Source organism: Embleya sp. NPDC055664 (assembly GCF_053618075.1).
Genome location: NZ_JBSHGZ010000040.1, coordinates 1 through 56349, shown reverse-complemented (window position 1 = coordinate 56349; position 56349 = coordinate 1). Strand labels below are relative to the sequence as shown.

Below are 56349 nucleotides of genomic sequence, written 5' to 3'. Positions count from 1 at the left end.
ACCGAGACGGTCGGGTCCCGCCCGCTGTGGATCAACGTCAAGGACAACTCCTGGTGCGACATCCTGCGCGCCGAGGAGGCCGGCCTGGTCAACCGGCACTACCACCCGCACGAGGTGTTCGCGTACACCATCTCCGGCAAGTGGGGCTACCTGGAGCGCCCGTGGACCGCCTCCGCCGGCGACTTCGTGTACGAGGCCCCGGGCGAGGGCCACACGCTCGTGGCCTACGAGAGCGACGAACCGATGAAGACGATGTTCATCGTCAAGGGTCCGCTCATCTGGTTGGACGAAAACGGCGACACCACCGGCTACTTCGACGTCCACGACTACATCGCCCTGTGCCGCCGGCACTACACGAAGGTGGGCCTGGGCGCCGAATACGTCGACGCGCTTTTCCGCTGAGCCCCCGGGCCACCCCCGCCGCCGCCCCGGTCGGGGAGGTGGAGGTAGCCGGCGCGCTCGTGGCCTGCGTACCCGAGCGCGCCGGGCGCTGTGCGCGGCGGTCAGACCAGTCGCGCCGACACGATCGTCACGGGCTCCACCGGCACGTCGCGGCTGCCGTTCCGCGACGTGGTGGGCACGCCCTCGATGGCGTCCACCACGTCCTTGCCGTCCACGACCTTGCCGAACACCGCGTAGCCCCAGCCGTCCTGACCGGGATAGTCGAGGAACTCGTTGGCGGCGGCGTTGATGAAGAACTGCGCGCTGGCCGAGTGCGGATCCGACGTGCGCGCCATCGCCACCGTGTACTTGTCGTTGCGCAGACCGTTCTTGGCCTCGTTCTCCACCAGGTTCGGCGCCGGCTTCTTCTCCATGTCCGCGGTCAGGCCGCCGCCCTGGATCATGAAGCCCGGGATCACCCGGTGGAAGATGGTGCCGTCGTAGTGACCGGCCTTGACGTAGTCGACGAAATTCGCCACCGACTTCGGAGCCTTCGACTCGTCGAGCTCCAGGGTGATGTCCCCGCTCGAGGTCCGCAGCAGTACTTTGATCATCCGGCCATCGTACGCAGTGCCGAAGCCGCCGCCGTGTACCGACACCGACAGGGGCCGCCGACCAAAACCCCGGCCGACGACCCGCGCGGGCTCGAACGCCACGCCCGCGCCCCGAACGATGCGTCCGCTACCGGAACATGCGGTCGGCGCTGGTGGCCATCGGTCGGCCACGTACCCCGACAGCGGTCCGACATCACCGGGCCGGCATACGAACGCCCTTTGCCCACGCAGCAAATGTCACCAACCCGCCGCGCTGCCACGGCAGTTCCGCCACGAAGCCGCGGCCCGGGCACCCCGGTCAACGCGGGCGCACGTCGGGAGCGGTGCCCTGATGCAGGTAGGCGGTGGTCCCATCGGCCAGTGCCGCGGCGCACGCCCGCAGGCGGCGGGCCATGTGGGGAGCCATCAGGGTGTCCCACTCGGCGGGGCGCGCCAGACGCCAATGCGCGAGTTCGTCGCCCGCCAGGCGGATACGTTCGTGCATCTCGGTCTCGGTGACCGGTCCGCCGTCGAAGAGGTGGTTCGCCAACGCCGGCCGGCCATCGGGTTGCGCCGGCATCCAATCGACGACCAGGAGACGCCCCGGACGAAGGTCGAGGCCCAGTTCCTCCCGGACCTCGCGGCGGGCGGTGTCCCAGGGGAATTCGCCGTGCTCCATGGCGCCGCCGGGGATCTCCCAGTGGCCGTCGCCGTACCGGGGCTCGACCAGGAGGATTCGGTGCTCGGAGGTGTGGAGGATCGCGCCGGCGCTGCCGATGTGGCGGGGCAGGGTGGCGTAGTACTCGGCGGGAGGGAGGGGGTGGCTCATGGCGGCAAACGTAGTGAGTCGACGTGGCCGCGAAACAGCGAAGGCAAGGAGATTCCTCTCCCTGCCTCTCTCAACTTATAGCGCACCCGGGGGCTTGCGGCAAGGCCCCCGTCGGGGCGCAGAATCGTCCGCCGTGGCCACTACCTGCGGAAATGGGAAGGACGACAACGAGGGATGAGGACGTGCCCGACAACAGGTTCGACGACGCCGGCGGCACCGGCGACGCGGCGGCACCGGATCAGGACTGTCTCGGAGGTATCGCGGTGAGCGACCGCTACGTATCGGATCTCGGCGGGATCGACACGACGATGGTCGCCCTCGTCGGCGGCAAGGCCGCACACCTGGGCGCACTGTCCGGGATCGAAGGCGTCCACGTGCCGCCCGGCTTCTGTGTGACCACAAACGCCTTCCGGCGGGTCGTCGCGCAGGCGCCGTCGCTCGACGAACTGTTGGACCGGCTGTCCCGCTCGAACCCCGACGACCGGGAGGAGATCCGCACGCTGAGCGCGGAAGTCCGCCGGACCATCGAGGAGATCGCCGTCCCGGACGACGTCGCGACGGCGATCACCGGCGCGCTCGCCCGGTTCGGCGAACAGGCCGGCTACGCCGTACGATCCAGCGCGACGGCGGAGGACCTGCCGACGGCCTCGTTCGCCGGCCAGCAGGACACGTACCTGAACGTGGTCGGGCCGACGGCGATCCTGCGGCATGTCGGCCGGTGCTGGGCCTCGTTGTTCACCGAGCGGGCGGTGGCCTACCGCCGGCGCAACGGCATCGACGACCGTGCGGTCCACATGGCCGTGGTCGTCCAGCGGATGGTCTTCCCGCTTGCGGCCGGCGTCCTGTTCACCGCCGACCCCGTCACGGGCAACCGCAGGGTCGCCACCGTCGACGCCGGCCCGGGCCTGGGCGAGGCGCTGGTCTCCGGCCTGGTGAACCCGGACGTCTTCACGGTGCGCGACGGCGAGATCGTCGCCAGGACGATCGCCGCCAAGCAGCGCGCCCTGCACGCCGTGCCGGGCGGCGGCACGCACGAGGTGGCGATCGACCCGGACCGGCAGCGGCAGCCGGCGCTGACGGACGCGCGGGTGTTGGAGCTGGTGCGGCTCGGGCGGCGGATCGAGGCGCACTTCGGCCGGCCGCAGGACATCGAGTGGTGCCTGGACGACGACGGCTTCCGGGTCGTGCAGAGCCGGCCGATCACGACGTTGTTCCCCATTCCCGAGAGCGACGACCGGGACAACCATGTCTACGTCTCGGTCGGCCACGGGCAGATGATGACCGACCCCATGAAGCCCCTGGGACTGTCCGTGTGGCAGCTGACGGCCATGGCCCCGATGCCCACGGCCGGCGGGAGGTTGTTCGTCGACGTCACCCGCCGCCTGGCCTCGCCCGCGAGCCGCACCGCCTTCCTGGACCTCGTCGGGCGCGGCGATCCGCTGGTCAGGGACGCGCTGGAGACCGTCCTCGACCACGACGGCTTCGTTCCCTCGCTCCCCGACGCGGGTCCGCCCGAGCCGCTGATCGTCGCCGCGGCGCCCACCCCGATCGAGACGGATCCGGCCATCGTCGCCGAGCTGATCGAGCGCGGCCGGACGTCCGTCGACACCCTGCGGCGCGAGATCCGGAGCAAGTCCGGACCGGCGCTGTTCGACTTCCTGGCGGAGGCCTTCGCGGAGCACAAGCGGGCCCTCGGGGATCCGCTGAGCCTTCGGGCGATCATGGCGGGGATGGAGGCCACGTGGTGGCTGGGCGACAAGCTGTGGGAGTGGCTGGGCGAGAAGAACGCGGCCGACACGCTCACCCTGTCCGCCCCCGGCAACGTCACCTCCGAGATGGGCCTGGCGCTGCTCGACGTCGCCGACGTGATCCGCCCGCACCCGGAGGTGGTCGCCTACCTGCGGGGTGTCGAGGACGACGACTTCCTGGACGAGTTGCCCAAGCTCGCGGGCGGGGCCGAGGCACGCGACGCCGTGGAGTCCTACCTCGACCGATACGGCATGCGCTGCGTCGGCGAGATCGACATCACCAGGCCGAGGTGGCGCGAACGCCCCACCACACTCGTCCCGGTGATCCTCGACCACGTGAAGAACTTCGAACCCGGCGCAGCCGAACGGCGGTTCGAGGAGGGAAGGCAGCGGGCACTGGCGAAGGAGCGGGACGTATTGGCGCGCCTGCGAACCCTGCCCGACGGGGACCGAAAGGCCGACGAGACCAAACGTATGATCGACCGGGTCCGCACCTTCATCGGATACCGGGAATACCCGAAGTACGCCATCATCACCCGCTACTTCGTCTACAAGCAGGCCCTACTGGCCGAGGCCGACCGCCTCGTTCGGGCCGGCGTGCTGGCCGATCGGGAGGACGCCTTCTTCCTCACGTTCCAGGAATTCCACGACGTCGTGCGTTCGCACCGGGTGGACGATCGGCTCATCCGGGAGCGCAAGGACGCGTTCCGGTCGTACCACTCGCTCACCCCGCCCCGGGTGCTCACCTCGGACGGCGAGGCCCTCAACGGGTCCTACCGCCGCGACGACGTGCCGGCCGGTGCCCTGGTCGGGCTGGCGGTCTCCGCCGGCACCGTCGAGGGTCGGGCCCGGGTCGTCCTGGACATGGCCGAGGCCGATCTCGAGGCGGGCGACATCCTGGTCACGGCCCACACCGACCCCAGCTGGTCGCCCCTGTTCGTCGGGATCACGGGCGTGGTGACGGAGGTGGGCGGCCTGATGACGCACGGCGCGGTGATCGCCCGGGAGTACGGCCTGCCGGCGGTCGTGGGCGTGGACCAGGCGACCCGGCTGATCCGCGACGGGCAGCGGATCCGCGTCCACGGCACCGACGGCTACGTCGAGATCCTGTCCTGACTCGCGACCACCACGCCGAAGTAGGGGGACATGTCCACAAGACGGCGATGCCGTCGTCCCGGCGCGGACCGCGCACGGTCCCGAGGCTTTCCGAAAGCGTACGAACGGCGCGGTCGGCTTCGGTATCCGTCACGTGACTGCACCGCGCGGGGCGTCGGCCCGCCCGCTTGTAGCCTGGGGGCGACCAGGCAGGACGGCTCGGTCGAGCCACGGGCCCCGATCACCGGAGACCCGTGAGCACGCACGCAGGCGCCCCTCGTCCGGTCACCCGATCGCACCCGGAACCCGCCGAGCCGCTCGTCGGCCGGGACCGGGAGGCGGCCCGCCTGCTCCACACGCTCGACTCCTCCGCGGCCGAACCGCTCCTGCTGCTGCTCGGCGACGTGGGCATGGGCAGGAGCGCCCTGCTGGACCGGGTCGTGCGCGCGGCCACGACCGACGCCGCCCGCGTCCTTCGCGCGGCCGGCAGCGAGTCCGAGTCGAGCCTGGCGTTCGCCGCCCTGCATCAGCTGCTGCGCCCGGTGTCGGCCGAGGTGGACGACCTGCCGGGGCGGCAACGCGCCGCGCTGTACGGTGTCTTCGGTACCGGTCCGATCCCGGCGGACGCCGACCCGATGCTGATCGGCGTCGCCGTATTGAGCCTGCTGTCCGCCCTGGCGGAGCGGGGGCGGGTGCTCGTGGTCCTGGACGACGCGCAGTGGTTCGACCGCGCGTCCCTGGACGCGTTGTCCTTCGCCGCCCGACGGCCGGCCGGCGAACCGGTCACGATGCTGGTCGCCGCTCGCACCGGAGATCACCTGCCCGGCTTCGATCACCACATCCCGACGTTGACCCTCGGGCCGCTGGACGACGCCGCGGCGGGCCACCTGCTCGACCTACAGCCGCGACGCCCGACCGGCCGAACGAGGGCCCGGATCCTGGCCCAGGCCGACGGCAACCCGCCGGCGCTCGCCGAGCTCGCGCGGACGGCGGGCTCACCCGACGCGGCCGCCGGGCCGCCCGCCGGCGGGCCGCTCCCGCTGACCGAGCACCTGATCGACCCGGTGGAGAGCCGCTCGGTCGCCGTCTACGCCCGCCGTGCCCTCGGCGCGGCCGCTCTCGCGGAGGGCGCGCACGAGGAGGCGTACCACCGACTCCGCGCCGTCTTCACCGCGGACGGCGAGCCCGTGCACTACCACGCCGCCTATCCGGCGCTGGCGGATCTGGCCGCGGCGGCGGTACGCACCGGCCGGCGCGACGAGGTGGCCGGCATCGTCGAGCGCGCCGCACACACGCTCGGCGCCGATGCCTCACCCCGACTGCGTGCGCTGATCGAGCGGGCTCGCGGTCTGCCGGCCGACGCCGAGGACGCCGAGCCGTACTTCCGCGCGGCCCTGGCCGACCCGGAGTCGGCACACCGACCGTTCGAACGTGCCCAAACCCTCCTGGACTTCGCCGAGTGGCTGCGCCGGCGTCGGCGCATCGCCGAGGCGCGGGTCCCCCTCGCCGAGGCCCTGGAGACGTTCCGGCGGCTGGGCGCCCGCCCGTGGATCGAGCGGGCCCGGGTCGAGGCGCGCGCCGCCGGCCTCGACGTCACCGACGCCGCGCCCGACGCGCTCGCCGAACTCTCCCCGCAACAGCAGCAGATCGTCCGGCCGGCCGCCCGCGGACTGACCAACCGCGAGATCGGCGAGCGGCTGTTCCTGTCCCCGCGCACGGTCGGCTCGCACCTGTACCGCAGCTTCCCCAAGCTGGCCGTCACCAGCCGCTCCCAGCTGCGCGACCTGATCGACGACGCGCACGCGACACCCGACCGTCGAGGCTGGGCCACCCACCCTGCGTCGCCGCAAGTCGCCCCGACACCAATGGACTTGACCCCGCGCCCACCGGACTTACGCTGCCCGGAGCCGAGTTGCCTACCCAGCACCATCGACCCCGACACCCCGTCTTAAGCCGAACGTGTGAAGCCGTCGCCGTATTCGCCGATCCGCGTTGTGCCCATCCAACGTTGCGGTTAGCTTCACGATCGTGTTGACGATCGGACTGAACGGGAATTTCTCCCCCGGGGATTCGGATCTCGTCCCCGGCTTACGGGAGTACATGTACCATGACGCGGCCGCGGCCCTGGTGCGCGACGGCGTTTTGATCGCGGCCGTCGAGGAGGAGCGCCTCAACCGGATCAAGCACACGACCAAGTTCCCGAGCAACGCCCTCCGGGCCTGCCTGGAAACGGCGGGCGTGACCCCGGCCGACGTCGACGCGGTCGGCTACTACTTTCCCGAGCCCTACCTGGACTTCATGCTCAACGGGCTCTACGTCGACAACCCCGCGGTGCCCGCCCGCTATTCGCGGCAGCTCATCAAGGACCGGCTGAGCCGCGACCTGGGCTGGGAACTCACCGACGACAAACTCTTCTTCGCGTCGCACCATCGTGCCCACGCGATGTCCGGCCTCGCCCGCTCCGGCTTGGCGGACGCGCTGGTCGTGGTGCTCGACGGCATGGGCGAGGACTGTTCCGGAACGATCTTCGGTGCGGTGGACGGCCGACTGGAAACCCTGGCCGAGCTGCCGATGCACAACTCGCTGGGCCTGCTCTACCTGGGCGCCACCCGACACCTCGGATTCCGCTTCGGTGACGAGTACAAGGTTATGGGCCTGGCGCCGTACGGGGATCCCGCCGTGCACCGCGCGGTGTTCGAGTCGATGTACACGCTGAACGCGGACGGGGACTACGACTTCGACCGGCACGCGCTGTCCCTCGACTACGTCGGCGGCGTATTCCTCGCCCACGGACTGCCGCCCCGGCGCTCGACGGACCCGGTGGAACAGCGGCACAAGGACTTCGCCGCCGGACTGCAGGAGATGTTGGAACGCATCGTGCTGCACCTGATGGGGCACTGGAGCCGGTCCACGCGGCACACCGCGTTGGTATTCGGCGGCGGCGTCGCGCACAACTGCACTCTCAACGGCGCCATTCTCCGCTCGGGGCTCTTCGACGAGATGTTCGTACACCCCGCCTCCCACGACGCGGGCACGGCGGAGGGCGCGGCGCTGCTGGCGCAGGAGGCGTTGGCCGGCCCGGTGCGGCTCAAGGAGCGGTTGCGCAGCGCGAGCGTGGGTCCCGCCCTCGGCGACACGCATATGATCGAACGGCAACTCGCCTCCTGGGGTGTTCTGATCGAGTACGAGCGGCCCGCCGACCTCGTCGACACGACGGCCCGACTGCTCGCCGACGGCGCCGTGCTCGGCTGGGCGCAGGGCCGATCCGAGTTCGGCCCGCGCGCGCTGGGCCACCGCAGCATCCTCGCCGATCCCCGACCGGCGGAGAACCGGACCCGGATCAACGCGATGATCAAAAAGCGGGAGAGTTTCCGGCCCTTCGCGCCGATGGTCGTGTCCGAGGCGGCCCACACCTACTTCGAACTGCCCGAGACGGCCGCCGACTACGACTTCATGTCGTTCGTGGTGCGGGTGCGCCCCGAGCATCGGCGAACGCTCGCCGCGGTCACCCACGTCGACGGCACGGCCCGGATCCAGGTCGTCGAGCCGGAGGTGAACGAGCGGGTCCACCGCCTCGTCACCCGCTTCGGCGAACTCACCGGCACTCCGGTCCTGTTGAACACGTCGATGAACAACAACGCGGAACCCATCGTGCAGAGCGTCGAGGACGCGTTGACCTGTCTGCTGACCACCGAACTCGACGGTCTGGTCGTGGACGAGTTCGTGGTCCGGCGCCGCCCCGGATTCCTGCCCGCCCTCGACGACCTCGTCCCGCGGCTTCGCCCGGTCACGAGACTGATCAGGACCACCAGGGCCACGGGCTCCGGGGGGAGCGTCGTCTCCCACGAGATCGTGCTCGACTACGCCACCGGTCCACGAGCCCCGGTGTCGCCGGAGATGTTCACGCTCCTGGAACGGGCCGACGGCACCCGGACGTTCGCCGCCCTCGCGGTCGGCGCCCCGACCGCGCCGATCAGGACCGAACTGCACGCCCTGTGGCAGCAGCGCTTCTTCTCGCTGACACCGGCGCCCGTGTTCGCGGCGGAGCATGGTCGCTCCCCCCGACGCGCGTCGGCCGAATAGTCCTCGGGTCGACCATCAGGTGAGAAGACGTGAGGTACGCATGCCCATTCCCGTCGCCTACCCCTTCAACGAGGCCGCCGGCCTGGAGTTGTCCGCCCGGTACGCCAAGGCGCAGCAGGCCGACGGACTGGAGCGGGTGCGGCTGCCCTATGGGGAACCCGCCTGGCTCGTCACACGCTACGCGGACGCCAGGCTGGTCCTGGGCGATTCGAGGTTCAGCCGCGCCGCGTGCACCGCGCACGACGAGCCGCGCGAGCAACCGGGCCGGGTCACCGCGGGCATCGGTGCCACGGACCCGCCCGACCACACCCGGTTGCGCAAGCTGGTCGCCAAGGCGTTCACCGTGCAGCGGATCGAGCGGCTACGCCCGGGCATTCGTGCCCTGGCCGAGCGTTTGGCGCAGGACATGGCGGACTCGGGCCCGCCCGCCGACCTCGTGGAGTCCTTCGCGCTCCCGCTCCCCGTCGCCGTGATCTGCCGGGTGCTCGGGGTGCCCGAGGCGGACCGTCCGCTCTTCCGGAAATGGAGCGACGACGCGGTGTCCAGCAACGCCGCAGAGCAAGTCGCGGGCAGCATGCGAGAGTTGAGCGTCTACATGGTCGAGCTGATCGCCGAACACCGCATCCGACCCGCGGACGACCTGATCACCGAGCTGATCGAGGCCCGCGACGTCGGGGAGCGGCTCTCCGAGGCCGAGTTGGTCGAGCAGTGCATGGGGCTGCTGATCGCGGGCCACGAGGCCACCGCGATGCTGATTCCGAACTTCGTCCATCTGCTGCTCGGCCGGCACGACGGGCTCGGGTGGTTGCGCGACGAACCGGATCGTATTCCGGCGGCGGTCGAGGAGTTGTTGCGCTTCGTACCGCTGCGCACCGGGGCGCTCGCGGCCCGCTGGGCCACCGAGGACGTCGAGGTCGGCGGGACGCTCGTGCGCGAGAAAGAGCCCGTCATGGTCTCGGTGGGCGCCGCCAACCACGATGCGCGGCGATTCACCGCCCCCGACGCGCTCGACCTGGGCCGCGAGGGAAATCGACACGTGGCGTTCGGACACGGTGTGCATCATTGCGTCGGCGCGCCGCTGGCCCGCCTGGAGTTGCAGGAGGCGCTGCGCGCTCTGGCCCTGCGGATGCCGAGCCTGCGCCCGGCCGGTGACGTCGTCTGGAAGAGTCGTTCGCTCGTCCGCGGTCCGCACACCATGCCGGTTAGGTGGTGAGGCGGTGTCGGTCTGGCGGATGACGGTGGATCGCGACCGCTGCATGGGCTCGGGCGTGTGTGTGGCCCTGGCAGGCTCGCTGTTCGTCCTGGACGACGAACGCGCCCGGCCGCCGACCGAAGACGTCGCCCCGGACGAGACGGTGCTCGACGCGGCCGACTCCTGCCCGGCGCGGGCCATCACCGTGACGGAGAACGGACGGGTGATCGGCCCGCGCGACTGAGCAGTTCCCGTCGATCGTCATCCCCGTTGCCGAAAGGGGCATCGTATGCAGAACACCGAATATCTCGAGTTGGTGGAGACGGCCGGCGGCCGGGAGAACCATTACGCGCGCGTCGTCGATCGGTACTACGAACTCGTGACGCCGATGTGCCGTGACGTGTGGTCGGACTCCTTCCACCTCGCGTGGTTCGCCGAGGGGCAACAACTGCACGAGGCGCAGCGCACGATGCAGCGGTGGCTCGCGGATCGGGGCGGGTTCACGGCGGGCGACGAACTCCTCGATGTCGGCTGCGGCATCGGCGGCCCGGCCGCGAACGTGGCCGAGTACACCGGTGCCACGGTGACGGGCGTGAACATCTGCGGCCACCAGGTCCGGGTCGCCCGATCCCTGCACACCGGCGACGTGGGCACACAGCTGACCTTCGTCGAAGCCGATGCGATGCAACTCCCGTTCAGGTCGGCAAGGTTCGATGGCGTCTACGCGATCGAGGCGCTGTGCTACACGCCCGACAAACCCCGCGCCTACGCGGAGGTGGCCCGGGTCGTCAAGCCGGGCGGCGCGTTCGTCGGCGCCGACTGGTTCTGTGCGGACGACCTCTCGGAGGCGGACTACGCGCGGTGGGTGGAGCCGATGTGCCGGGCGTTCGCCATCCCGCGGGTGATCCCGTTCGGCGCGATCCGGGAACACTTGGAGACCGCCGGGTTCGAGGTCGAGTCGGTGTCCCGGTACGACGACCACGGCGACGTCGCCCCGAACTGGCTGCTGTGCGCGGAGAACTCGGCGAACGCGGCCGGCGCGGCCGGTGCTGGGGATGCGGCCGGCGCCGTCGACGTCTCGGAATCGCGGCCGGAGAGCTTCGAGTCCCTGCTTGAGGCATCGGTGCCCGCGCTCCGCGACGCATGTCGGGCGGGCAAAGTGATCACGGGCTGCTGGGTCGCCCGCAGGCGCGGGTGACGACGCCGCGAACCGTCCTTCCGAACGAAAGAGCGAACATGACGGACCACGCGAAGTTCGGCTCGGTTCCGGGAGCACTGCCCCTGCTCGGTCACGCGGTGCAACTCGGCAGGCGACCACTCGACTTCCTCGCCTCGCTGCCGGCGCACGGCGACCTGGTCGAGATCAGGCTCGGACCCGTGCCGTTCCATGTGCTCTGCGACCCGGATCTGGTGCACCGGGTCCTCCTGGACGACCGCACCTACGACAAGGGCGGGGCGATCTTCGACCTCGTGCGCACCATCGCCGGCAACGGCCTGGCGACCTGCCCACACCACGAGCACCGCCAACAACGTCGGCTCTTGCAACCGGCGTTCCATCGCAACCGGCTGCCCGGCTACGCCAAGGTGATGTCCGCCGAGATCGCCACGATGCTCGACGGTTGGTCGGCCAACCGCGAACTCGACGTGCTGGTCGCCGTGAACGAATTCGCCGCGAGTCTGGCCACCCGCACCCTGTTCGCCGCCGAACTCGACGACGCCACGTTCGAGGAGTTGCGGCTGTGCATGCACACCGTGATGACCGGCATGATGCGCCGGATGCTCCTGCCCTGGTCCTTCCCGAACCGGCTGCCGACACCGGCCAATCGCCGCTTCGAGCAGGCCCGCGCCCGGCTCAAGCGCTACGTGGTCCGGCTCACCGCCGACTACCGGCGCGCGGGCGTGGACCACGGGGACCTGCTGTCGATCCTGCTGGCCGTCCGCGACGAGGACGGCCGGGGGCTGACCGACGCCGAAATCCACGACCAGGTCTTCACGTTCTACCTCGGCGGCAGTGAGACCACGGCCCCCTCGCTGGCGTGGTCGTTGTACCTGCTGGGCCGCAACCCCGACATCCGCGGGCGACTGCACGACGAGGTCGACGCCGTGCTCTCCGGGCGGGTCGCCGAGTTCGACGACATCCCGAAACTGGACCTGACCCGGCGGGTGATCATGGAGTCGCTGCGCCTGTACCCGCCGGGCTGGCTGTTCACCCGGGTGACCACGAGGGACACCGAACTGGCGGGCCGCCGGCTGCCGGCGGGTTCGGTCGTGCTGTACAGCCCGCACATCGTGCAGCACCGCGCCGACCTGTTCCCCGAGCCCGAACGTTTCGACCCGGACCGGTGGCTCGACGACGGCCCCCGTCCGCCCCGGGGAGTGTTCACCCCCTTCGGCGCCGGCGCCCGCAAGTGCATCGGGGAGGTCTTCGCCCTGACCGAGGCCACCCTCGCACTGGCCTCCATCGCGGCCCGTTGGGAACTCGACCCGCTGCCCGGCGCCCGCGAACGCCTCACGCCACGACTGTCGTCCACACCCCGCTCGCTCCCGATGTCCCTGCGCGAGCGCACGGCGGGCGCGAGCCGGACGGACCCGATGGTGTCCCGCGACACCATCCCGCACCCGCGTCACCGGGGCATCCGCCACCCCTGAGGAGGACCAACGATGGAAGAACGGATCGCGGCACCGGCCGCCCCCGTGGCCGAGGAGGTCGGGCAGCTGTACGACCGCATGACCGGCATCGCCGCCGACTTCCTCGGCGACGACGCACAGCTGGGCTACAACGCGCATCTGGGCTATTGGGACACCCCCGACAGCGAACTCACCTACGACGAGGCCACCGATCGGCTCACCGACGTCATGCTGGAACGCCTGCGGATCGGCGCCGGCGGCCGGCTGCTCGACGTCGGCTGCGGCGTCGGCGCGCCGGCGGTGCGGATCGCTCGCCTCACCGGAGCGAGTGTGACGGGCATTTCGGTCAGCGGGGAGCAGATCGCCCGCGCCGAGGCGCTGGCCCGGGAGACGCCGTTTCCGGACCGCCTCGACTTCCGCCTCGCCGACGCCATGGAACTGCCGTTTCCCGACGCCTCGTTCGATGCCGTGATGGCGCTCGAATCGATGTGCCACATGCCCGACCGGATGCAGGTCTACCGCGAGATGCGGCGGGTGCTCCGCCCCGGGGGCAGGATCGTGGCCACCGACTTCCATGGCCGCAGCGCGTCGCCCTCCCCCGACCGATTGGCCCTGCAGCAGACCATGGGCTCGACGACCGTGCGGATCGACGACTATCCACAGCTGATCCGCACGTCGGGCCTGCGGTTTTTGGAACTGCGGGACATCACCGACGAGACCCTGCCCAGGTCGTTCGCCTTCCTGGCCGAGCGTGCGGAGCAGCTCCGCTTCGAGTTCGACGACACCGAAGCGGCCTGCTTCTACAACCCGCAGTCCGTGATCGACGTGCCCGCGCTCGGATATCTCCTCGTCGTCGCACAGCGGCCACTCGTCGGCGCACCGCGACCCCTCGACGACTGAACCGCTCCCGTGAATCGAACACCCGGAGGTGGCATGGAGGTCGCAGCGCAATTACCTTTCCGACAGCCGCCGTTGCGGACCGCTCCCCGGCTGCGCGAGTTGCGGTCCCGGGGCCCGGTGCACCGCGTACGCACCGCCATGGGCGACGAGGCGTGGCTGGTCACCGGTCACGCACAGGTTCGCCGGCTGCTGGACGACGACCGGCTCGGCCGTACCCATCCGACCCCGGAGACCGCGGCCCGCACCGGGGAGACGTTGTTCGACGCGGTGCTCGGCGACTTCGCCACGGAGGCGGCCGATCACGCTCGCACCCGGGCACTCCTGCGACCGCACTTCTCGCCCGGGCGCATGCGACCGCTGCGCCCGCGCGTGGAGGCCCTGACCACACGACTGCTGGACGCGTTGATCGCCCACGGGCCGCCGGCGGACCTGCATGCCATGGTCGCGGTGCCGCTGCCGATCCTGGTCATCTGTGCACTGCTCGGCGTTCCGTACCGGGACTGCGAGCGGTTCCGCGCCTGGACCGCCGATGCCGCCGACGTCGGTGATCCCGCGCGGTCGCAGCGCGGGCTGGCCGAACTGTACGGGTACGGCCATGAGTTGGTCGCGCGCAAGCGGGTCGAGCCGGGCGACGACGTGATCTCGCGGCTGTGCGCGGCCGAGGATGTCTCCGACGACGAGATCGCCGGGTTGTCGATGGCGCTGCTGTTCGCCGGGCAGGAGACCACCGTGGTCCAGATCGGGATGGGTGTGCTGCTGTTGCTGGGCAACCCGGACCAGTGGCGGGCGCTGGTGCACGACCCCGGACTGGTCGCCGGCGCGGTCGAGGAGATCCTGCGCGCCTCGAACACGGGCGGCGGCGGAATCCCCCGCTATGCGCGCCGGGACCTGGACATCGACGGTGTCGCCGTCCGGGCGGGCGATCTGGTGTTGCTGGACAACGGCTCCGCCAACCACGACCCCGCCGCCTTCCCGGACCCGGATCGCATGGACATCACCCGCGCGGCATCGGCGCACGTCACCTTCGGGCACGGCCTGCGCTACTGCCTCGGCGCGCCACTGGCCCGCATCGAACTGCACGCGGTGTTCGGCCAACTGGTCGCCCGTCTGCCGACGTTGCAATTGGCGGTGGACCCGGACGCGGTGCGGATGCGTCCGGACGCGGTCACCGGCGGGCCGGCCGAACTTCCGGTGCGGTGGTGACATCGAGCGCGGGCCGGCACGTCGCGCCCCGGGGCGCGGCGTCCGCCCGCACCGATACCCAAGAGAACGGAGTGGGTCATGTCCTGGAGGACTCCGGGCCGGCGCAGGTCCCTGCGGCTGTTCCGGGAGGGGGCGGGCGCCACGCCGGCACATGTGGCGTTCCCGTCGGCGGCGCTGCCCCACCCGGACGGGTGGTTCTGCGTCGGGTACGGCCACGAGGTCGCCGCGGGTGAGGTGATCACCAGGCGGTCCACGGGCGAGGACGTCGTCCTGGCCCGCGGGGCGAGCGGCCGACTCCGCGCGCTGCGCCCGCACTGTCCGCACCTCGGGGCGCACCTGGGCGTGCTGGGCACCGTCTCCGGCGACGACATCGTCTGCGGGTTCCACCGGTTCGTGTTCAGCCTGGACGGGCCCTGCCGGCGCACCGCCTACGGCGGGCCGGCGCCCAGGGCGACGCTCGACACGCTGCCCGTGCGCGAGACCGGCGGCCTGATCCTCGTCTGGCGGGCCCGCGACGGCTCGCCCCCGACGTGGGAGCCGCCGGCCATCTCGACCTCGGGCTGGCAAACCCCTCGCGGGACGATGTACGAGGTCGCCGGACACCCGCAGCAGATCACGGAGAACGTCGTCGACTTCGGGCACCTGGAGCACCTGCACGGAGCAACACTCGCCGCCGCCCCCGATGTGTCCTTCGACGGCCGGGAGTGCGGCGGGCGATTCCGGGTCGTGCAAAGGCTCCCGCGTATCGGGCAGATCTCGGCGCAGTACACCTTCCGGGTGTACGGCCTCGGCCTGACCGTCATCGAATGCGCCCTGTCGGACCACGTCGCGACCAGGTTCTTCGCCCTCCCCAATCCCGTCGAACCCTGGCGGGTCCAGTTCCGGTTCGCGGCCACGGCGAAGGTCGCACCGAGCGGGCGACTGCCGAGGATGTGGTCGAAACCGGCAAGCACCGTGGCCGCGCGCCTGGTTCGAGACGTCTTCCATCTCGTCCACGCCCACGGCGGTGCCATGGACCTGCCGGTGTGGCACTACCAGAAATATCGCGAGACCCCACGCCTGGCACCCGGCGACGGGCCCATCGGCCGCTATCGCAAGTGGGCCGAACAGTTCTACTCCACCCCACCCGCGAACACCACGGGAGATTGCCATGCCGTTTGCGACGTGCATCAGCGTCAAGGACACAGCGGCCAGCATTGAGTTCTACGAGACGCTCGGGTTCGACGTGGACTCGGCCGTCTCGCGCCCCGGCGACGACATCCACATGCTGCTCTACCAGGGTGATTTCTGCGGGCTGTTGTACAGCAACGCCGACCTGAAGAACTGGCTGCCCGAACTCGCGGACACCCCGATCGGCCTGGCCGGCATGCTGTACATGGGTGTCGAGGACTTCGACGGATTCCACGACCGCGTCGCCCGGCACACCACGGTGATCAAGGGCCCGCTCAGCGACGATGTCGGGCAACGCGTGTTCTACTTCCGCGACATCGACGGCTACGTCATCGGCATCCACGACAACGCGGCCCTGCGCGCGAGCGAGTTGGGGAAGTACACGACGGCGCAGCGCCCGGTCGGGGAACCGCGAGGATGACGGCCGGGCACGCGGCCTCGGGTCAGAGGAGGCAGGCCATCAGGCTGCGCGCCTCGACGTTGACGTAGTAGCCGAGGCGCATGAGTCGGTTGAGCAACCCCAGGGTCATCCAACGGTAGTTCGCCGGTGCCTTGATCACCTGGTCGTCCGGGACCCGGATCACCAGGTGCCTGGTGTCGGCGTGCCTGAAGCGTCCGCCGTCCTCGGACTGTACGGCGTCCACGACCACCCACGACCGGTCGCAGTGCATCACCGAGGCCAGCGGCGGCAGATCCCGCGAACCGCGGTAGTTGCCCGGGGTCAGCTGCACCGTCGCGGCGAGTTCGACCCGGTCGGTGGCGCCCGGTTGGGCCATCGCCTGGACGAGGAACATCAGGGTGCCCCGATGGCGCCGGCAGACGAAGCAGACGACGTTGCCCGGGTTGGGCCGCAACATCGGCTGTGTCCAGGTGCCCACTTCCCGGCTGGTGGCGCCGACCGACAGTCCGACGATGCGGAAGTAGCGTCCCTCGTGGTGCCGGATGCCCTGTTCGTCGCAGATCCATCCGGCCATCCGGGGCAGGTCGATGCGCTTGACGTCGAGGCTGAAGGTGGCCTTTTGGTCGATGAGCCAGGTCATCGCCGAGGCGAGCGCTTCGTCCGAGGCCCCGCTGCGGTGTGATCGCACGACCTCCCCCTGGAATCCGATGGGTTCGTGCTCGATGACCGCCGGCGGTTCCGGGGTCGCGTAGGAGATGGAGGACAACACGGTCCGGGCATTCATGTTCACCCGGTTGCCCTGGGCGAGCAGGGCGCGGAGCTGGCCCAGGGTGAGCCAGGTGAAGTCGGCGACGACCGGCACCTCTTCGTGTTCGGGCACCTCGACGATCATGTTGCGGTTTCGTTTGTAGAGGTACCACGAGGAGTGTTCGGAAAGGAGTTGGTCGAAGACGACGGTGCGCGCGCCGGGGTCGAGGAAGTAGTCGAGGTAGGGGGTCGACCGACCCCCGTGCACCCGCTGGTAGTTGCTGGGTGTGGCCTGCACGGTGGCGCAGTACTGGACCAGCGCGCTGTTTCCCGGCTCCATTTTCGCCTGCATCAGGAAGTGGTGGACGCCGTTGATGCGCTTGACCACAATGCCCAGAACGCCGATCTCCGGCTGCACGATGATCGGCTGGTACCACTGCGGTGTCGGGCCGAAGTTCGTCCGGACGGAAAGCCCCTCGATGGCGAAGAAGCGGCCCGAGGAATGGCTGATCCGGTCGCCGAGATGCCAGTTCGTGAGCGAGCCGAGCGGGACCTCGTCCGTGCGGAACGTGGCCGCGGCCTCGCGCTCCTTGAGAAACGCCTCCGGGTCCGGGGTCAGCGATGACTCGAGGGTTTGCGCCGAGGAGAGGAAGTCCTCGGCGCCGCGGATCAGCATCGACATCCCACTCGCCCTTCGCGCGGCGTGCCCACCCGGATCGTGCTCACGACAACTCCTGACCGGCGTCGGCCCGTAGCCGGCGCGCCATCTTCTCGATGCCGGTGTCCGGGTCCAGCGGCACGAAATCGACGAGCGATCGCAGCAGGGAGGTGTCCACCACCAGGCTGCCGAGGTCGGCGGCGCAGCTCGGTCCCTGCGCGATCGTGATGTCCTTCTTCAGCACGGTGGCGACCCGGTCGAGGACCTGCGCCACCGAATAGCCCACCCCGGAGCCGATGTTGACCGTCGCGGGCGGGCTCGTCGACAACGAGAGCAGATCGAGGGTCGCGCGCACGAAGTCGTCCACGTGCACGAAGTCCCGCCGCTGTGCACCGCTTCCGTGCAGCCAAAACGGCTCACCCGACAGCGCGCAGCGGAACGCCGCCGACACCACGCCCTGCCCGCGTGCGGCGGGCAGGAGTCGGCCGTAGACGTTGGAGCAGCGCAGGACGATACCGGCCAGTGCGTGCACCCTTCGGTAGAACGCCAGGTAGTGCTCACCCGTCAGTCGCGACATGCCGTACGGGGAGGTGGGCTCCGCGGGATGGGTCTCGGCGCGCAGTCCCGGCTCGGGTCCCGGCGCGTAGACGCCGCCGGCGGAGGAAAGGAACACGATCCGGGTGTCGGGGTTGTGGGTGCGCACCGCCTCGCAGACGTTGATCAGCAGCGACAGCGTGTCCACGGCGTCGGCGGCCGGCGCGTGCGCCGACGGCACCGGGAATCGGCCGCCGGCGGCGATCACGACAACGTCGGTGTCCGGGCCCAGCACGGACGGTAGTTCGCGGGCTCCGTCGCCGGGGACGAGGCGCAGCCTTCCGGTGGATGTGGCCTGCTCGCGCAGCGCGTACGGATCGGAGCGGCCGATGACGGTCACGTCCCAGCCGCGGCGTTCGGCGCCGATGGCGAGGGCGGTGCCCAGAAATCCGGCTCCGACGACGGCGGCTCTCGTCATGGATGTCCTCCGCATCTCGGGACAACTCCCCTGGGCGGTGGGCCCGTACGGTCCGTGGGCGGGGCAACCCGCAACAACGGTTGGGCCATCACCACTCTGCCGACCGCAACTCGGCTTACCGGCACCATCCTTGCCGGCCTTCAGGGGTGCCGGGACCCGGACCGCGGCTGCATAACCCATACGGAGTAGTCGCGGCGTGGATTTGAACTCGTTCGGCCCAACGATGCGTGCAATCGCCGACGAACCCCGTGAGGCTGGACTCCGGTTCGGGGGACGGCTGCTCACAATACGGAGATCCGCATGCGCGTCGTGTTCGCGACTCTGCCCGTGAAAGCCCATCTGAATACGGTGATTCCGCTCGCGTGGGCCCTGCAGAGCGCCGGCCACGAGGTGGTGCTGACCGGCGACTGGGGCCCGGAGCGGGACTCGACGCGGTACATCGAGGCGGCCGGCCTGAACGCCGTGCCCCTGGGCGGCGAAGGCGACGTGTCCCCGGTCCGCCCGGGCGAGCACAACCAGTCCGATTTCCTGGCCATGGACCCGGACGAGCGGGACGAGGGTCGGTGGAACGGCTTCCGTGCGGCCGTGCGCTTCATGTACCGGCAGGTGTACGCGCCGGATTCCGAAGTGGGCGGACGGAGCGGCCTGCTGCGGCACCTGGTCGCGTTCACCGACTCCTGGCGGCCGGATCTCCTGCTCTGGGACGCGCTCGTGTTCCCCGCTCCGGTGGCCGCGCGGCTCTGCGGCGCCGCGCATGCCCGGATCGTCTGGGGCATGGACACGATCGGCATGCTCCGGGACCGGATCCGCACGGACCTGGACGAGCGACGCGCCGCCTCGGCGCAGGACCTCGAGGATCCGTGCGCCGAGTGGTTGCGGCCGCTGCTCGATCCGTACGGCCTGGACTTCACCGAGGATTCCCTGCTGGGCCAGTGGTCCGTCGATCTGTGCCGCCCCCACCCGTACCGCGCCCGCGGCACGACCGTGCCGATGCGCCGGATCCCCTTCGGCGGAGCGGCCGAACTCTCCCCGTGGCTGCGGGAGAAGCCGTCGCGGCCCAGGGTGGTGCTCACGCTCGGGATGACCAGGGAGGAGATCCACCGGCGCACACTGGCCTTTCCGCTGCGGGACTTCCTCGACGCGGCGGCGGAACTGGACGCGGATCTGCTGACCACGATGACGGCCGACCGGATGTCCGCCCTCGGCCGGCTTCCGGAGAATGTGCGGCCCATCGGCTATGTGCCGTTCGGCCTGCTCCTGCCGAGTTGTTCGGCGATCGTGCACAACGGCGGCCGGGGGACCTTCTCCGCGGCCGCCGGTTTCCGGGTGCCGCAGGTGATCGTTCCACAGCCGATGTGGGACGAGATGGTCACCGCGCGCCAGGTGGCCGGCTACGGGGCGGGGCTCGCGCTGGACCCGGTGGAGCCGGCGGGGGCGACCGTGTGCAAGGCGCTGGTTCGGGTGCTCGACGATCCGGGCTTCCGAGCCGGTGCCCATCGGCTGTACGTCGACACGATGTCCGACCCCGCCCCGACGGACTGCGTTTCCCGACTGGAGCATCTGACCGCACTCCATCGCACCTGAGGAATCGGCCTTTTCATGCCTTTCACGAGCGACGACGAGCACCGCCCGTACTACCTCGTCTGCCCGGCGGGAATTCCCAACTACGGCGACGAACTCATCGCGAGCACCTGGCTGCGGCATCTGGCCCGGGTGGCCCCCGATGTCGACGTGGTCGTGGACTGCCTCTATCCCGAGGTGGCCGTCGGGCACCTGGGCGGCGTGCATCCGCGAGCGCGTTTCACGAGCGTGCTGTGGCGGTTGTGCCTGCGCCACTGGCCCGGCAACGACCCGGCGGTGACCTGCGCGGGTGTGGCGGGTGCGGTGCGCCATCCGGCCGCCGTGCCCGAACTGGCCGACGAGATCGCGGTGTTACGCGGCGCGCTTGTGGTGCACCTGGTCGGCGGCGGCTTCCTCAACGGCATCTGGCCGGTGTTCGTGGGGCTGTTGGCGGGCATCACCGTCGCCGCCGAGACGGGCGGCGCGCGGACGGCGATGACCGGGCAGGGGTTGTGGCCGCCGGTCGACGCCGCCGGGCCGACCCGGTCGCTGATCGCACGGTTCGACGTGGTCGACGTACGGGACGCGGCCTCCGCGGATTTCGCCGGGCTCGCCGCGTCCGTCGACCACTGCGACGACATGTTCCTCGGATTCGGCCCGCACCTGCTGCGTGCGGACGAGGAGGTGCCGGAGGTCATGGTGAGCGTGCAGTCGCTGCCGGCCGAGAACGAGGGCGCGGCCGAGGCGACGGTCCGTTTCGTGGCCGAGGTGCTGCGCGCGTGGCGGGTGACGGACGTGGGCCTGCTGGAGTGCTCTCCCGACAAGGATCGGGATGTACTGGCCGTCGCCGAGACGCTGCTGCCCGGTGCCCGCCGATACTCGCTCGGCGACGTCCTGGCCCGCGGCCTGCCCGCGCGCGCCGGCCAGTGCTGGATCAGTACCCGCTTCCATCCGCACCTGGTGGCCGGCGCGGCCGGCGCACACGGCGTGGCCCTGGTGGTGCGGGACGACTATTACGACATCAAGCATCGTTCGCTGATCGACTCCGGCTCCGGCTGGCGGCTGCTCCGACCGTCGGAGATCCCCGAACGCCCCACCATCGGCGGGTACAGTGCCGAGCGGTTGTCCGAGCTGCGCACCGCCAAACTGGCCGTGGCCGAGCGCATCTACGGGCGTGGTTCCGGGTGAGGGCCACGGAACTGCTGCTGATCGGCCTGTCGAGGTTCGCCCGGCGTCGGGTGCTGCCCGCCGCCGCGTCGATGCCCGAGATCACCACGGTCGATATCGCCGGCCGGCACGCCACGCCGGACGACGTGGCCGGGATCGCGAAGCTGGGCCGGCTCCACGGCGACTGGCGCGGCGCGTTGGCCACGCGCGCACCGGGCCTGGCGTATGTGTCACTGGTCAACAGCGAACACGCCGTCGCGGTCCGGGAGGCGCTGGGGCTGGGGTGGCATGTGGTGGTCGACAAGCCGGCCCTGTCCGACGCGCGGGTGGCGGCCGAGATGGTGGAACTGGCGAGGTCGTCGTCCCTCGTGCTCGCCGAGGCGACGTGTTATTCGTTCCACCCGATGTTCTCCGTCGTCCGGGAGTCGGCCGCCGATGCCACCAAGGTGGTGGCCGTCTTCACCCCGCCGGTGCCGGCGGGGGACTTCCGCCATGATCGGGGGCGCGGCGGCGGTGCGCTCCTCGACACCGGGCCCTATCTCGCGTCGTTGGGCCGGGTGTTGTGGGATCTGGAGCCGGAGGAGGTCAGCGTGATGGTGGCCGACCGCACGGCGGACGGCCTCGACCTCTCGTACAGCGCACTGGCCCGGTATGCCGAAGGAAGGACCGTCGTAGGCCACTTCGGCTTCACCAACACCTACCGCAATGCGCTGCAACTGCTGGGCAGACACGAACTCGTCGACATCGAGCGTCCGTTCTCCATGCCACCGGAGAACGAGGCGAGGGTGACGATCCGCAAGGACAACGAGGAACGTATTCACCGGATCGCCCCCGCCGACAGCATGAGGCTCTTCCTGGACCGGGTGATCGATGCCGCGTACACCGGCTCCCGGGAATTCGACGAGCCACTGCTCGGCGATGCTCGGACGCTCGACCGCCTGATCCGATCCGCGAACGGCAACTGAGTCGCGGCAGCTCCGTGCCGCGCCCACGTCGGGTTTCGCCCGGTTCCGGCACCGAACCGGAAGAGGCCCTGCGACTTGTCCCCGTCGGGAACCGTCCCTCGGGCGCCGACGTCACATCACCATGGCCGAGTCGAATGCACGACCACCCGCCACCATCCGGACGATCCTCATCATCGCCGCCGGACTGTTCGCCGTCGCCTGCATCGGAGTCGCCCTGTGGCTCATGTACGCGGATGACGGCGAGGAAAAGAACGCGACGGGAAAGCCGATCCGCTCCGTGTCCGACACACCGGTCGGCGCACCGGGCACCGCCCCCGTCACCTCGCCCGCCGCCACCCCTGCCGTGTCCCCCACCGAGACGGCGGTCCCGCCGAGCACGACGCCACCGCGTGCCACGCCCACGAGCACCCGAACCCCCGCCGTCCCCGCCGACGGACGCGTCGACACGCGCACCATCTCCTTCGCCGAGGCACGCGGCCTGCCCAAAGCGTTCGCCATCGCCGAATCGGCGGCACAGGACGCGGACATCCTGGCGGGCGTATTCGCCGGCAGCCCGAACAAGCGCCCGGCGGAACCCACCCCCGCAACGGACTTCGCCCGCAACGTCGTGGTCACCGTGACCGTCGACGCGGGCTGCCTCGACCCCGAGGGCGCCCGGCTGTTCGCGACCGGGAACCGGCTCCGGCTCGACGTACGCCTCCCCGATCGCAGCCCGCCGCCGGAATGCCTCGCCCCGTACATCCGGCTGGCCCGCTTCGAGGTGCCGCGCGCGTCGCTGCCGCAGCGTCCGGTCCTGGACGGCAAGTCGCCGGCGACACCGAACGCGGACTCCCGTCCCTGACCCTGATATCGCGCCCGGGCGCGGCGACGGCCGACGTGCCGCTCGTCGTGCCGTGCCCGGGTTACGAACGTGTCAGACCGCAGTTCCCGGCCACCCACTCGAGAACCGACTGGTAGGCCACGGCGAAGCCGCCGATGTCGTCCATCGTGCCGTGCTCGACCCGCTGGTGGAATTGGCGGTCGACGTTGTCGACGCTGCTCTTGATCGCCGCGGGTGCCTCGTTGTTCATGCGGTCCCACACCACGATCGTCTGCGCGTCGGGCAGGCCATTGTGGAGCTTGTCGTCGGTCGCCATGGTCTTGACCGCGTCGGCGCAGAACGCCGCGTTGCCGCCCGAGCCGCCTCCTGCCGACGTCGAGGCGGAGGGCGGTCGCGCCGTCGGCACACCCGTACCCTCGCCGGAGCCGCCGGTGGTCGTGCCGCCCGAGGTGCCCGCGGACGTCGCGATGGGGACGGTGGCGCGCGGTTGCGGCGGTGTCGCCGTGGCGCCCGCGGTCTTGTGGTCCGAGGAGGACCCGCCGCACCCGGCGAGCGTCGCGACCATCAGCACACCGCTCGCCACCACGATCACCCTGGACATCCCACCGGTCGACACCGGCCCACCCCCTGTTCCGGTTCACGAACTCCCGCGCTGTCGGCGGGAATACGAAGTGCGGAGATCACGCTAGCCGCGCGTGTTCCGCGCACACGCGCGCTTGGCGAAACCGTGGGAAAACCCGGGGCTTGCCTGCTCCCGGGCGCCGGGTCGCGGGTCGCGGGTCGCTCTCAGCGGGCCGGGTCGATCGCCCGTCGCAGGTCGCCGACGTACGTTTCGGGCTGTTCCCAGGCTGCGAAGTGGCCGCCGGCCGGGTGCGCCACGTATTCGCGGATGTTCAGGAACACCTCGGCGTAGCTGCGGGGTTCCGGTTTGAGGTCGTGCGCGAACACGGACAACACGGTCGGTGTGTCGATGCGGCCGGGCAGGGTGACCGGTTCGGCATAGGTAGCGAAAGAGGTGCCTATCGTGCCGGTGGCCCAGTAGGCGGTGACCCAGGTGAGCAATTCGTCCGGGGTGAACGCCCCCTCGTCGGACCAGGATTCCAGTTTTTCGACGATCCACGCGGCGAGGCCGGCGGGCGAGTCGCCGAGGGCTGCGGCGAGCGTGTTCGGCCGCGTCGACTGCTCGGCGATGTACCCGCCTTCGGCCCGGAACCACTGCGCCGTCCGGCGGAGGTAGTCGGCCGCGTCGGGCGCGAGCGTTGCCGGGTCGGCGGTGAGCGCGTGCTGTGGGGCGGTGTTCGTGAGGTGCAACGCGGCCACCCGGTCCGGGTGTTCGGCCGCGAGGAGTTCCGCGATGGTGCCGCCCACATCGCCGCCGGACACCGTGTAGCGGAAGTGGCCGAGTGCGTCCAGCGCGTCCGCGACGATGCCGGCGATCGTATTGGCCGACATGCCCGGCGTGGTGAGCGGTGGTGCGAACGGGAAGCCGGGCAGCGCGGGAACCACCACGTGCAGGTCCGCGAGCAGCGGCAGGACCCGCTCGAACCGCAACACCGAGTCCGGCCACCCGTGCAGCAGTACGACCACGGGAGCGCCGGGATTCGCGGACCGCTGATGGATGACCCGCAGGTCGGCGTCGCCCGCCCGCACCGTCACCCACGGGAGTTCGGCGATGCGGCGCTCGTGCACGTCCCAGTCGTATGCGTTCGCCCAGTGTTCGAGCAGGCCGTCGAGGCGGGTACCGCCGAAACCGCGCGTGGCGTCGTCGTGCCAGGGGGTCGCCACGCGTCGCGTGCGCCGGAGTCGTTCTCGCAGTTCGTCCATCATGTGTACGAGCATACACACGATGTATATACTCATACACATGATGTCTCGTGATGCGACCGCGACCAGGCAGCGGATCCTGGAACACGCTCAACGCCAGTTCGCCCGGCACGGGTACACGGCGGTCACCGTCAAGGGTGTGGCCGACGCCGCCGGCGTGTCGCCCAACCTCATCACGCGCTACTTCGGGGGCAAGGACGGCCTGTTCCTGGCGGCGACCCGGGTCGAATTGCCCGTCGAGCACTCGGTCGAGGGCGACCTCGCCACGCTCGGTTCGCGCCTCGCCGCGAGCATCGTGCAACGGTGGTTCGGTACATCCGGGGAGGATCCGCTGCTCGTCCTGCACCGCGCGTCCGGCGAACGCCCGGAGGCGGCGGAGGCGTTGGCCGCGTTCCTGGACAGGAACTCCCTGGAACCCCTGCACCGCTACCTGCGCGACACCGGTCTGCCCGACGCGGAGGCCCACGGCCGGGCTGCGGCCATCGATGCCTTCGTCCTGGGCGTCTCCGCCCGCCGCCGCGTCCTGCGCTCCGAGCCGGGCGACCCGGCCGCCCTTCAGGCCTGGCTGGCCACCACCATCCAACGCCTCGCCGACGGGTGAGATCTTGTTGATATCTCAAGTCGCGGTTATTGTGATCTCAATTGCTCATCACGGCCGCCGGATGGAGCGGCTCGACGGGAGATTGTCGTGACCACCGCACTGATCATCGGTGACCTCCAACAGGGCATCACCGGCAGTTATCCCTTCGCCAGACAAGTCCTGCCCCCGCTCACCGGGTTGCTGCCGCGGGCCCGTTCCGCCGGTGCTCTCGTGGTGTTCGTGCACTTCGCGTTCCGCGGCAACGGGGCCGATCTCCTTCCGGACAACGCGCTGTACCGGACGTTCTACGAGGCCGGGGACACCTTCCACGAGGGCACCGCCGGCACCGAGATCGCCCTGCCGATCGCCGACGAGGACGTCGTCGTGCTCAAGCGCCGCACGAGCGCGTTCGCCGGCACGGACCTCGACCTCGTCCTGCGGGCGCGCGGCGTCGACACGATCGCGATCGCCGGCGTGGCCACCGGCGCCATGGTCGCCGCCACCGCCTACGACGGGGCCGATCGCGGATACCGGGTGGCCGTGCTGCGCGACGGCTGCGCCGACGGTGATCCGGCCGTCCACGACTTCTTCATGGACACCGTCTTCCCCAGCCGCGGCTTCACGGTGACACCCTGCGCCAACTGGCATCCGGAACCGGCCTGAGCATTCGGCATTCGGCCACGCAGGCTGTGTCGTCGAGTCCTGGCTAGACCGGCGGCAGTGGCGACGTGGGCATCTCGATGGGGGCCTTGTTGACGGAGGCGCTTCGGGCCAGGACCTGGAGCACGTCGCGGTGTACGCGCTCGCATCGGCTGCGCATCGCCTCGTGGGTGCCGGCCACGTCCCGCGCGCGCAGCCCTTCGAAGACGGCCGCCAGTTCTCCGGGCGGGCTCGCGGCGTCGGGGGCGATCAGCGCGGCCATCCGCAGGACCCGTTCCAGTTCGTCGAGTACGTCGACGATCGCCTTGGCCAGCCGGGTGTTGCCGCCGGAGTTGGCGATGATGGCCTCGAATTCGATCGAGGCCCGCAGTGCCTCCTCCTGTCCCAACTCGCCCGCCGCGAGCGCGAAATGCACCCGGGACAACACTTCGAGCCGCTCCAGTGCGGGCCCGTCGACACCTCGGCGTGCCGCCGCGGACGCGGCTTCGCCGGACAGCAGCGTGCGCAATCCGCAGAGGTCGTCGGTGTCCTGAAGCGTGATGGGCCTGACGACATAACCCGCGCGCGGCAGGGCCGCCACGAGCCCGTCGCGCCGCAATCGGGCCAGCGCCTCGCGCACCGGCGTCTTGCTGATGTCCCACTGCCGCGCGAGCGAGGTCTCGGTGAAGCTGCTACCGGGCGACAGCGTCAGATCGATGAGTTGGCGTCTGATCGCCCGGTAGGCCTGGTTCGTGCGATCGAGGCCGGCATCCTCCGCGCCGACCAACAGCAATGCGGGGATATGCGGCATTCCCGTGATCACCGAATCGTCTTCACGAGCATCTTTACGCACCTCGCCAGCATACCACCGGACCGAATTGATACAGCAATTTGTTCCGCTGCGTGATCTCCCGCATATGGATAAAGGAATCCCGTCCGTATTCCGACAGGGTAATGGGCCGGCGGATTCGTCAGGTATCCATCGCGGCTCGTTCGGCCGCGCTGCGCAGCACACAGAATTCGTTGCCCTCGGGATCGACGAGGATCACCCAGCCCGAGCCGTCCGGATTCCGGTGGTCGGCGAACAAGCCGGCCCCCAGGCCGAGCAGTCGCTCCACCTCTTCGTCGCGCGAGGTCTCGGGGCGCAGACACAGATGCACCCGGTTCTTGACCGTCTTGGCCTCGGGTACCTGGTTGAAGTACAACACCGGCCCTTCCGCGAGTTGCACCTCGGTTTCCCGCGCGCCCGGTTTGTCCTCCGGATGCAGCGGACGGCCGGTCACCCCGCTCCAGAACCGGGCCAACTCGTAGGCATCCGCACAGTCGATCGCCACATTCTGCAATACCGAGACCATGGGCGTGATTCTTCCCGATCCTCGCGCCGAACACCCGGGTAGGCAGTAGTCGATCAGTGGTGTTTCGGCTCACCCTCGGAGGATCGTGTGTCGGACGGAACGCAGCTCTACCGCAGCACCGGGGTCGCGCTGCTGCGGGCGGCGGTGACGCCGCTGGGCGAGATCCCCACGCGGTGGCCCGACCTGGACGAAGTACCCGACTGCGTGGCGTGGTTGCGGCGGACGTGGTCGCGGCCCGGGCTCGCCGCCGGCATCACCGCGGCCGGCCCGACTCTCGCGCGCCGGGTCGAGGCGCTGATCGCCGGCACCGACGACGGTGACCCCAAGCGGGTGCGCCGGGCGACCGCCGCCGTGGTCCGCTATGTGCTGCGCAGCGCCGGACGTCCCACGCCCTTCGGCCTGTTCGCCGGTGTCGCACCGTTGACCGTGGGCTCGCACACGTGGGTCGACTGGGGGAGCGAGCATCGGCCGATGGCCCGGGTCGACACCGAATGGCTCTGCGACATCGTCGACCGGCTGGAGGCGTGCCCGGAGCTGTTGGCCCGCGTGGACGTGGTCTTCAGCCGGCCGGTCATCGAGCGGGGCGACCGGTTGGAACTGGCGAACGGCCCGTTCCGGGTGAGCGTGCGCCGTACGCGGGCCGTGCTCGCGGCGCGGGAGGCGGCGGCTTCACCGGTGCGCTTCGGCGCGCTCGTCGATGCCGTGGCCGAGGTGTTCCCCCGGGTCGACCGCGCCCGGATCGAGGCCCTGTCGGCCGATCTCCTGCGGCGCGGCTTCCTGATCAGCGTGTTGCGCGCGCCGATGACCGTCACCGATCCGCTCGCGCGACTCGTGGACGAACTCCGGCGGGTGCACGCGGACGCGGTGCCCGCGGTCGCCCCGCTGGTGGCCGGGTTGCGGCTGGTGGCCGAGCGGGTGCGCCGACACAACGAGGCGTCGCTCGCCGACCGTGCCGCGCTGCGGGCCGATCTGGGTGTGCGGATGCGGACGTTGTCCGATGCGGGCCGTACCGCGCTCGGCGTGGATACGCGGCTCGACTGCCGGGTCGCCGTTCCCCATGCGGTGGCGTGGGAGATGGAGCGGGCCGCGAGCGCGTTGTTGCGTACGACGCGTCGGCCGGCGGGCGAGTCCGCGTGGCGGGCCTACCATGCCGCGTTCGTCGACCGGTACGGCGTCGGGGCGGCGGTGCCCCTGGACGACGTCGTCGACCCGGACACCGGGCTCGGTTATCCCGCCGGCTACCCCACCGCCGCCACGGAGGTCGCGCCGGCCGAGACGGCGACGCCGCGCGACGACCGTCTGCTCGCGATGGCGTGGGAGGCCATGGCGGACGGGGTCGGCGTCGGCGAGGTCGTGTTGACCGACGCGGACATTCGTACCCTGGCCGACGGCACGGGCTTCGACGAGTGGCGCATACCTCCGCACCTCGAACTGTCCGCGCGCGTACACGCGCACAGCGTCCGGGCGTTGGATCGTGGAGAGTTCACCCTCGTGGTCGCGCCGGCGGGCATGGCCGGGACGATCACCTCGCGGTTCACCCCGACGGCGAGCGGTTCGGGCCTGGAAGACGTGTACCGCACGCTGCCGCCCGCGACCGAGGGCGCGTTGCGGGTGCAGTTGGCCACCCCACCGGTGTACGCCCATGCGCAGAACGTCGGCCGTGTCCCCGGCTATCTGCCCCACGTGCTCTCCCTGGGCGAACACCGTGGCCTCGACGACCCGCACATCGCGGTGGATGTGCGGGACTTCGCCGTGCTGGCCACCTCGACCGGCCTGCACCTGGTCGACCGCTCACGGCATGTCGTGGTGGAGCCACAGGTGTTCCATGCCCTCGCCCTGCACCGACAGGTGTCCCCGCTCGCCCGATTCGTCGCCCGGCTGCCGCGTGCGTTGGGGGCCCAGTGGTACGAGTTCGACTGGGGGCCGCGGGCGCAACTTCTGCCCTGGCTACCGAGGGTGCGGTACGGACGCTCGGTGCTCTCCCCCGGGCGATGGCGGCTGACCGGGGACGACCTGCCGGCCGCGAGCGCCGACGGGAACTCGTGGCGACTCGCCCTGAAGGTCTGGCGCACCCGCTGGAAGTGCCCGGACACCGTCGAGTTGCGCGACGCCACCGACCGCACCCTGCGCCTGTCCCTGGACGAGCCCGCGCACGCCGAACTGTTGCGCGGCCACCTGGCAAAGCGCGGGCACGCGATCGTGCACGAGGCCGCGTCGGCCGCCGAGTTCGGGTGGATCGGCGGTCATGTCCACGAGATCGCCCTCCCCTTGGTCGCCCGCCGACCGCCCGCGCCCTCGCCGTTGATCGGCCTGCCGGGGCTCGCGACCGACCCGGTGTGTGGCGCGGCGCCCGGATCGGCGAGCGAGGAGTGGGTGTACGCGAAGATCCACGCGCACCCCGAGCGCTTCGACGAGATCATCGCCCACCGCCTGCCCGAACTCGCGGCCACCCTGGACCGGGACCGCGCCCGGTGGTTCGTACGCCACCGCGGCACCCACGAGCGGGACCATCTCCGGCTGTACATCCACACCCCGGACCCGCACGACCGGGCCGCGGTGATGGCGGCAATCGAGCAATGGACGCGGGACTTGCGCGCCGGGCGGGCCGCGTCGCATCTCGTGCTGGACACCTACCGGCCCGAAGTCGGCCGCTACGGCGCCGGAGCGGCCATGGCGGCGGCCGAGCGGGTCTTCGCCGCCGACTCGCGCACGGTGGCCACGTGGCTCGCGCACGCGCCCACGATCGACCTCGCGCCCGTCGCGTGGGCCGCGTTGTCGATGGTGGGCATCGCCTGCGCCTTCCACGGCGACCCCGGCGAGGGCATGCGGCGCCTGGCCGCGCAAGCGATCGGCGCGGCGCCGCAGGTGGAGCGGGCGATCGCGAACACCGTCCCGGCCCGGATCACCGCCGACGGCGTCGATCTTGCGTGCCTGCCACCGGAGTTGACCGCAGCCTGGGCGGCCCGCGCACACGCCCTGGCCGCCTACCGCGAGCTGCTGCCCATCGATACCGACACCGACGCCATCCTGGACGCGCTCCTGTGCCTGCACCACAACCGCGCCTTGGGCATCGATCCGACCGGGGAACGAACCTGCCGACGCCTCGCCCGCCAGGCCGCCTTGGCCTTCCGGGCTCGCCCGGCCGGCCCCTGAGCCGACCGACGAAGTCCCCTGCCCGCCGCGCCCGGACGTGGTCCGGACGCGCGACGGCCCGGGTCGGTGGATCCGACCCGGGCCGCCTCGTTCGTGCCACGTCACCCGACTACTTGGGGACGTTCCAGAGTTGCCCCTTGCCCGTGTTGGCGGAATGGAGTTGCACCACCGTGCTGTTCGCGGTGCTTCCGCCCTTCACGTCCAGGACCTTGCCGCTCGCCACGTGCACGATGCGGCCCTTGGCGTCGAGCCGCCACTTCTGCGCGGCACTGCCGTTGCAGTCGTACAGCGAGATCTTGGTGCCGTCGGCGAACGCGTTGCGCGCGTCGTCCAGGCACTTGCCCATCGAGCGCAGCGTGCCGTCCGGGTACAGGATCCAGGACTGGCCCGGGCCGGTGTTGCAGGTGTAGATCTGGATCTGGGTGCTGTTGGCCGGCTTGCCGCCCTTGACGTCCAGGCACTTCCCGGCGATTCCGGTGATCCTGCCCTGCGGGGGCACCGGAGCACCGGCCGCGGCGGCCAGCGTGCGGAGCCCCTGGACGTCGAACTGCTGCACGTACTGGCCGGCTCGGGAGTCCGGGTAGGCGTTCAGGAGCGTGCACATGACCGGGTTCTCACCCGAGTCGGTGCCCTTGGCGCACTTCCCGGGCGCGTCGTCGGCGTGCGCCAGACCCAGGGTGTGGCCCAGTTCGTGGCTGACGTGGTTCCGCATGCCGACCTCGCCGAAGCGCGCGGTGGGCTTGCCGTCGGCGGTGAAGAAGGACGTGTTGATGTACGCGTGCCCGCTGGTGACCGTGTCCGGAGTGCTGCGCGAGTGGAACCCGCAACTCCACCCCGGCGTCCCGGATCCGTCCATGACGACCTTCCACGGACTGCCGTCGGTGGTCGCCACACACGGGTTCAGGAACGCGCCGATCACGATCTCGCCCTTGGGACGGACGTAGTCGTGACCGACCGGCTTGGTGTCGACCGTGATCGGCAGCGCCGTCTCGTGCTGGATCTCGGCGGCGGAGCGTTTGACATACGGCGCCAGCCAGTCGACCGACTTCTGATCGTAGAACTTGATCGTGTAGCCGGTCGACAGCAGCTTCGCCGCGCCGGCCGACTTCCACCCGAGCCCGGACGGCGCGGCCGCGGCGGCGGCGACGGCCGTACGCTGCCGAGCGGGAGCGAGCGGCGGAATCGTCATCCGGCCATTGACGAACGTGGTGCCGTCGACATCCGACCAGCCGGAGTCGGGCGCCTCGACCCCGTCCAGCGCCTGCTGAACCGGCACCGGATCCGGTTGGGCATCGCCGTCCTGGTCGCCGAACGCCGCGCCCGAAAGTTGCAATCCACCGACGATCGCAGCGGTCGCCGCGAATGCGGCGACCAACGATATTCGGCGCTTCCCCGTGACTTTCAAATCCCGTAACCCTTCGTTCAAGGCCGTGAACGCACCTTTCGGCACCGGCCGAAAAACACCGTACAGGTCACCGGTCGAAACAATTTTCGCCCCCGCTCCCCCCGCGCAACCCGACCCCTCTTCGCGCAATCGGGACAGGGTTCGGAGCGCGAGGACGGGTCGGGTGGAGAAGTCCGCGTACATGTCCTCGCCTTCCGAGCCATGGACGAACTCGGCGGCAAAAAAGGGTTTCCGGTTCATCCGGGGCCCGACAGCGCCCGCGCCGGAGTTGCTCGGGGTGGCCGGCTACCGGGTGCGGATGGCTGCGTGGGCGGCTTCGATCAGGGTTTGGGGGGCGATGTCGAGGGTGCGCAGCGCGCGGGCGGCCGTGCCGTGTTCGAGTTCGGCCACCGCGATCAGGACGTGGGCCGTGCGCAGGTTTTTGGGGCGGTCGGCCTTGGCCAGGACCGTCGCGCGTTGGAATACCTCGTTCGCGGTGCCGGAGGCTCGGTACGGTCCGCTTGGGGCGGGGGCGGGCGTGGAGGCGGGGATCGTGTCGGTGTCGATGCCCACCGAGCGCAGCGCGGCGGCGTGGGATTCGGCCAGGGCGCGGCGGACGTCCTCGACGGTGGCGCCGGATGCGGCCAGCGCGGTACGGGCGGAGTCGTCGGGGAGCGTGAGGGCGGCCAGGAGCAGGTGCTCGGGGCCGGGTGTTTCCTCGCCCAGCGCGCGAGCCTGCTCCTCGGCGCCGGTGAGGAGACGCTTCATCATGCCCATGTCGTGTATCGCGGTGCGGATGCCCACGGTGGATCTCCTTGCCGGGTCGGTGGATCACCGGTCCTGGGGTGGTGGCGTTCGCCGGGAGGGTGACAGTCGTTTGTGGGCGGCCTGGGCGCTCATGCCCAGGGCCTGGCCGATGTGGTTCCAGGTCCAGCCCTGGGCGAGGGCGTGGTCCACCGCCGCCCGCTCCAGCGCCGCGGCGAGGCCGCGCAGTGCGACCACGGCCGCGAACGCGTCCTCGGGTTGCTCGGGCGAGGGAACGTCCTTGGCGTCGATCACACATCAACTTTAGTTGATGGATCGTCGGGCCGTCAACAAAAGTTGATGGGGTTCGGAGGTCAGAGCACGAACGGATACGCCGGCGCCGACCCGTCCCCCGCATCCCCGTACGGTGCCGGCCGGCCGAGGGCCGGTCCGAGTGTCGTGGTGCCCGGGGTCGCCCGGTTGCGCAGGCCCGTGCGGTAGGCATCCATCGCGGCTTCGGTGCGGCCCATGCGGCGCAGCAGGTCGCCCAGGAGCATGCACAGGTCGGCCAAGTCCCCCGCCGCGCCGCTGCGTTCGAGGAAGCCGAGCGCGCCGACGTAGTGCTCCTCGGCGCGTTCCGGCTCGCCCCGCTCCTCGGCCATCAACCCGAGCAGTCGATGGGCGCCCGCGGCGTGCACCGCACCGCGAGTGTCGTCGAGATCGAGCACGCCCGACAACAGCTCCCGCGCCTCCTCGTGCCTGCCGAGGCGGCGCAGTACGTCGGCCAGTTCCACCTCGACCTGGGCGGTGAACAGTCGGGCGTGCCGGGCCACCAGCATCTCGCGCGCGGTGCGCAGTTCGGCCTCGGCGGCGTCGAGCGCGTCGTGCTGGGCGTGGACGTAGCCGCGCATCCAGTGGCAGTGGGCGAGTTCGGTCCGCAGCTGCAGTTGCCGGTACAGCTCCTGCGCCTTGGCCAGCGAGGCGTCCGCGTCGGCGATGCGGCCCTCCGCGAGCAGCGTGCGGGCGACGCTGCGGTGCATCCCGGCCACCAGGGCGGGATCGGAGACCCGGGGCGCCAGCGCGAGGGCGACCTCGGCGGCGTGCGCGGCGCGGACGTACGCCCCCATGTCCATGTAGGGCGCGATGGATGCGGCGTGCAGCAGGACGAGCGCGTCGGGGTCGTGCAGGTCATCGGCGGCGAGTTCGGCCAAGGCGGTCTCCAACACGTAGCACGCGTAGCGGAGTTCTCCGGCCAGGAAGTGGGCCACGGCCCGGCCACGGATCGCGCGGGCCCGGCGCGGCGCGGGTTCGCCGGCGAGTTGCCGCTCGGCCGCCTCGAAGTGGGCGCGCGCCCGCGCCGGTTCCCCGGTCACCAGCGCGCACTCACCGAGTCCGATCCGGGCGGTGGCCTGCTCGGCCGGCAGCGCCAGCCGCTCGGCCTGGGCGAGCAGTTCCCCGTAGCGCAGGGCGGCCTGCTCGGGGGTGCCGGTGGCGAGCAGGCGCTGCGCGTCGGTGAGCGCGAGGCGCAGTTCCGTGGCGAGATGGGCGGGGTGACCCGTGGTCAGCTCCTCGTACGTGGTGCCGAGTTGCCCCGCGAGGAAGCGCAGGGCGGCCTCCGAAGGACGAGCCTTGCCCGATTCCAGGGTGGAGACGTGGGCCGCGGTGTACCTCGGCTCGGCGAGCTGACGTTGTGTCAACCCCAGTTGGTTGCGCATGCGTTGGATGCGTCTTCCGATCGCGGCCGGCTCGTCCATCGAGTACCCCCTGCGGTTGTTCCTCGCCCCGAGGCATTGTGCGGCAACGCCCCGACGTTTAGCTTAAGTTCGGACTTGGATTCACTGAAGTCCGGATCTATCTCCCCTCGCGTGCCAAGGAGAATCCCTTGCGCAGATCGAGTACATCCCTTCGCACATCCATGCCGGCGGCCGCCGCGGCCGTCGCTTTCGTGTGCGCCGTCGTCACCGCCCCGGGTGCGGCCGCCGGTGCCGCCGCGGGCACACCGACCGCCGACCGGGTCCAAGTCGAGATCCCCGGCCCCGAAACCGCGGGACCCACCGCGCTCGCGCAACCACACACCGAGGCGGGCTCCGGGTACACCTGGGTCTCCCGGCGGGGCAGGGACGGATCGCCACCGGGCGCCCTCTCCTCCGAAACCGCGCCGGGCGACGGCACGGTCACCAAGGTCGTCGACAACGGCCCCACCGCGAACCGCCTCGACATCGTCTTCGTCGGCGACGGCTACACCGCGGGCGAACTCGCGCAATTCCACACGGACGTCAGGGAGCGCTGGGCGGAGATCGTGGCCGTCGAGCCGTACACCACGTACGCCAACCTCTTCAACGTCTGGGCGGTGGACGCGGTCTCCCGCCAGTCCGGAGTGTCCGGCGATCCGTCCCGGGACGTGGTCCGGGACACGGCACTCGGATCCTACTTCTGGTGCGAGAACACCGAACGGCTGCTGTGCGTCGACGAGGCCAAGGTCGACGCGTACGTCGACAACGCCCCCGCCGTCGACCTGGTGATGGTGCTCGCCAACAGCGCCAAGTACGGCGGCGCCGGCTACAACACGCCCAGTCCGACGCTCGGTTACGAGGGCATCGCCACCTCCTCCGCGCACAACGCCCAGTCGGGCCAGGTCGCCATCCACGAGACGGGGCACTCGCTCGGCAAGCTCGCCGACGAGTACTTCTATCCCGGCGTCCCCGGCTACGAGCACTACACCGGGCCCGAACCGGGCGAGTCCAACATCACCGAACTGTCCGCCGCGCGAATGCGGAGCACCCACGCCAAGTGGTACCGCTGGCTGGGCCAGGCCTCACCGGACGGCGGCACGGTCGGCGCGTACACGGGCGGCGGCTACTACGTGACCGGCCTGAACCGGCCGACGGACGGCTCGCTGATGCGCTTCACCGGCAAGCCCTTCAATCTGCCCGGTGTCGAGGCGATGATCGCCGGTTTCCACCGACACGCGTCCGCGGCATACGCCCTCACCCCGACGGCGCGGACGTTGCGAGCCGGGGACAGCGCGCGCATCGCCCTGGCCCGGCCCACCGGCCCGGCCGCGCGGCCGCTTCGGGTGCGGTGGTACCTCGACGACAAGCCGCTGAAGCCACCGGCGCGGGAGGATACGATGCAGGTCTCGGAACTGCGCCTCGACCCGCGTCGCCCGGGGCCGCACCGGTTGACCGTGGTGGTCGTCGACCCGACCGACTCGGTCCGTGACCCCGCCATCGCCGAGACCCTGCGCACGAGTCTGACCTGGACCATCCGGGCCTGACCATCCCGGCCCGACCATCGGGCTCCGACCCGGACCGTCCGAATCCGGCCCGGATCATCCGGACCGACCGCACGAACCACCGGCAGCACGGCGACCCCGGCGCGCCCCTCGCGCCGGGGTCGCGCCGTCTCGTCCGGCCCCTCGGGAGCCGATCGCCCCATCGTGACCGCTCCGCCACGACTGTGGGAGCCGGGTTGTATCCGCTTTCGCGTACTCCGCCTCGGATAATGTTTGCCGTACCGAGGTCGGAACCTGTCGGACGATCCTCGTGCCCGTCCGGGAGGGAAACCGCGATGCCGACCACTCGCCACGAGGAACTGCGGGCTGCGATCGTGCAGGCCCGCGAGGCGCTCACCGCGCACCCGGACGCCGCGACCTCCCCGGCCCTGGCGGCCCTGATCGCCGCCGCGGAACCGTTCGCCAACTTCACCCAGGCGGTACCGCCGCCGACGACGCGGCAGTTCAAGGCACGCCTACAGCGGGAACCGTGACCGTCGACGCGGGATCCCGGCTCAGGCCGCGTGGCGGTTGTGGTGCCTTCGGGTGTCTCTTCTGCGCTGCGCGCGGCGTTCGTCCTCGCTGAGGCCGCCCCACACACCGCTCTCCTGTTTGGTCGCCATCGCCCAGGAGAGGCAACGATCGATTACGGGGCACCGTCGACAGACGGATTTCGCCTGGTCGATCTGCTCTCTGGCCGGGCCGGAGTTGCCGACCGGGAAGAACAGTTCGGGGTCTTCGTGCGTACAGGCAGCGGCGGATCGCCAGTCCATGTCTTCCTTTCCGGCCGCGCCCAGGGGGCGCGGCCCCGCGGTTCGGGTTCTCGGCCCTGCTGCCCGGGATACCTCCACCCAACCGGCCGAGTCGGCGAAACCCGGAGCAAGTTCGCCGATCCTCACGCCCGCACCTCGTCGACGGTCGGCAGGGCGAGCCGCAACGTGTCCTCCGCCGCGCCCGGATCTGCCAGCAGGGCCGGGAGGAGCAGCCGCCACAGGTCGGCGAGGTCGTTCTCGATGTCGGCCCGGCCGGAGAGCGCGTCGGAGACCGTATGCAGGCCGAAGAACGCATGGATGATCGATTTCGCCGCCCCGGCGGTCTCGATCCGCTCCGCGAGTTCGCCCTCCTCCCGCGCCCGCTCCAGCAGGGCTCGCACGGCGGCGATCCAGCCCACGAACGGCGCGGGCAGCGTCGCGTCGATCCCGTACCGCTCGCTCCACAACCGCGCACCACCGCGCACGAGCGGATCGTCCCGAAACGCCCGGGCCACGTCGAAGCTCAACCGCACCAGGCCCACCACCGCCGGCACGCCGGTCCCGGTGTGTCGTTCGATCAACACCGGCCACGTGGCGAAGTGTGCCTCGACGACCGCGCGGGCCAGGGCGTCCTTGTTCGAGAAGTGGAAATAGATGGCCCCGCTGGTGAGTCCCGACGCGTTGCCGATGTCGCTGATGCTGGTACCCGCGAAACCTCGCTCGTGGAACAGACATGCCGCGGTCTCCAGAAGAGACCGGCGAGTCGCCCCTGCCCGTGCCTGCACGTGCCACCTACCTCCAACTCGAACGCCCGGGTGGGAATCGTCTGCCCTCGGGCCGCGCCGGCGGGCCGGATCGCCGGGCCACGCGCGCCGTCACCCGACGGGTGGAACGGAGACGACATGCACCTTCCCGGCACCTGGGTTCTGCTTGTATTCATGGTTGCTTTTGGCGGCGACACGGCGTCCTCGCGCTCGTCGGCGAGGCTCCTGAGCTGGTCGCGCACGGTGGAACGGGAATCGGTCCATCGAGTGTCGGTGGCCGAGGTGCTGCTCACCGACGTGGTCCGGGTCGCGGGCACGACCTTCCTGGCCGCCGCCCAGTGGCCCTGCTCGCATCCCACGTTTCGCCCCGCCGACGACGGTGGCCACAGTCGGCTGATGGTCCTGGAAACCCTCCGTCAGCTCGGAATCTTCATTCCGGCGCAGTTCTATGCGGTGCCTCCGGAGGCACACTTCCTGATCAAGGACCTTTTCTACGGTGTCGACGCCTCGGCGGAGCCACGTTCGACGAGTGGCGCAAGCGATATCACCTGTTTGGCGCAGGTGGACGACTTCCGCTCCACGCGCGACGGCCGCGGATTGTGGGGGGCACGGCTGCGAGTACGGCTGTCGGTCGGCGACACGACCTTCGCCCGCGCGGGGGGCAACGCACGTTTCCTGGACCCCGACACGTACGCGGCGCTGCGCCGGGGCGCTGCGGGGGCGCGCCCGGCGGCTTCGCGTGTACGGCCGACGCCGGAGGCGGTGGACGCGACGCTGCCCCGGGACGTGTTGGTCGCCGAATCCGACGGCGGTGTCCTGGAGGTGGATCCGGCCGATCGGCTGCATCCGTTCTTCTTCGATCACCCCTGCGACCACGTGCCCGGGATGGTGCTCGTCGAGGCCGCCCGGCAGGCGATCGCGCTGGTGAGCGACGGCGAACTGCTTCGGCCGACGGCATTTCGCCTGCGTACCCCCCTGTTCACCGAGTTCGACCCGCCCGCGCGGATCGAGTGCACGCTGCACCACGGTCGACAGGCCTCGTTCCGCTTCCGGCAGGGCGGGGCGTACACGGCCCTGGGGGCGGCGCGCTACCGCTGACCCCGACGTCGACACGCAGACAATCCGCTGTTGTTTGAATACGGACCGTATTCGACCTAGCGTAATGATCGTTATGTTTCGGAGCAAATCCCGTCCGCCGACGCCTCGGGCGGGATGTCGCCCCGGATCCACATCTCTCGATCGGATGGCTCACCGATGGCAGGAAACTCCCTTCTCTCCTGGACTCCCGCGGCAATCGTCTTCGATTGCGACGGCACGCTGATGGACAGCGAGTGTCACTGGGAAGAGGCACGCGAACTCGTGCTGCGCGGATACGGCATGGACACCCCGGACGACTTCGGCGAACGCACGAAGGGCCTGCATTTCACCGAATGTGGACGGGTCATGACCGAGGTGATCGGGCTGTCCGCCGGCCAGGCCGACCAGGTGACGGCGCAACTTCTGGACCACTTCCGGAAGTTGGTCGCCGCCGCCCCCGTGACCATTCCGGGCGCGGGTGAACTGGTACGTCTGGCGGCCGACTTCGCGCCGTTGGCGGTGGCGAGCAATTGCCCGCGCGACGTCGTGGAGTCGGGGCTGGCGCAGGCCGGGTTGCTTCCGTACTTCACCGACATCGTGGTCCCGGACGCGACGTTGCGTCCCAAGCCCGACCCGGACGTCTATCTCGCGGCGGCGCGGGCCTGCGGCGCGCCGCCGTCCGTGTGCCTTGCGGTCGAGGACTCCTACTGCGGCATCCTGTCCGCCTCGCGCGCGGGCCTGCGAGTCCTGGGCGTGGGGGCCGCCCCGCGCGACGAGGAGCTGGCCCTCGTCGACATGTGGGTGCCCACGTTGGCCGACGCGGCCCTTGTCGCCTGGGCCGAGTCGCGTGAGCCGGTGGGCGCCTGCGTACGCATCTGAGCACGGCCCGATCGTCGCTCTCCGCGACCGCGCGCACGGTGGTCGCGGAGGGCCGGCGGTGGTTCATCCGTCGTGCGCAGAGGTGCCAGGTGGGTGAAAGCAGGCCGTGATGGCCTTGCCGTGCGGGGTGGGGTGGGTGTGCCATTCGTCGGCGATCGCGTCGACGATGGCCAGGCCCCGGCCCGAGGTGGCGAGACTCTCGGGGCCGCGCGGGGCCGGCAGTCCGGGGCCCGTGTCGGCGACGTAGACGTTCAGGCAGCGGCTGTCCCAGGCCAGGACCAGTCGGGCCGTGCTGTGCGCGTGGACGTGGGCGTTGGTGATCAATTCCGAAACCGTAAGGAGGATGTCGTCCACCGTCTCCGGGGCGTCCGCCGTCCATGGCAGGCAGGCCAGCCGCTCCCGGGCCCAGCGCCGACCCGCCTCCACACCGCCGCCGATCGGAAAGGAGTGTGCCCACCCGACCGCTCGCAGGTCCGCCATGTCATGCTCCTCTCGCCGGGTCGCCGTCGACCGGACGTCTGCCCCATGCGGCCGCACTCACGCCGCCTCGGGGATCACTGTCGCGCACGCCGGTGTTCGCGGCGTACACGCTCTCTCGTGGGACGCGCAAGGGCGTGGAAGAAGTGATCGAAGGCATGCCGGCGTTCTCCCGGCCGCCCGCGCGCCCACGATGCGTTCGTGCGCCCTGTGCCGGACACCCGCGGTGATGTTGTGCTTGCGGGGCGAGCAACTCCCGGTCGATCTCGCCGTGCGGCCCTTGCGCGGTGACGGGTGATGCGAGGTGGAAGATGCGAGGTGGACGATGACCAGTGGCGCGATTCCCACCCATCCGGGCGACGAGGTGCGGGTGGCTCTGACGGGTGGGATCCCCGAGATGCCGGCGGTCCTGGTGGTAAACGGACCGGGTATACCCGAAAAGGTGTCCGTGGCCTTCCGCAACGGGCGGGAACATTACGAATACACCGGTGGCGCGGTGGAGTTGGACGGCGCGCACCTACCGCTCTACCGCTGGAGCTATTCCACACGCATCGCCGAATAGCCGCCGGGCGCATGGCACGGCGGGCAAACGCCCAACGTCTCCCCGTCGCACGGCACTACGCTGTCGTCCCGTGCAAGGGACGCGGCTCGACACGGCTCGGATCCGGGCGGCTCGGCGGGTGATCGACCCGGTTTTTCTCGACACTCCGCTGTACCGCTGCGATGCGCTCGAACCCGGCCTCGGGTGTGCGGTGAGCATCAAGCTCGAAACGGCGAACCCGATCCGCAGCTTCGAGGGCCGAGGCGCCGAACCGGTCGCGAGCCACCTCGCCGACGCGGGCGCACGTGCGGCGGTATGCGCGAGCGCGGGCAACCTCGGCCAGGCCCTCGCATGGTCCGCGCGCCGCCGAGTTGGAATTGGTGGACGGCGACTTCGACGCGGCACGCGAGCGGGCGGCGGCCGTCGCGCGGCACCACGGCATCCGCCTGGTCGAGGACAGCCTGGACCTCGAAACCTGTGAGGGCGCGGCCACCATCGGCCTGGAACCGGCCGCCACCACACCGGCGTTCGACGCCGTTCTGATCGAATCGGGCCAACACTCGGGCCACACGCCACAGCGCAGCCGCGCCGGCCGAGATGGTCCCGACCACGAGCAAGGTGTCCCTCACCGGCCCCGAGACAACGACGACCAGTGTCGGCAGCCAGACCACACAAGCTCGAGGTCCGTCAACGGCACCCTTTTGACGAAGACCCGTGTCCCGTCGACCTCCAGTTCCGCGGCCCGACCGCCGATACCGGACCCCACCGGAGCAGCGGACGCCACGACTTCACCGAGTCGCCGATCGCTCAGCAGGGACAGGCGGGTGGCCACCACCCCATACGCGGCCAGACGCGCGGCATACCGCGTCTCGAAGTGGCGCATCGACGGCTCCTCGCTGCCCCGAATCGTGGTGTCAGGGCATCAGGACAGGAAGCCCACGATGCCGCGGCTCGGGTGGGTGCGGGATTCGTGGAGCCAGGTGCCTATTTCTTCGACTGCCTCGCGGAGGTCGCCGTCCAGGGTGGCGAGCTGTTCCTCGGTGACGGCCTCGTACTGGGACAGGGCGGTGGCGCAGGCATCCGGCGTCCAGACGCCGTGGCCGGGGAGGTCGGCGTTCGGGAGCGGCTCGGGCAGGCCGTAGCCGAATTCGGACACCGTGACGGCCTCGATGCCGAGGGACTTCAGGGCCTCGTCCACGTGCCCCAGCCACGCGAACTTGAAGGGCGAGAAGCTGTTGCCCCACAACCGGCGCCCGTGGAAGGCACAGATCATCCGGTACGCGTACCCGTACTGGAAAGCGTGCCGCTCCTCGAACGGGCCGCCTTCCACGACCGCCGTCAGCGCCTCGTATCGCGTCGGCGCACCGTTTTCGATCTCGTGCGCGAAGTATTCGTCGTCCTGCGACATCTCCTGCTTGAACCGCCCACCGATCGCGCGGCGAACCCGCACGTCACCGGATCCCACCACGGCACGCGGGAGTTCGGGGTCGACCAGGAACAACGACAGCGAAACACTCATACGGCCAACCTATCCGCACCGGCCGACACGCCCCGTCGAGGGCTGCACAAGCCCCGAGACGGCCCGTTCCGTGCCATCGGGGGCCAGGAGAGTCGGCATGTCGGATCAAGCCCTCCCGTCGGCCGCGGCCCCCGTGGCCATGGCACTGGCCGCCATCGCGGCGAGCGCGGCCCCCTCCCGCCCATCGGGGGAGACACTGTCGCAGCACGCGCCTCCCCGGCACCCGGCCCACCCAAATCGTCGCCCTCGCTCCGGCACCCGCTCTCGGCCCGACCGATCCCGGCACCGTGAACGTGACCGTGGTCTCGAACGGCTACTCCTCCCCCGCCGGCCCGGGCGCCGAGTACACCTATCGCGAGTAGACGTCGCGGTCGGCGCCGGCGCTTCGTTGTCGGACGGGAATGCGGCTGAGATGTTGACCGAAATGGAAAACTCGGCCTTCGTATGAGGTGTTGGCCGCCGGAATCCGGGGTGCCTAGGCTGAATTCCACCGCACGCCACAAGCATCCACGGGAGCCTCCAGTGAGAAGCACACGCATCGTGCTGTGCGCCCTGCTCGCCACCTGGGCCGTCGGCCTCTCGCCCGTCGCCGCGTCGGCATCGTCGGCGCCGGCGTCCCCGGCGAATCGCAACGCCTTCGCCCTGTCCAGCGCCGCGTTCGCGGACGGCGGCCTCATCCCCAAGGTCCACGAGTGCACCAGCGGTGGCGGCCACGACCCGGCCAAGAGGAACGAGTCCCCACCCCTGGCCTGGTCGGGCGCGCCGGCCGCCGCCAAGAGCTACGCGATCGTCATGCGCGATCTCGACAACGCCAACCTCATCCACTGGGTCATCTACGACATCCCGGTCGGCACCACCTCGCTGCCCCAGAACGTCGACCACGCCTACCGGCCATCGGTGCCGGCGGGAGCACGGCAGGTCTACTACCGGGGCAGCGCGAGCCTGTACGGCTACCAGGGGCCCTGCTCGCCGTCGACCGTCAACACCTACGAGTTCGTCGTCCACGCGCTCGACCGGACATCGCTGACCGAGCTGAACTCCGGCTCCTCGACGCAGACCGCCGCCAGGACGATCGCCGCGGCCTCGATCGGCTCGGCCAGGATCAGCGGCGAGTCGTAGCCCTCCGGTGCCGAGACGCACGGCGCGCCGCGGCACCGTCTGCGGCGCGCCGGCATCCGCGCGCGGATCAGGACCGGCGGCGCAGCCGGAACCACTGGGGTTTGGTCCGGTTCATCGGCCAGCCCAGGCCCGCCGTGGGGGCCGGCTCGACGGTTGACAACTCCCAGTCGGGGAACGCGGCTTCGATCTCGTCCCGACTCGTGCCGCCCACGAAGGAGCGGTACCGGCTCGGGCCGAACGCGAGGATCAGCAGCGTGGCATCCGGCGCGGCCAGTGCCGTGACCCCGCGGCCGACGGCCTGCCGCGCGCCTGCGTCGAAGCCCTGGAAGCAGCCGATGTCGACGAAGAGGTCGAAGGTTCCCAGATCGGCCGACCCGAGGTCGGTCACGTCGCCCACGACGTAGGTGACATCTTCGTCGCCCCGCTGTCGGGCCGCCTCGATCGCGGCCGGCACGTAGTCGACGCCCACGGCCTGCCAGCCCCGCCGGGCGAGTTCCGGCGTGAACCGGCCGCGCCCGCACCCCAGATCCAGCGCGCGGCCGAGCGGTCGCGGTCGGTCGACGTCCTCACGGGCGAGTACCGCCGCGATGCTCTCCCCCGAGGCTTTCCCGTACGACTCCCAGGGCGTCACTCCGAAGCGGTACATACGAGCGTAGTTCGCCATGTCCATCGACCTCCCGAGTCGATCAACAGGTTAGGCGGCGGCACATTGCCGGACGGAGCCGGGGCCCCGATGATCCACGTGCCGAACTCCCGTCATAGGTCGGCGAGATGCCCGGCCGCCCCCACGAAAAAGGGAGCACGGCAACAGACTTCGCCGATGCACGCCACATCCGCCGCTATCGCGCACGGCGCAGCTCGAGGATGTACGTCGCGGTCGACGCAACGACGCGGTCCGCGTCCCGGGACAGCTTCGCCAGCGCCCGTGACGACGTGCTCCCCGGAATGTCCGCCAGGGCCTGGGTCAACCGGCGACGCGCCGACGACCCCGCCGCGGCATGCGCGAGGCGGTCGACCAGGCCGCCGGCGATACGCTCCGCCGCCGCCGGGTCGCCGGCCGCCACGCTCAGCGCGTCGGCCGCGTCGGCGTCGTTCCGCCCCGCCACGATCATGTCCAGGAGCGTCGGAACCGCGTCCGCCACGCCGCGTGCGCCCAGCGCCAACGCCGCCTGCTCGCGGACCACCTCGTCGCAGTGGGTGAGCGCGCCCCGGAGCAGCGCGGTCGCCTCGGCGTTCGCGATCTCGGCGATGGAGCGGACGGCACGCTCCCGTACCTCCGCCTCCGGCGTGTCGAGCCCCGCCGCCAGCAGTGCCGGCGCGTCCTCGCCCGCCTGCGCCAAGGCCCAGCGCAGGGCGCCGGCCACATTCGGGTCCGACTCGCCCAGCACGGCCTCGACCAGCGCTTCCACCGGCACGGGCCCCTCGTCGATCGCGGACAGCGCCGCCCGCTGCCGCGCGCCCGCGCTCTGCGATCCCAACGCCTGTAGCAGCGCGACGATCTGGAGCACGTCCTCCCAGCCGGCCGGTTCGGCGGCGCCGATCCGCCGCAGTCGCGTCAACAATCGGGTCTCGGCGGCGATGCGCTCGCGCGTGCGCTCGATGAGATCGTCGACCAGCTCGGCGGGCGCGAAGGCGGGATCGTCGAGCGCCCGCCCGACGTCGCGCAGCGACAGTCCCAACGACCGCAGGCTCTCGATGTGGAAGATCCGCCGGATGTCCTCACCGGAATACTCCCGATAGCCCGAACCGGTGCGACCCGTCGGCCGCACCAGTCCGAGTGATTCGTAATGCCTGAGCATGCGGGCGCTGACCCCGGACCGTCGCGCGACGTCACCGATCAACACTGCCTACCGCCCTTCCGCACCGGCCCCGCCGAGGGCCGCGACACGCTTCGCCTCCTCGATCGCGAACTCGAATCCGGCATCGGGATCGCGCCACAACCGCTCCGTCGCGATCGCGTGCGCTCGCACGCGGGGGTCGAGGTCCGTCGTCGCGGCGCCGAGTGTCGGCAACATCGCCTCCCCGAGCGCGATCAGCGCCCGGCTGAGGCTCAGCCGCGTCTCGCGTTCGCCGCGCCCGAGCTGCGTCGCCAACACTACGGCCAGCTCGTGCCGGGCCTCCTCGGGCACCAGTGCCACCGCGGCCCGCCAGGCGCTGCGCGCGACCTCGTCGTCGGCGTCGGACAGCAGCGCCGGTGTGATCGCCGGCCACGCCCGCCGATCCCCGATCTTGGACAGCGTGTGCAACGCCTGGCTACGTGCCCGCGTACGCTCCGAACGCAGCTCCTCGACCAGCAGCGGGACCGTCAGCGACGCCGGGTGGCGGGTGAGCGCCCACGTCAACGTCTCGCGCACCTGGAAGTCGGGGTCGATCCCGCACCGCTCCACGAGCGTGCGGACGAATCCCGGGTCCGGGTTCGTGCCGGCCGCCAGCGCCACCCGCACCCGGACCGACGGATCGCCGTCCGCCAGTCCCCGCAGACCTCGCATCGTGCCCGCGCCCTGTTTCGCCATGGCCATCGCGACCACCTCCTCGGCCACAGTCAAAACGTTGTCACCGTGTCAAGGTCAACCCGAGGGCCGGCGGAGCGTCATCCTTCGTCGAAGACGAGGTCCTCGGGTGGGTGGGTCATGCGGACGTATTGTGCGTCCGTGACTTCGACGACGAAGTCCAGGCCGGTCGTGGAGTGGCCCGTCGACAGGATGAAGTACCGGTCCGGGTGCTGGGCCAGGAACGCGGGGAAGCCCTCCAGGGACGGGTCGCCGAGACGCAGGTAGTCGTCGAGTCTGCGGAACAGCTTCGGGAGGATCACGACATCGTCGGTGATCGAGGGGATGCCGGTGATCTCGGCACCGGAGGTGGTCGCGTCCCGGGGCCAGAGCCCGCTGCCGGCGGCCCTCGCCCGGAGCGTCGCGGCGGTGAACTCGCCGCGCAGGTCCGGAAACAGGTTGCGGTAGTACGTCGGGTAGACCAGGCCGGTCGCGAGCAGGTGGTGGTTGACGGTGGTCCGCAGCAGCGGAACGTCCACCATGACGTTGGTACCGCTCGCGCCCGGCGGGGTTCCCTTGCCGACCAGGGCGATGCATCGGCCGTGCAGGTCGGCATCGCGGGTGAGGATGTACCCGGGCACCCGCTCCGGGACGGCCCCACTGACCGTCTCGTCGGGTTCGCGTCGGACATCGGTGAAGCCGAGCCAGGCGAGCAGCTCGGCGGCGGCGGCGTGCGCGAACTCCAGGGGCTGGTGGTCGCGTTGCGGGCCGTAGTGGGTCTCCAGGGCGTCGATCGCGTCCAGCCGCAGCTGGTTGGTGCCGGCGCTGTTGTGTCGGACCCGATGTCTGCCCTGGACGAGGTCCCACTCGGTGGGGTCGTCGGGGGTGAAGTGGAGGGAGTCCCCGTCCGGTTGGGCTCCGATGATGTGGAACGAGCCCTGAATCAACAGCATGGGCATGGCGACCCCCATGGGGTGCGAGGAACGGGCGCCACATGTGCCGCCGACGAGCACCCGAACACGCGGAGACGCGAACACGCGGCCCACGCAATCTCGCGCCGGGTGACACGGCCGTCACACGAAGCTCACGGCGGGGCCACGCTATGCCCACCCGGCCCCGCCGGCACGGGTTTCCGCCCACTTCGGCGTGTCGCCGCGGTCCGGTTGCGGCACGCCCGTTCGGGTCAGTCGGCATGCGGCGGGCCGGGGCTGATGGTGCACTCGGCTGGTCGGACTCTTCCACGTCCACGACCACGTCCACCTCCCGAACAGGAGCCCAGCATGCCGATCGTCGCCGTCTTCGACGTCCCGGGGATGACCCGCAGCCAGTACGAGCAGAGCGCGGAGAAGGTCTCCGGCCACGCCGGCCCGGTGAAGAACCCCTCGGACTGGCCCGTGTCCGGCCTCATCTCGCACACCTCCGCCGCCACCCAGGACGGCTGGCTCGTCGTCGACGTCTGGGAATCGGAGGAGGCCTTCCGGGAGTTCGGCAAGACCATCATCCCCATCCTCGAGGAACTGGGCGTGCCCAACCCGAAGCCCAGGATCTACCAGGCCCACACCGTGGTCACCCCCTGACGACCCCACCCCTCGGCCCCGGCGGCCCGGTCCGGGACCGCGCCGCCCGGGCCGCCGCGCGTCGGGGGTGGTATGCAGCGACCCGGCGAGGAGCTGGTGATCGACGATCGCGTCGCCTCCGCCCTCGCCGTCCCTCGCCGTCACCGACGTGGAGTGGACGGTGTTCCACTGACGCGCGCCGGCCCGGTCCGTGTCACACCCGCGGGCCGAAGCGACCTCACCGCGGGGTCAGTTCGGCCACCAGCCGGGTCGCGACGGGTACAGAGACGCCGTGTCGCGCGCCCGCGCGCAGCAACGCGCCGCCGATCGCGTCGAGTTCGGTGGGTCGACCGGCCTCGACGTCGCGCTGCATGGACGACTTGGTCTGTTCCGGGAACGCGTCGTAGAGCGCCAGGGAGTGCGCCGGATCGACGGGGACGCCACAGGCCCGGCTCACCGCAGCGGCCTCCTCGACGAGCGCGAGCAGTTCCGCGCGCCGCCCGGTCCGCACCTCGCCGATGGTGAGCCCGTAGCGGCTGGTGAGCAGCGCGAAGGGCGCGAGGAAGGCCAGCTTCGCCCACAACGCGGCTGCCTCGCCGCCCACCGCCCGGGTGTGCACACCGGCGTCGGTGAACATCGCCGTCAACGGCTCGACGCGCTCTCGCGGGCCGGCCAGGTCGATCTCCGTGAACGGGCTGCCGTGTTCGATGACGCCCGGCGCGAGACGGGTGGACTCGACGCGGATCACGCCCGGGACGACGGCCTGTTCGCCGTAGTATTCGCGCAACAGGGCCGGGTGTTCGACGCCGTTGAGCAGCGGCAGGATCACCCCGTCCCCGATCGTTTCCGCCGGGATCCGCTCCAGCGCGTCGTGTAGTCCCGTGTGCTTGACCGTGATCAGGCACAGATCGACGGGTTCGCGCAGGCGCGTGTCCGCCTCGACGCGGGCGGTGAACTCGCCGTACTGCCCGCTGCGTACCCGAATTCCGTCTCGGCGCAGGGCTTTTGCGGTTTCCTCGCCCGCGACGCAGGTCACGCGGTGGCCGGCGCGGGACAGCAGGGCGGCGAGCAGCCCGCCCACCCCTCCCGGCCCGAGGACCGCCACGGCTTTGGGAGGCACGGCGGCGGGCTCGTGGGACGACGTCGAAGCGGGCACGGACGGTTCCTTTCGATGGCGACGAGGGTCGGCACCCGTCCCGCCGAGCTGTCTCCCGTCCGGACGGGGACGTGTGGTCGGGTCGGGTTGCCGCCCGGTTCCGATGATCGAACCGGGCGGCAATCCAAGTCAATCCTCGGGTTTGCTGCCAACTTCCCAAGCCTTACCTTGGGGTCATGACCCTCGATGACCTCCGTATCTTCGTTGCGGTGTGCCGGGCCGGGAGCCTGAGCGCCGTCGCCCGGGACCTCTCGTGCACCCAGTCGGCGGTGAGCCAGCACGTGAAGCGGTTGGAACGCGAGACGAAGGTGCAACTCCTGGAGCGGCACCCGCGCGGCGTGGCCCCCACGGCGGCGGGTCGACTGCTGCACGCGGCGGCGGCCGACGGCATCGCCGGACTGGATGTGGCCCTTCGCCGGCTCGACGAACTGGCCTGCGGCGAAACGGGATCGGTCCGGGTCACCACGGGCGCGACGACCGTGCGGCACTTCATGTCGGCGGCAGTCGTCGCCTTCCGCAGCCGATACCCCGGGGCCAGTCTGGAGTTTCGCACCGAGACCTCCAGTCGAAGCTGCTTCGACGCGCTCGCCTCCAACACCCTCGACCTCGCCTGGATCACCGTCGGCGGCCCGATTCCCGGCATCCAACAGCGCTGCGTGGCCGAACTGCCCTGGGTATTGGCGGTCCGGGCGGACGACCCGCTGGCCGAACGCACCCGCGTCGACGCGGCCGACCTGGCCGGTATCCGCTACATCCGGCCTCCGGAGGACTCCTCCTCGCGGGCCCACCTCGACGCGGCCTTCACGAAACTGGACATCCGCATCCCGCCCGAATCGGGCGTCGCCGACTGGGACACCGCCATCCTGCTGGTCGAACTGGGCCTGGGACACGCCATCGTGCCCGCCCTGCCCGACCGGCGGGCTCCCGCCGACACCGATCCCGTACGCTTCCTGCCCATCCCGGCCCTGCCCCGCCTGCCGGTCGGCTGGGCCGTACGCCGCTGGGACGACCTGACCCCCCTGGCCCGCGCCTTCGCCGACAGCGTCACCCTCACCGGAACCGACCCGCGTGATCGGACGTCCATCGACCGAACGTACGGGCGGGCCGACCGGTGACCCGTTCGACGGTGTCCACCACCGTGGTGGCATCGGCGGGCGGGTCGGCGTACCAGCCGATCACATAGTCGGCGTCCTCCCGGGAAACACCACCGGCCATCAGCCTGGCCACGGCCTGTTCGTGCGTGATCGCGACGAAGTCGATGTCGCGGTGGATCGCCCGCGCCAGGATCGCGATCCGCTCGCGTGTGGTCAGCGCTTCGGGCCCGGTGAGGTTGTACACGCGACCCGCGTGGCCGTCGTCGAGCAGGGCGGTCGCGGCCACCGCGCCGATGTCGGCCTCGTGCACGAGCGCGCTGGGGAAGTCGTACGGCTCGCGCACCACTGCCTCGGCCCGGATCGAGTCGATCCAGGTCAACGTGTTGGACATGAACTCCTGCGGCTCCAGGCGCGTCCACTCCACCCCCGAGTCCGCCACGGCCTGCTCGACCGGACCGACCCAACCGCCCCACACCACCGTGATGCGCCGTACGCCCGCCTCGACCGCTCGCCGCACCAACTCCGGCCCGGCCTCGGCCGCTCCCGCCGTCACAGTGATGTGCAGCCGATCCACACCGTCGAGGGCGGCACCCAACCCCTCCGGCGACGTATGCGTCCCGACCACCGTCTCGACCCCCGCCGGCAGCCTCCCCGCGGCCGCGACCGGATCACGCGTCAACGCCCGAACCTTCTCCCCGCGCCGAACCAACTCCGCCACCACATGCCGACCGGTGTTCCCGGTGGCACCCGTAACAAGCGTCGTCACAGCCGAACCCCTTTCGTTTCCGACGACGCTAGAAGTTCAACTCCACTTGAGGTCAAGTCGCCTCCACGAATCCCTTTTCGGGACCACCCGACGATTCCGGCCCAGCCCGCACGGAGCACCGGCACGAGCACTCGGCGGAGCCGGGCGGCGGCGGGGCGGGCGTTCGTGTGGGTCGACGACGAGATCGGTGAGGGTGATCGGGCCTGGGTGGCCGCTCACCATCCTGCGTCGGCGTTGCTGCACTGCGTGGATGCCGTGCATGGGCTCACCGCGGCCGATTACGCGGCCCTTGGGGCTTGGGTGGCGGGCTTGTGAGTGCCGACGGCGGGGCCGTGCCGCAGAATTCGGCGAGGAGTAGGTAGCCGGCGGCGTCGGTGTTGCCTGCCCAGTCGGTGTCGAAGTTGACCACCAGGGTGTGTCCGCCGTCCCGGGTGGTGTACGCCATGCTCTGCGAACCCGGCAGGAAGCCGGTGTGTCCCCACACCTGTGTGCCGCACGGCAGTGTGGCGCGGAAGACGCCCAGGCCGTCGTCCTGGCCGTCGCCGAAGTCGGGTGAGGGCACGGTGGTGGTCAGCTCGGCCATCTGCGCCTCGGGCAGCAGGCGCCCGCGCATCAGGGCGGCGAGGAAACGGTCCAGGTCAGTGGCGTCGGACACCAGTTCGCCGGCCGCCCATCCCCAGGACGGGTCGAACTCGGTGATGTCGTACACCCTTTGGTCCGGGTCGTCCGGGAACTTCGTGTACATCCGCCCGCTCGGCGCCGGGATGCGGGGGTACGTGCCGGGCAGGAGCGTGGAGCGCAGCCCGAGCGGGACGAAGATGCGCCGGTCGGCCTCGGCCGCATAGGTGTGGCCGGTGACCCGTTCGACGACCATCGCGGCGAGCACGTACGCGGTGGTGGTGTAGTTCCAGCCGGCGCCGGGCGGGAACGTCGGGGCGTGCTTCAGGCCGATCGCGACCAGTCGTTCCGGTGTCCAGGTGTCGTAGCGGTGGTCCAGGAAGGTCTTGCCCAGGAGGTGCAGGTCGGGGTCGTCCGTGTAGTCGGCAATGCCGCCGGTGTGGTTGAGGAGTTGCCGCAGGGTGATGGCGCGGCCGTCGTTACCGTTTCCGCGGACCAGGCCCGGCAGCCATTTCTCCACGCTGTCCGCGAGGCTCAGCCGGCCCTCGGCCTCCAGTTGCAGCAGGACCGTGGCGATGAACGGCTTGGAGATGCTGCCCACCCGGAATCGGTCGACCGGGCGGGGCGGGCGGCCCGTACGCAAGTCGGCGACCCCGGCCGTGGCACGCCAGGCGCCATGCGCGTCCCGGGCTCGGACAATGACGCCCGGCACGCCCGAGCGGATCGCGAAGTCCATGGCGGCCCGGGTCTGTTCGTGGCCGGCCCCCGACGCGGCGGACCCGCCCGTAGCGGCGGCCGTATCGCTCGCCGTCGAGGGCACGCCGGCCCCGACGGCGGTCATCGCGACGGCCGCGAGCGCGGCGACCAGGGCCCTTCGTACCGTCCGCATCGCCACCGCAGCCTCCCTCTCGTCAGCCTCGCCCATCCTCCCCCGCCGACGGCCTCCGGATCACCCGATGTCCCCGAAATCAACCCATTCGGGTCGCAAACGCACCCCGGGCACACATGGGCACCGTGCTGGTCTAGACCTCTACGCGCGGATGCCGCACGCTGGTGGATGCACCGGCCCGACTCGCCCGCACGCGTCCCGTCACCGTCTCGACGGAAGGTTGCCCGATGCGCATCCGTACCCTGTCGCTCGCCCTGGTGAGCACCCTCGCCATCATGCTCGCCGCCGCACCGCCCGGCCACGCCGCCGCGTCCACTTCCGCGACCGACCCGGTCGTGCTCGTGTCGACGTCGGCGCAGCTCAAGTCGGCGTTGGCCGCGGCCGCCCCGGGCGCCACCATCCGCCTCGCCGACGGCACGTACACCGGTAACTTCCGTACCACCAGGGCCGGTCGCGCCGACGCCCGGATCACCCTCGTCGGCTCCACCAACGCCGTACTGCGCACCGGCACCGGCGGCGGCTACGCCCTGCACCTCGACGGCGCCGCCTACTGGACCGTACGCGGCATCACCCTCACCCACGCCCAGAAGGGCATCATGATCGATGCCGCCCCGGGCGTGCTGGTGGACTCCGTCACCGTGCACGAACTCACCATGGAGGGCGTGCACTTCCGTAATTCCAGCAGCGACGGCGCGATCGTCGACTCCCGGATCTACGACACCGGCCGGGACAACCGCGGCATGGGCGAAGGCGTGTACGTCGGTACCGCCAACACGCTTGCCGACCGCAGCGATCGGGTGCAGATCCTGCGCAACGTGATCGGCCCCGACGTGGGCGGCGAGGCGGTGGACCTGAAGGAGGGCACCACCGGCGGCCGGGTCGCGGGCAACACCTTCGACGGCACGGGCCTGACCGGGAACAACTACGACGACTCGTGGGTCGACGTGAAGGGGAACGGCTACCTGATCGAGGACAACACGGGCCGCGACTCCACGAACGACGGCTTCCAGGTGCACGCGCAGTTCCCGGGTTGGGGCTGCGGCACCGTCTTTCACGCCAACCGCGCCGACCTGACCGGCACGACGGGCCCGGACCGCCTCGCCATCCACGCCTTCTCGTACACCGCCGCCTGCCCCACCACGGTCACCGCCGACAACACCGTCGTCGGCGGCAACGGCCTGGTCAACCCGGGCGTCCCGGTCATCCCCTGACCGCGCCGCAGGCGACCGAACCCGGTCCCTCCGCGGACCGCCTACGGACGGGGCCGTCGCGCCTTGGCGGCCCGATCCGCCGGCGGGATGCGGCGGTGGATGTCCGCGAGCATCGTGTACATCGCGATGCGGAAAATCTCCGCCTGGTGCGTGTCGACGAACGAGGTGTGGCCGAACACCTCCAGAGAGACCAGGCCGTGCATGTGGCCCCAGGCGCTCAGGATGATGGCGACGGCGGGTGGCGGCAGTGAGCCCAGCCCGTCCGGTGGCAGCCGCTCCAACTCCTCGCGCAGCGCCGGCGACAGCGGCGGGATGTCCGCGGCGGCCAGCTGCTCCGTGGTCGACCCGCCGAACAGCTCGCGCTCGAAGATCGCGCTCATCCGGCGCACGGCCTGGGTGGTCGGGCCGTCGGTGGGCGCCGCGTAGTGGCGTAGCGGCGCCCCGTAGATCAGCTGGAACCGTTCCGGGTTGGCGACGGCCCACCGGCGGTAACCCTCGGCGGCGGCCACCATGCGCGACAGGCCCGGGTCGGCGACGGCGTCGACCGCGACCTGTACGGCGTCCGCCAGGTCGTCGTACGCCTTGGTGATGAGCGCGGTGACGAGGTCGTCCCGGCTCGGGAAGTAGTGGTAGAGCGCCTGCACGGTCATCCCCAGGCTGCGGGCGACCGCACGCAGCGACAACGAGTGTGGCCCCTCCCGGCCGATGTGTTCCTCGGCGGCGCTCAGGATCTCCTGCACGGCGGCGGCCCGGCGCCGCTCACGCAGCGTGAGCGGCGCGGAAGGCGCCGGCGGCGCAGGCGCCACGGACGACGCGGACGACGTGGGCGGTGTGGGCGCGGTCGATCCGGCTTCGGCAGGAGACATGCGACGACCTTACGACGAAGGTTCCGGCGCGCCACGACCCCGGCGCACCCTGTGAAGAAAATCTAACACTGCCAAAGTTTCTTGTACGTCACTAGGGTCGTCAACCGTGGCAGGGAGCGCCGCGAACGGCGCATTCCAGGTCTTTTCTTTTGTTATGGCAAGAGTTCAAGGAGACAACCCGTGTTTGAACGCATAGCCGAACTCACGGTTCGCCGGCCGAAATTGGTACTCGTCGTCGCGGGTCTGCTCGTGGTTTTGATGGGCGTCCTGGGCGCCGGCGCGTTCGGCAAACTGCTGAGCGGTGGCGGGTTCGACGACTCGGCCTCCGAGTCCACCCGCGCCAAACAGGTCATCGACAAGAAGTTCGGCGGGGAGACCAACCTGGTCCTGCTGGTCCGCGCCCCCGACGGCGGCGTCGACGGCCCCGCGGCCAAGCAGGGCGGACAGAACCTGGTCGCCGATCTCAAAAAGGAGAAACACCTCGACAACGTGATCTCCTACTGGGACGCGGGCACCCCGGAACTGCGCTCCAAGAACGGCCGACAGGCCATGGTGCTCGCCCACGTCAAGGGCGACGACAGCGAGCGCGCGGAGCACGTCAAGGGCATCCTGGAGCACTACACCGGACGGTACGGGCCCGGGCTCACCGTCCAGGCCGGCGGCGCCACCGCCGTGGGCGACGAGTTGTCCGAGCAGGTGGTGAAGGACCTCGTCCTGGCCGAGGCGATCGCCGTACCGCTGACCCTGCTCCTGCTCCTGGTCGTCTTCGGCAGCGTGGTCGCGGCGCTGCTGCCGCTGGTCATCGGTACCGTCGCGGTCGTCGGCACGTTCGCCGAACTCGCCGTCCTCGGCGGCCTCACCGACGTCTCGGTCTTCGCGATCAACCTGACCACGGCCCTCGGGCTCGGCCTCGGCATCGACTACGCCCTGTTGATGATCAGCCGATTCCGCGAACACCTCGCGGCCGGGGCGGAGGTGGACGACGCCGTCCGGCACACCGTGCGCACCGCGGGCCGTACGGTCGCGTTCTCCGCCGCCACCGTCGCCGCCGCGCTCGCCTCACTCCTGGTGTTCCCGCAGTTCTTCCTGCGCTCGTTCGCCTACGCCGGGGTCGGCGTGATCATCGTCGCCGCGGTCGCCACCCTGTTCGTGATGCCCGCGCTGCTCGCCCTCCTGGGGCACCGGGTCAACAGCGGTCGCATGCCGTGGGCGAAGTTCGACCGCCCCGCCTCCGCCCGCACGCCCCTGTGGGGACGGATCGCCGGCACCGTCATGCGCCGTCCCGCGCTCACCGCGATTCCGGTGCTCGGCGTACTGCTGCTTGCCGCGAGCCCGCTGCTCGGGATCACCTTCGGCACGGCCGACGAACGGGTGCTGCCCGAGGACGCGCAGAGCCGGGAGGTCTCGACCGCGTTGCGGGCGAACTTCGACGGCAACGACGCCGCGGCCGTGCACATCGTGATCAACGGTCCGGTGACCGAGGGCCCGTTGGCGGCGTACGCGAGCGAACTGTCCCGGCACAAGGACGTGGTCCGCGTCGCGACCTCCATCGGCACGTACATCGGCGGCCGGCCCGCCGCGCCCGGCGCCGGCAACCCGGCGATGGGCCGCCCGGACGCCCAGCGCATCGACGTGGTCAGCCCCCTGGCCCCCAAGTCGGACGCCGCCCAGGACCTGGTCGCCGACGTACGGGCGGTCACGCCGCCCCCGGGGACCCACCCGCTGGTCAGCGGCACCGACGCCGAGCTGGTCGACTCCAAGGACTCGATCGGCGGCCGGCTCCCCGCCGCGATCGCCCTGGTCGCCGTCACCACCTTCCTCCTGCTCTTCCTGTTCACCGGCAGCGTCGTCCAGCCGCTGCGCGCACTGCTCCTGAACATGATCAGCCTGGGCGCGGCCCTGGGCGTGATGACCTGGATGTTCCAGGACGGTCATCTCGCCTCCCTGTTCGGCTTCACCCCGCAGCCGATGGACACGTCGATGACCGTGCTGATGTTCTGCATCGCCTTCGGCCTGTCGATGGACTACGAGGTGTTCGTGCTCAGCCGGATCAAGGAACTGCACGACGAGGGCGAGGGCACCGAGTCCGCCGTGGTCAACGGCCTCGGCCACACGGGACGCATCGTCAGCGCCGCGGCCGCGCTGCTCGCGGTCAGCTTCTTCGCCTTCGGGACGGCCGCGATCAGCTTCATGCAGATGTTCGGCATGGGTACGGGGCTGGCGATCCTGATCGACGCGATCGCCGTGCGGGGCGTGCTGGTCCCCGTCGCGATGCGGCTGCTGGGCCGTGCGGCCTGGTACGCGCCCGGCCCGCTGCGCAGGTTCCACGACCGCTTCGGCCTGAGCGAAGGCGGCCCGGCCCCGGCGGTCGCGCCGAAGCCTCTGGTCGAGGCGAGCGAGAAGGACCCGGCGGGCGTCTGAGCACACCGGTGCGGGTGGCGGAGGGGGGGGCCACATCGGGCCCCCCCCCCC

Annotated in this window: 53 protein-coding genes and 2 pseudogenes (1 of these 55 only partly in view); 30 read left to right on the top strand and 25 right to left on the bottom strand. The window is 70.8% G+C overall.

Features of this window, described 5'->3' with window-relative positions; translation table 11 throughout:
* Positions 1-402, top strand: partial view of a 2,4'-dihydroxyacetophenone dioxygenase family protein gene (locus ACWGR4_RS40345; RefSeq protein ID WP_452129383.1) — the 3' portion only. Its footprint begins 132 nt before the window's first position; only the last 402 of its 534 coding nucleotides appear in the window; its start codon lies off the left edge, out of view; it ends in the stop codon at positions 400-402.
* A 101-nt stretch (positions 403-503) separates the two neighbouring features.
* Here the strand turns inward: ACWGR4_RS40345 and ACWGR4_RS40340 are convergent, their stop codons facing one another.
* On the bottom strand, positions 504-995 hold the full coding sequence (locus ACWGR4_RS40340) for a peptidylprolyl isomerase (protein ID WP_380007688.1): 492 nt from the start codon (positions 993-995) through the stop codon (positions 504-506).
* A 298-nt stretch (positions 996-1293) separates the two neighbouring features.
* On the bottom strand, positions 1294-1803 hold the full coding sequence (locus ACWGR4_RS40335; protein WP_380007691.1) for an NUDIX domain-containing protein: 510 nt from the start codon (positions 1801-1803) through the stop codon (positions 1294-1296).
* Positions 1804-2066: 263 nt separating this feature from the next.
* Here ACWGR4_RS40335 and rph point away from each other — a divergent pair, with 263 nt between their 5' ends.
* From rph to ACWGR4_RS40280, 11 genes are all read left to right on the top strand, one after another.
* Positions 2067-4667 carry a rifamycin-inactivating phosphotransferase gene (gene rph / locus ACWGR4_RS40330; protein WP_452129421.1) on the top strand — a complete coding sequence of 867 codons (2601 nt, stop codon included), beginning with the start codon at positions 2067-2069 and terminating at the stop codon, positions 4665-4667.
* Between the two features lie 233 nt (positions 4668-4900).
* Positions 4901-6598 (top strand): AAA family ATPase, encoded by a 1698-nt coding sequence (locus ACWGR4_RS40325; protein WP_452129384.1) that lies wholly within the window; start codon positions 4901-4903, stop codon positions 6596-6598.
* Between the two features lie 76 nt (positions 6599-6674).
* On the top strand, positions 6675-8729 hold the full coding sequence (locus tag ACWGR4_RS40320) for a carbamoyltransferase family protein (protein ID WP_452129385.1): 2055 nt from the start codon (positions 6675-6677) through the stop codon (positions 8727-8729).
* A gap of 40 nt (positions 8730-8769) precedes the next feature.
* Entirely contained in the window at positions 8770-9942 is a 1173-nt protein-coding gene (locus ACWGR4_RS40315; RefSeq protein WP_452129386.1) for a cytochrome P450, read from the top strand.
* A 19-nt stretch (positions 9943-9961) separates the two neighbouring features.
* Complete coding sequence (locus ACWGR4_RS40310; protein WP_380007703.1) at positions 9962-10165, top strand: ferredoxin; 204 nt, start codon at positions 9962-9964, stop codon at positions 10163-10165.
* 45 nt (positions 10166-10210) lie between these two features.
* Complete coding sequence (locus tag ACWGR4_RS40305; RefSeq protein ID WP_452129387.1) at positions 10211-11119, top strand: class I SAM-dependent methyltransferase; 909 nt, start codon at positions 10211-10213, stop codon at positions 11117-11119.
* Positions 11120-11157: 38 nt separating this feature from the next.
* Positions 11158-12570: a cytochrome P450 gene (locus ACWGR4_RS40300; RefSeq protein WP_452129388.1), complete on the top strand. Its 1413-nt coding sequence runs from the start codon at positions 11158-11160 to the stop codon at positions 12568-12570.
* A gap of 12 nt (positions 12571-12582) precedes the next feature.
* Entirely contained in the window at positions 12583-13449 is an 867-nt protein-coding gene (locus ACWGR4_RS40295; protein ID WP_452129389.1) for an SAM-dependent methyltransferase, read from the top strand.
* 33 nt (positions 13450-13482) lie between these two features.
* Entirely contained in the window at positions 13483-14652 is a 1170-nt protein-coding gene (locus ACWGR4_RS40290) for a cytochrome P450 (protein WP_452129390.1), read from the top strand.
* Positions 14653-14730: 78 nt separating this feature from the next.
* Positions 14731-15852, top strand: a complete 1122-nt coding sequence (locus tag ACWGR4_RS40285; protein ID WP_452129391.1) for a Rieske 2Fe-2S domain-containing protein — start codon at positions 14731-14733, stop codon at positions 15850-15852.
* Positions 15803-16243, top strand: coding sequence for a VOC family protein (locus ACWGR4_RS40280; protein WP_452129392.1), 441 nt, complete (start codon positions 15803-15805; stop codon positions 16241-16243). Before ACWGR4_RS40285 ends, ACWGR4_RS40280 begins: the two co-directional genes overlap by 50 nt.
* Before the next feature lie 22 nt (positions 16244-16265).
* On the opposite strand, the gene ACWGR4_RS40275 is transcribed toward ACWGR4_RS40280, so the two are convergent.
* Together ACWGR4_RS40275 and ACWGR4_RS40270 are read right to left on the bottom strand one after the other, a co-directional pair.
* Positions 16266-17651 carry an NDP-hexose 2,3-dehydratase family protein gene (locus ACWGR4_RS40275; RefSeq protein WP_452129393.1) on the bottom strand — a complete coding sequence of 462 codons (1386 nt, stop codon included), beginning with the start codon at positions 17649-17651 and terminating at the stop codon, positions 16266-16268.
* 40 nt (positions 17652-17691) lie between these two features.
* On the bottom strand, positions 17692-18639 hold the full coding sequence (locus ACWGR4_RS40270; RefSeq protein ID WP_452129394.1) for an NAD-dependent epimerase/dehydratase family protein: 948 nt from the start codon (positions 18637-18639) through the stop codon (positions 17692-17694).
* A gap of 300 nt (positions 18640-18939) precedes the next feature.
* Between ACWGR4_RS40270 and ACWGR4_RS40265 the strand changes: the two genes are divergently transcribed.
* From ACWGR4_RS40265 to ACWGR4_RS40250, 4 genes are all read left to right on the top strand, one after another.
* Positions 18940-20223 (top strand): nucleotide disphospho-sugar-binding domain-containing protein, encoded by a 1284-nt coding sequence (locus tag ACWGR4_RS40265; protein ID WP_380007730.1) that lies wholly within the window; start codon positions 18940-18942, stop codon positions 20221-20223.
* 15 nt (positions 20224-20238) lie between these two features.
* Positions 20239-21387: a polysaccharide pyruvyl transferase family protein gene (locus tag ACWGR4_RS40260; protein ID WP_452129395.1), complete on the top strand. Its 1149-nt coding sequence runs from the start codon at positions 20239-20241 to the stop codon at positions 21385-21387.
* A complete protein-coding gene (locus ACWGR4_RS40255) occupies positions 21384-22331 on the top strand; it encodes a Gfo/Idh/MocA family protein (RefSeq protein WP_452129396.1) in 948 nt (315 codons plus the stop codon). Before ACWGR4_RS40260 ends, ACWGR4_RS40255 begins: the two co-directional genes overlap by 4 nt.
* 121 nt (positions 22332-22452) lie before the next feature.
* Positions 22453-23172, top strand: coding sequence for a hypothetical protein (locus ACWGR4_RS40250; RefSeq protein ID WP_452129397.1), 720 nt, complete (start codon positions 22453-22455; stop codon positions 23170-23172).
* Positions 23173-23233: 61 nt separating this feature from the next.
* On the opposite strand, the gene ACWGR4_RS40245 is transcribed toward ACWGR4_RS40250, so the two are convergent.
* Entirely contained in the window at positions 23234-23767 is a 534-nt protein-coding gene (locus ACWGR4_RS40245; protein WP_452129398.1) for a hypothetical protein, read from the bottom strand.
* 170 nt (positions 23768-23937) lie between these two features.
* Entirely contained in the window at positions 23938-24978 is a 1041-nt protein-coding gene (locus ACWGR4_RS40240) for an epoxide hydrolase family protein (RefSeq protein ID WP_452129399.1), read from the bottom strand.
* A gap of 37 nt (positions 24979-25015) precedes the next feature.
* Between ACWGR4_RS40240 and ACWGR4_RS40235 the strand changes: the two genes are divergently transcribed.
* Together ACWGR4_RS40235 and ACWGR4_RS40230 are read left to right on the top strand one after the other, a co-directional pair.
* Entirely contained in the window at positions 25016-25576 is a 561-nt protein-coding gene (locus tag ACWGR4_RS40235; RefSeq protein WP_452129400.1) for a TetR/AcrR family transcriptional regulator, read from the top strand.
* Positions 25577-25663: 87 nt separating this feature from the next.
* Positions 25664-26218, top strand: coding sequence for a cysteine hydrolase family protein (locus ACWGR4_RS40230; protein ID WP_380007751.1), 555 nt, complete (start codon positions 25664-25666; stop codon positions 26216-26218).
* A 43-nt stretch (positions 26219-26261) separates the two neighbouring features.
* Here the strand turns inward: ACWGR4_RS40230 and ACWGR4_RS40225 are convergent, their stop codons facing one another.
* Together ACWGR4_RS40225 and ACWGR4_RS40220 are read right to left on the bottom strand one after the other, a co-directional pair.
* A complete protein-coding gene (locus ACWGR4_RS40225) occupies positions 26262-27005 on the bottom strand; it encodes a GntR family transcriptional regulator (protein WP_452129401.1) in 744 nt (247 codons plus the stop codon).
* Positions 27006-27165: 160 nt separating this feature from the next.
* Positions 27166-27549, bottom strand: a complete 384-nt coding sequence (locus ACWGR4_RS40220; RefSeq protein ID WP_380007757.1) for a VOC family protein — start codon at positions 27547-27549, stop codon at positions 27166-27168.
* A gap of 87 nt (positions 27550-27636) precedes the next feature.
* On the opposite strand from ACWGR4_RS40220, the gene ACWGR4_RS40215 reads away from it, so the two are divergent.
* Positions 27637-30702: a lantibiotic dehydratase gene (locus ACWGR4_RS40215; protein WP_452129402.1), complete on the top strand. Its 3066-nt coding sequence runs from the start codon at positions 27637-27639 to the stop codon at positions 30700-30702.
* A 109-nt stretch (positions 30703-30811) separates the two neighbouring features.
* Here ACWGR4_RS40215 and ACWGR4_RS40210 read toward each other — a convergent pair whose 3' ends face one another.
* The 4 genes from ACWGR4_RS40210 to ACWGR4_RS40195 all read right to left on the bottom strand — a co-directional run bounded on the left by ACWGR4_RS40210 (position 30812) and on the right by ACWGR4_RS40195 (position 34584).
* Positions 30812-32035 (bottom strand): ricin-type beta-trefoil lectin domain protein, encoded by a 1224-nt coding sequence (locus ACWGR4_RS40210; RefSeq protein ID WP_452129403.1) that lies wholly within the window; start codon positions 32033-32035, stop codon positions 30812-30814.
* 357 nt (positions 32036-32392) lie between these two features.
* Positions 32393-32890 carry a Clp protease N-terminal domain-containing protein gene (locus ACWGR4_RS40205; RefSeq protein WP_452129404.1) on the bottom strand — a complete coding sequence of 166 codons (498 nt, stop codon included), beginning with the start codon at positions 32888-32890 and terminating at the stop codon, positions 32393-32395.
* Positions 32891-32917: 27 nt separating this feature from the next.
* Complete coding sequence (locus tag ACWGR4_RS40200) at positions 32918-33145, bottom strand: hypothetical protein (protein ID WP_078982148.1); 228 nt, start codon at positions 33143-33145, stop codon at positions 32918-32920.
* 59 nt (positions 33146-33204) lie between these two features.
* Entirely contained in the window at positions 33205-34584 is a 1380-nt protein-coding gene (locus ACWGR4_RS40195; protein WP_452129405.1) for a tetratricopeptide repeat protein, read from the bottom strand.
* A gap of 128 nt (positions 34585-34712) precedes the next feature.
* Here ACWGR4_RS40195 and ACWGR4_RS40190 point away from each other — a divergent pair, with 128 nt between their 5' ends.
* Both ACWGR4_RS40190 and ACWGR4_RS40185 read left to right on the top strand, forming a co-directional pair.
* Positions 34713-36107, top strand: a complete 1395-nt coding sequence (locus tag ACWGR4_RS40190; protein ID WP_452129406.1) for a M64 family metallopeptidase — start codon at positions 34713-34715, stop codon at positions 36105-36107.
* Between the two features lie 293 nt (positions 36108-36400).
* Positions 36401-36598, top strand: coding sequence for a hypothetical protein (locus tag ACWGR4_RS40185; RefSeq protein ID WP_380007776.1), 198 nt, complete (start codon positions 36401-36403; stop codon positions 36596-36598).
* 21 nt (positions 36599-36619) lie between these two features.
* Here ACWGR4_RS40185 and ACWGR4_RS40180 read toward each other — a convergent pair whose 3' ends face one another.
* On the bottom strand, positions 36620-36877 hold the full coding sequence (locus ACWGR4_RS40180; protein ID WP_380007778.1) for a WhiB family transcriptional regulator: 258 nt from the start codon (positions 36875-36877) through the stop codon (positions 36620-36622).
* 122 nt (positions 36878-36999) lie between these two features.
* Positions 37000-37641, bottom strand: coding sequence for a ScbR family autoregulator-binding transcription factor (locus ACWGR4_RS40175; protein WP_452129407.1), 642 nt, complete (start codon positions 37639-37641; stop codon positions 37000-37002).
* A 153-nt stretch (positions 37642-37794) separates the two neighbouring features.
* Between ACWGR4_RS40175 and ACWGR4_RS40170 the strand changes: the two genes are divergently transcribed.
* Together ACWGR4_RS40170 and ACWGR4_RS40165 are read left to right on the top strand one after the other, a co-directional pair.
* Positions 37795-38718, top strand: coding sequence for a ScbA/BarX family gamma-butyrolactone biosynthesis protein (locus ACWGR4_RS40170; protein WP_452129408.1), 924 nt, complete (start codon positions 37795-37797; stop codon positions 38716-38718).
* 156 nt (positions 38719-38874) lie between these two features.
* Positions 38875-39576: an HAD family hydrolase gene (locus ACWGR4_RS40165; protein ID WP_452129409.1), complete on the top strand. Its 702-nt coding sequence runs from the start codon at positions 38875-38877 to the stop codon at positions 39574-39576.
* Between the two features lie 63 nt (positions 39577-39639).
* On the opposite strand, the gene ACWGR4_RS40160 is transcribed toward ACWGR4_RS40165, so the two are convergent.
* Positions 39640-40056 (bottom strand): ATP-binding protein, encoded by a 417-nt coding sequence (locus ACWGR4_RS40160; protein WP_380007790.1) that lies wholly within the window; start codon positions 40054-40056, stop codon positions 39640-39642.
* A 322-nt stretch (positions 40057-40378) separates the two neighbouring features.
* Between ACWGR4_RS40160 and ACWGR4_RS40155 the strand changes: the two genes are divergently transcribed.
* A complete protein-coding gene (locus tag ACWGR4_RS40155) occupies positions 40379-40615 on the top strand; it encodes a DUF5988 family protein (protein WP_380007793.1) in 237 nt (78 codons plus the stop codon).
* A 70-nt stretch (positions 40616-40685) separates the two neighbouring features.
* A pseudogene (locus tag ACWGR4_RS40150) lies at positions 40686-41148 on the top strand (pyridoxal-phosphate dependent enzyme); the annotation flags it as partial.
* A 119-nt stretch (positions 41149-41267) separates the two neighbouring features.
* Here ACWGR4_RS40150 and ACWGR4_RS40145 read toward each other — a convergent pair.
* Together ACWGR4_RS40145 and ACWGR4_RS40140 are read right to left on the bottom strand one after the other, a co-directional pair.
* A pseudogene (locus ACWGR4_RS40145) lies at positions 41268-41477 on the bottom strand (protein kinase family protein); the annotation flags it as partial.
* 39 nt (positions 41478-41516) lie between these two features.
* A complete protein-coding gene (locus ACWGR4_RS40140; RefSeq protein WP_452129410.1) occupies positions 41517-42113 on the bottom strand; it encodes a DUF7691 family protein in 597 nt (198 codons plus the stop codon).
* A gap of 522 nt (positions 42114-42635) precedes the next feature.
* Between ACWGR4_RS40140 and ACWGR4_RS40135 the strand changes: the two genes are divergently transcribed.
* Positions 42636-43232 carry a YbhB/YbcL family Raf kinase inhibitor-like protein gene (locus tag ACWGR4_RS40135; RefSeq protein WP_452129411.1) on the top strand — a complete coding sequence of 199 codons (597 nt, stop codon included), beginning with the start codon at positions 42636-42638 and terminating at the stop codon, positions 43230-43232.
* Positions 43233-43299: 67 nt separating this feature from the next.
* Here ACWGR4_RS40135 and ACWGR4_RS40130 read toward each other — a convergent pair whose 3' ends face one another.
* From ACWGR4_RS40130 to ACWGR4_RS40115, 4 genes are all read right to left on the bottom strand, one after another.
* Positions 43300-43896, bottom strand: coding sequence for a class I SAM-dependent methyltransferase (locus ACWGR4_RS40130; protein ID WP_452129412.1), 597 nt, complete (start codon positions 43894-43896; stop codon positions 43300-43302).
* Between the two features lie 175 nt (positions 43897-44071).
* The gene (locus ACWGR4_RS40125) at positions 44072-45076 is read right to left on the bottom strand and encodes a MerR family transcriptional regulator (RefSeq protein WP_452129413.1); all 1005 of its coding nucleotides are present in this window, start codon (positions 45074-45076) and stop codon (positions 44072-44074) included.
* A 3-nt stretch (positions 45077-45079) separates the two neighbouring features.
* Positions 45080-45751 (bottom strand): HEAT repeat domain-containing protein, encoded by a 672-nt coding sequence (locus ACWGR4_RS40120; RefSeq protein WP_452129414.1) that lies wholly within the window; start codon positions 45749-45751, stop codon positions 45080-45082.
* Between the two features lie 71 nt (positions 45752-45822).
* On the bottom strand, positions 45823-46680 hold the full coding sequence (locus ACWGR4_RS40115; RefSeq protein ID WP_380007817.1) for a nuclease: 858 nt from the start codon (positions 46678-46680) through the stop codon (positions 45823-45825).
* Positions 46681-47001: 321 nt separating this feature from the next.
* Here ACWGR4_RS40115 and ACWGR4_RS40110 point away from each other — a divergent pair, with 321 nt between their 5' ends.
* Complete coding sequence (locus tag ACWGR4_RS40110; protein WP_452129415.1) at positions 47002-47298, top strand: hypothetical protein; 297 nt, start codon at positions 47002-47004, stop codon at positions 47296-47298.
* 217 nt (positions 47299-47515) lie between these two features.
* Here ACWGR4_RS40110 and ACWGR4_RS40105 read toward each other — a convergent pair whose 3' ends face one another.
* On the bottom strand, positions 47516-48433 hold the full coding sequence (locus ACWGR4_RS40105; protein ID WP_452129416.1) for a ketopantoate reductase family protein: 918 nt from the start codon (positions 48431-48433) through the stop codon (positions 47516-47518).
* A 176-nt stretch (positions 48434-48609) separates the two neighbouring features.
* Between ACWGR4_RS40105 and ACWGR4_RS40100 the strand changes: the two genes are divergently transcribed.
* Positions 48610-49548: a LysR family transcriptional regulator gene (locus ACWGR4_RS40100; protein ID WP_452129417.1), complete on the top strand. Its 939-nt coding sequence runs from the start codon at positions 48610-48612 to the stop codon at positions 49546-49548.
* On the opposite strand, the gene ACWGR4_RS40095 is transcribed toward ACWGR4_RS40100, so the two are convergent.
* Positions 49484-50293 carry an NmrA family NAD(P)-binding protein gene (locus ACWGR4_RS40095; protein ID WP_380007829.1) on the bottom strand — a complete coding sequence of 270 codons (810 nt, stop codon included), beginning with the start codon at positions 50291-50293 and terminating at the stop codon, positions 49484-49486. The two genes, ACWGR4_RS40100 and ACWGR4_RS40095, sit on opposite strands and share 65 nt — an antisense overlap.
* A 265-nt stretch (positions 50294-50558) precedes the next feature.
* On the bottom strand, positions 50559-51800 hold the full coding sequence (locus tag ACWGR4_RS40090) for a serine hydrolase domain-containing protein (RefSeq protein WP_380008066.1): 1242 nt from the start codon (positions 51798-51800) through the stop codon (positions 50559-50561).
* A 227-nt stretch (positions 51801-52027) separates the two neighbouring features.
* Here ACWGR4_RS40090 and ACWGR4_RS40085 point away from each other — a divergent pair, with 227 nt between their 5' ends.
* Positions 52028-53011 carry a right-handed parallel beta-helix repeat-containing protein gene (locus tag ACWGR4_RS40085; RefSeq protein WP_452129418.1) on the top strand — a complete coding sequence of 328 codons (984 nt, stop codon included), beginning with the start codon at positions 52028-52030 and terminating at the stop codon, positions 53009-53011.
* Between the two features lie 41 nt (positions 53012-53052).
* Here the strand turns inward: ACWGR4_RS40085 and ACWGR4_RS40080 are convergent, their stop codons facing one another.
* On the bottom strand, positions 53053-53877 hold the full coding sequence (locus ACWGR4_RS40080) for a TetR/AcrR family transcriptional regulator (RefSeq protein ID WP_452129419.1): 825 nt from the start codon (positions 53875-53877) through the stop codon (positions 53053-53055).
* Positions 53878-54057: 180 nt separating this feature from the next.
* On the opposite strand from ACWGR4_RS40080, the gene ACWGR4_RS40075 reads away from it, so the two are divergent.
* Positions 54058-56298, top strand: a complete 2241-nt coding sequence (locus ACWGR4_RS40075; RefSeq protein ID WP_452129420.1) for an MMPL family transporter — start codon at positions 54058-54060, stop codon at positions 56296-56298.
* Positions 56299-56349 lie beyond the last annotated feature (51 nt).

Coding starts and splice junctions, on each gene's coding strand:
- ACWGR4_RS40340 (WP_380007688.1), bottom strand. CDS start 995: ATGATCAAAGTACTGCTGCGGACCTCGAGCGGGGACATCACCCTGGAG.
- ACWGR4_RS40335 (WP_380007691.1), bottom strand. CDS start 1,803: ATGAGCCACCCCCTCCCTCCCGCCGAGTACTACGCCACCCTGCCCCGC.
- ACWGR4_RS40315 (WP_452129386.1), top strand. CDS start 8,770: ATGCCCATTCCCGTCGCCTACCCCTTCAACGAGGCCGCCGGCCTGGAG.
- ACWGR4_RS40310 (WP_380007703.1), top strand. CDS start 9,962: ATGACGGTGGATCGCGACCGCTGCATGGGCTCGGGCGTGTGTGTGGCC.
- ACWGR4_RS40305 (WP_452129387.1), top strand. CDS start 10,211: ATGCAGAACACCGAATATCTCGAGTTGGTGGAGACGGCCGGCGGCCGG.
- ACWGR4_RS40300 (WP_452129388.1), top strand. CDS start 11,158: ATGACGGACCACGCGAAGTTCGGCTCGGTTCCGGGAGCACTGCCCCTG.
- ACWGR4_RS40295 (WP_452129389.1), top strand. CDS start 12,583: ATGGAAGAACGGATCGCGGCACCGGCCGCCCCCGTGGCCGAGGAGGTC.
- ACWGR4_RS40290 (WP_452129390.1), top strand. CDS start 13,483: ATGGAGGTCGCAGCGCAATTACCTTTCCGACAGCCGCCGTTGCGGACC.
- ACWGR4_RS40285 (WP_452129391.1), top strand. CDS start 14,731: ATGTCCTGGAGGACTCCGGGCCGGCGCAGGTCCCTGCGGCTGTTCCGG.
- ACWGR4_RS40280 (WP_452129392.1), top strand. CDS start 15,803: ATGCCGTTTGCGACGTGCATCAGCGTCAAGGACACAGCGGCCAGCATT.
- ACWGR4_RS40275 (WP_452129393.1), bottom strand. CDS start 17,651: ATGTCGATGCTGATCCGCGGCGCCGAGGACTTCCTCTCCTCGGCGCAA.
- ACWGR4_RS40270 (WP_452129394.1), bottom strand. CDS start 18,639: ATGACGAGAGCCGCCGTCGTCGGAGCCGGATTTCTGGGCACCGCCCTC.
- ACWGR4_RS40265 (WP_380007730.1), top strand. CDS start 18,940: ATGCGCGTCGTGTTCGCGACTCTGCCCGTGAAAGCCCATCTGAATACG.
- ACWGR4_RS40260 (WP_452129395.1), top strand. CDS start 20,239: ATGCCTTTCACGAGCGACGACGAGCACCGCCCGTACTACCTCGTCTGC.
- ACWGR4_RS40250 (WP_452129397.1), top strand. CDS start 22,453: ATGGCCGAGTCGAATGCACGACCACCCGCCACCATCCGGACGATCCTC.
- ACWGR4_RS40240 (WP_452129399.1), bottom strand. CDS start 24,978: ATGATGGACGAACTGCGAGAACGACTCCGGCGCACGCGACGCGTGGCG.
- ACWGR4_RS40235 (WP_452129400.1), top strand. CDS start 25,016: ATGATGTCTCGTGATGCGACCGCGACCAGGCAGCGGATCCTGGAACAC.
- ACWGR4_RS40225 (WP_452129401.1), bottom strand. CDS start 27,005: ATGCCGCATATCCCCGCATTGCTGTTGGTCGGCGCGGAGGATGCCGGC.
- ACWGR4_RS40220 (WP_380007757.1), bottom strand. CDS start 27,549: ATGGTCTCGGTATTGCAGAATGTGGCGATCGACTGTGCGGATGCCTAC.
- ACWGR4_RS40195 (WP_452129405.1), bottom strand. CDS start 34,584: ATGGACGAGCCGGCCGCGATCGGAAGACGCATCCAACGCATGCGCAAC.
- ACWGR4_RS40185 (WP_380007776.1), top strand. CDS start 36,401: ATGCCGACCACTCGCCACGAGGAACTGCGGGCTGCGATCGTGCAGGCC.
- ACWGR4_RS40180 (WP_380007778.1), bottom strand. CDS start 36,877: ATGGACTGGCGATCCGCCGCTGCCTGTACGCACGAAGACCCCGAACTG.
- ACWGR4_RS40170 (WP_452129408.1), top strand. CDS start 37,795: ATGGTTGCTTTTGGCGGCGACACGGCGTCCTCGCGCTCGTCGGCGAGG.
- ACWGR4_RS40165 (WP_452129409.1), top strand. CDS start 38,875: ATGGCAGGAAACTCCCTTCTCTCCTGGACTCCCGCGGCAATCGTCTTC.
- ACWGR4_RS40160 (WP_380007790.1), bottom strand. CDS start 40,056: ATGGCGGACCTGCGAGCGGTCGGGTGGGCACACTCCTTTCCGATCGGC.
- ACWGR4_RS40155 (WP_380007793.1), top strand. CDS start 40,379: ATGACCAGTGGCGCGATTCCCACCCATCCGGGCGACGAGGTGCGGGTG.
- ACWGR4_RS40140 (WP_452129410.1), bottom strand. CDS start 42,113: ATGAGTGTTTCGCTGTCGTTGTTCCTGGTCGACCCCGAACTCCCGCGT.
- ACWGR4_RS40130 (WP_452129412.1), bottom strand. CDS start 43,896: ATGGCGAACTACGCTCGTATGTACCGCTTCGGAGTGACGCCCTGGGAG.
- ACWGR4_RS40120 (WP_452129414.1), bottom strand. CDS start 45,751: ATGGCCATGGCGAAACAGGGCGCGGGCACGATGCGAGGTCTGCGGGGA.
- ACWGR4_RS40115 (WP_380007817.1), bottom strand. CDS start 46,680: ATGCCCATGCTGTTGATTCAGGGCTCGTTCCACATCATCGGAGCCCAA.
- ACWGR4_RS40110 (WP_452129415.1), top strand. CDS start 47,002: ATGCCGATCGTCGCCGTCTTCGACGTCCCGGGGATGACCCGCAGCCAG.
- ACWGR4_RS40100 (WP_452129417.1), top strand. CDS start 48,610: ATGACCCTCGATGACCTCCGTATCTTCGTTGCGGTGTGCCGGGCCGGG.
- ACWGR4_RS40090 (WP_380008066.1), bottom strand. CDS start 51,800: ATGCGGACGGTACGAAGGGCCCTGGTCGCCGCGCTCGCGGCCGTCGCG.
- ACWGR4_RS40085 (WP_452129418.1), top strand. CDS start 52,028: ATGCGCATCCGTACCCTGTCGCTCGCCCTGGTGAGCACCCTCGCCATC.
- ACWGR4_RS40080 (WP_452129419.1), bottom strand. CDS start 53,877: ATGTCTCCTGCCGAAGCCGGATCGACCGCGCCCACACCGCCCACGTCG.